Here is a 47,213-nt window from a genome sequence, read left to right on the forward strand (position 1 = left end):
TGTATAAATATCGCTAATGTATTTTCAGAGGATTTAAACCCTGTAAATCGCGAGAGTTTTGCGACGGTATGTAGCTAGAGCCAGGAAAGGGGACTTTTGATTATAGCAAGAAGCAAATATGAAAGCATATAAAGCGCATTCGAGTTTGCTGGATTTGTGTTTAATTATTTTTATGTTAGCCGGCTTCTGTGAAAAATGCAGAAACGGAATAGAGTAGTTGGAAACTTTTTTGAATTAAACCTGAATGATGCCAGAGAAACTAAAAATTTCTGTAAGATCTTGGCTCCAAGAAAAATAGGGTCTGCTAGAGTTGTTACATTTTTGAAACCTATGCCTAACTTTATTCGGATGGCGCTTGGTGCGCTTGATTGTTTTTGTCTTCGCTTGCTTATAGGAATTAGGTTCAGACGAGGTGATGGAATACATCTTGGTCGACTCTCTTTTTCTTGTGGCTCAAGTTTTTACGCATCTCATTCAACTTCTATGATATCATGAGCTTAAATCTAAAAAACCTTGAAGCTACATTCTGCCTAGCCATTGCCCTATACTCATGGAAATTTCAAGGTGGTCTGTGAGGGGGGGTGTTAAAATGGGCTCGTATTCTACAGACCTGAACCTGTTGTAGCATCTTTGATTTGAATAAGAGTCATGCTTCTAGAGAGGTTTCTTCCTGGAATAACAGAGGCGATTTTGATCTCTTTAGGAAGAAACGCATCGCCAACTTGCATAACATCTTGAACTTCCACTTTCTTGATCATTTGTCCTTTGCTATTGAAAGCAAAGACTCTTAAAACCGCAAAAAATTCTGAGCTGATCCAGTATTGTGCCTTAGCGTATTGGCTAGGGATAGAAGGGCTTGCTTCATAAGCCCAGGAGTCAAATAGATTGAGGTGCTTGGTATAACCGAGTCCTCGAGCATTCTCCCAACGTATAAAATCAATACCCAGATCTTCAAAGCTAGCATCCGTATTGAGGATTTGTTTGGTTCGTTCAGTGCCTAATAGAATCTTCCAAGGGTCTTCTTTCTTTTTACGAGTCATGACATTACTTCCAGTTGAGGTGAAATCGACTCGTATATGAAGGGGGTTTTCTTGAAATTCATAGACCATGGTGCGGTCTTTTACCCGTAGTATGACTGGATGACGAACGGATTTGGATTTTCCTACTTTGTCTTTGTTGAGAACTTTAAGGACACCTTCCATTTTAAAATCTTGGAATTGCATGACATTCCAGACCTTGGCTTGAACAATCTCGGGGCTGGGGACGGGTTTAGAGCTGTCAATGCTTGCGGCAGTCGTTTGATTGACATTCATTGCGAGATAGGGAATGAGAGTAAGGATAGAGATATTCAAGCTCACATGATACCATAAAGACTTAAAGATCTGCGAAAGATCTTGGCTCCAAGAAGCATAGAGCCTTTTAGAAATATCATCTTTGGATATATCTTGGTCGACTCTCTTTTCTTTGTGGCTCAAGCTTTTACCCATTTTGTTGAACCTCTATCACATAGTTCGGGTTTAAAAAATGACAAGAAATCTTCATAGACTTAGCTGAGGGTAATAGCTGGATCGACTCTTGTAAAATATAACCTACGGTTCAGTCTTAGCTAATAAGAGGTGACTTTCCATATGTCGTCAGAGTTTTTGTTTATTATGTCAGGATTGGATAAGATCTATGAGTGGGATTTGATATTATTAAGGCTCATCAATGTAGAATGGACGAGTGATTGGCTAAATGTGATCATGTTACTTGTGTCTGACTTTGGTCTTTTCAAGTGGCCTTTGGTAGTAGGGGGTATTGGGCTCCTGATCTGGGGCAAATTTAAGGGGCGATTGTTTGTCTTTAGTCTCCTTTGGGCCCTTCTCATAGGAGACGCTGGCATTAATTCGAATATTAAGAAGACCATCAATAGGCCTAGACCGCATGAAAGTGTAGAAAATATAAACCATGTAAGACGTGAAGGATGGCAGTTGGTTGTAGAGCCTTCTAAACCACGACGTGTTGAAAAAGGACGTTCGATGACTTCTGGACACGCTTGCAATAATGTAGCAATAGCGCTGTTAGTAACTTTAATTTATGGCGGATGGTTTAGGTTGATTTGGCTATGGGCGGCGTTGGTCAGTTATTCACGTATCTATCTTGGCAACCATTTTCCCTCAGACATAATCGTTTCTTACTTTGTTGCAGGGTTCTATACAATTGGAATTTGTTATGTTGCGCAATTTCTTTGGAATAAAATGGGTAAATGGAAGTGGCCGCAGCTATATAATAAACATCAGCAGTTATATAAGTGGAGAAATCTGCTTGTTAGAAGCTAGAACACCTGGAAAGGTAGGAGGCTTGGCTCAGAGCTGTTTGCGTTGCTTATGCGCTTTTGTAGATCACAAGGAGATGAATAGGAAAGACAGTGGATGAAGCATTTGATGAAAGAACGATGTAGTGCGCAGGTGTATCTCGCAGCAGGGCTAAGGGCGATGGCTGTTTTCGCTTCTTTCTTGGACAGATTGGCTCCTAGTATGGGCTTTCCGCAGGTTTTGGTCATTTTATCTTTAGTTCAATCAAAAATAGAAGGTAACACGGCCATTTCATAGCTTTGAAACAGCCTCTAGTATGGCAAAAGGCAAACAGTCATTTTCGTATTTCCAGTGGAGTTTGGTCATCATTGTGGCTTTGACCCTCTTTCGTTTGTGGTTTGTAAACCGCATGGAGTTGGTAGGTGATGAGGCTTATTATTGGCTGTGGTCTAAGCACTTAGACTGGAGTTATTTTAGTAAAGGGCCCGGAGTCGCTTATACCATTGCTGCGGGGACAGAATTATTTGGCGATACCGTGCTTGGGGTGCGATTTTTCGCAGTGATCTTGAGTGCCTGTACTGCCGTGTGTTTATTTTGGTTAGGCTCTCAATTGTTTTCTCCCAAAATTGGCTTTTGGTGTGTGATCACCGCAGCGGTTATTCCGCTTTTTTCGCTGGGTAGCATCCTGATGACTATTGACCCATTGAGTGTTTTTTTCTGGGTCTTGGCAGCGAATGCTTTCTGGAGAGCAAAAGAGAGGAATCATTGGAGCTGTTTCTTTTGGTGGCTTTTAACTGGCTTATCGATTGGATTAGGAATGCTCTGTAAGTATACGAATGTTGCACAGTTGGCTTGTTTTTTTCTCTTCTGTCTTTGGGATAGGAAAGGTCGCCACTGCTTTCTTACCATAGGTTTTTGGTTGATGCTTGTGGTGATTGTCGCGTGTTTATACCCAGTCTATAGATGGAATGAGGCAAATGAATGGATTACACTAGAGCATTTGATTCACAGAGGAGGGTTGGATGAATCTTTTGAATATAATGTAGGAGAGGTTCTGGCATTTTGGGTGATGCAAGCCGTGGTGATATCACCTTTTATTTGGCTGGCAATGTTGGCAGCGGTTTTTCTTACCAAAGGCAGTAATGATCATGAAAAAACCAGTATCAGGTATGCAATCACTCTATTTCTACCTCTGCTGCTCTTTTACTCAGTATTAAGTTTAAAAGAAGCGGGCGAAGCGAATTGGGCAGTTCCAAGTTACATAGGCGGTATCCTGCTCGTTGTCGTATGTGCTATGAAACTCAGTGAGAAATGGAAAGGTGTAAGGTATGTTACCGGGCTAGTATTGGGGATAGCTTTAGTAGGGTCTCTTTTACTGCATGATGTGCCAGGAGCTAGCGAGATTAAGCCGATCAGACGGTTGTTAAATCGAGCCAAAGGAAGTGAGGATTTGGCTGAGCAAGTCAATTTATTACAAAGAGAGTATGGTGCTAGTTTTCTTATTGCCAATAAATATAGCTATGCCAGCCTCCTTAGTTTTTATGCAAAGAACAATCCAAGAGTTTATCTTCCCAGTCATGAAGGTATTATGAACCAGTATTCTTTTTGGTCGGGGTACGAGGATGGCTTCTGGCGTGAAACAGCACTATTTGTATCAGATTCAGATGATATACCAGTGCAATTAACACGTGAGTTTTCCGAAGTGATGCTTGTAAAAGAAAGCTACACGTATCATGAAGCAAATGAGATACGTAAGTTTTATTTCTTTGTCTGCGAGGAGTTTGGTGGTCGCGAAGATACGGTGGAATTATTAGAGGTTGGAGAGCAAGAGGTTATACAAGGAGATACAGATTAGTGAGAGTTTCAATAGTCATCCCATTTTATAATGAAGAAGAGAGTGTTGAAGAAGTGCTTCGGGAAGTATGTGGAGTTATGCCTGATGCTGAGGTGTTAGCTGTAGATGATGGCAGTGACGATTCAACAGCAGAAAAAATTAGCAACCATGCTAAATCCTCCAATGTTAGATATCTGGGTATGGCAAAGAACTGTGGCCAAAGTGCCGCCTTGTATCTAGGGCTTCATCACGCATCGGGCGATGTTTGTGTAATGATGGATGGGGATGGCCAGAATGATCCCGCTGATATTCCTGCGCTTCTAGAAAGATCTCGTGAAATGAATATTGTCTGTGGATATCGCAAGACCCGCCAAGATAACTGGCAAAAGAAAGTAGCATCTCGTATCGCCAATAATATACGTTCTTCTTTTTTACAGGATGGCGTGAGAGACACGGGCTGCACTCTAAAAGTGATACGTAAAGAGCATGTCAAGCAGCTCGTTCCTTTCAACGCTTTGCACCGTTTTCTACCTGCGCTTTTAAAAAATGCAGGTGTAGAGGTTATAGAGGTACCAGTGAACCATCGCCCGCGCAAGCGAGGTATATCTAAATATACGGTAGCTGGACGAGCCTGGAAGGGTATCTATGATTTGATAGGGGTTTCATGGTTATTGACAAGGCAGGTGACTTGGTCCATAAATCCTTATTCAACAGAGGTTTAGGTGGGCGATTAGCAAAATTTAAAGCTCAAAAAAGGGATGAGCAGAGAGATCTGAGAGGGTTATGAACGAAGTTCTATTTGATTTTCACTTATTTAATTTTCATGTCTCAGTTACAGCATGGAAGCTCATAGGTTACACAGGGGTATTTATGTTTGGAGGTCGTTGGGTCGTTCAAGTGATTGCTTCAAAAATAGCGAAGAAACCAGTGATGCCGAGGCTTTTTTGGCTTATGAGCATTGTCGGTAGTAGTATGTTGCTGGCTTATTTCATTTTTGGTAAAAATGATTCTGTAGGTGTCATGAGCAATCTTTTTCCCATGTGTGTTGCTTTATACAACCTCTATCTTGATATCACTCACAAGAAGACGATGCAGGCTCCTGTAGCAGTTGAGGAATCTCCAGAGCTGGTCGAGAGTAAGAGCTAGAGATACTTTTCTAAGATGGGCTTGAGATCTTCGGCGGTTTCTTTAGCCCAGTATTCTTTGGGTGTGAGAATGGCTTGAGCAAGAGCATGGTGTGATGCGGTTTCACTATCAAGAGGGATTTGACTGATAGCATGTAAGATGGTCTGGCTTCCCAAGGCGGCATTCTTTTTAAGGATGGTTGCAACGGAGTCGACCGTTACGGATTCTTCTTCTGGGTGCCAGCAGTCATAGTCAGTTACCATAGCGAGCGTGGCATAACTTATTTCAGCCTCACGAGCGAGTTTTGCCTCAGCTAAGTTAGTCATACCGATGACATCAAAATCAAGTTGGCGATGAAAATTGCTTTCCGCCAAGGTTGAGAAAGCAGGTCCCTCCATATTGACATAAGTTCCCCCCCAGTGGGCTTCAGCTCCCATAGTCGTAGCTGATTGGTAGAGGATAGTAGCTAGCTTTTCGCAGATGGGTTGTCCAAAGGCTACATGAGCCACAATGCCACTTCCAAAGAAAGTATGTTCTTCTCTATTTTTAGTGCGATCAAAGAACTGTAGAGGTATGACAAAATGACTGGGTTTGAGTTTTTCTTTTAGTGACCCTACTGCGCTGGCACTGATAATCCATCTAGCACCTAATTTTTTAAGTGCATATATATTGGATCGAAAAGGAATTTCAGAAGGAAGTAGATTATGGTGGGCACCATGACGGGGAATAAAAGCGACACGTCTTTGATTGATTTCTGCAACAGTGATGGTATCGGATGGACTTCCAAAAGGAGTATCCATGGTGATTTTTTCTCCTTCAGCAAATTCAGGGATCTGGTAAAGACCAGTTCCACCAATGATTCCAATTGCGCAGGTTTGGTTTTTCTTCATGTGTAGTGAACTTATTCGACTGTGACAGACTTAGCTAAGTTTCTAGGCTTATCAACATCTCGTCCAAGAATCACAGCCGTGTGGTAGGACAGTAATTGTAGAGGGACAACATTAAGAATAGGTTGAAAAGTCTCAAGTGTTTTAGGAACATACAATACGTCATCGCATAAGTTCTCAATATCTGGGTCGCCTTCATTGGTCAAGGCAATCACGGAACCGTTTCGCGCTTTGATCTCTTCAATGCTATTTACATTTTTTTCATAGAGTGTGTCGCGTGGGGTAATGACGATGGAAGGAACATTTGGCTCAACTAGAGCAATAACACCATGCTTAAGTTCTGAAGAGGGATAACCTTCAGCATGAATGTAGGTAATCTCTTTCATTTTTAGAGCACCCTCTAATGCAATAGGGTAATTAGCTTGGCGGCCCATGAATAGCATACTCTTTGAATTGGCATATTTTTCGGCAACTTTTCGGATTTTTGCTGATTGACCAAGAATCGTTTCAATTTGGTTAGGGAGTTCTTCTAAGGCATGGATTATTTTCTGACCCGCCGACGCTGATAGGTAGCGCATGCGGCCTAGTAGAAGCCCAATGAGAGAAAATATGGTGACCTGAGAAACAAACGATTTTGTAGCCGCAACTCCAATCTCCGGGCCGGCATGCATATAAACGCCTCCATCGCTTTCTCGCGCAATGGTGCTACCAACGTTATTACAAATACCTAGGCAACGAAACCCTTTACGTTTGGCTTCACGGAGCCCACCCAGAGTATCGATGGTTTCTCCGGATTGACTGATGGCAAAGAACAAGGTGTTGCGCTCTAGTGGGCAGTTGCGGTAGCGAAATTCACTGGCATAGTCCCATTCCATAGGAATGTTGGCAAGGTTTTCAATGATATTTTCACCCACCATGGCCGCATGAAGGGCTGTACCACAGGCTACAGCAAAGATTCGATCAATCTCACGCAATTGCTCAGGCGTTAGGTTAAGGCCACCTAGTTTTGCGGAGGCTTCTTCGATGCTAATTCTTCCACGGAAAGCATTTTTTATGGCAGTGGGTTGCTCAAATATTTCCTTTAGCATGAAGTGAGGAAAATCACCGAGTTCAGCACTACCAGGTTCGTAGTCCAATTTCTGAATTTTCAGCTTCATGGTTTTATTGCTGAAGAGTGGTTTCACATGAAACTCATCTTTGGTCAGTGTAGCAATTTGGAAATCTTGGAGATAGACGACCTTTTTGGTGTAGGCTCCCAGGGCGAGTGTGTCGCTAGCCAAAAACTGTTCACCATTGCCTATGCCAAGAACCAGAGGGCTACCGCGTCTAGCTCCCAATATGAAATCTGGAATATCCTCATGAATCAGGGCAATACCGTAGGTTCCTTGGATTTCGTTGAGGGCTTGCCTCAAAGCCGACTCAAGCCGTTCCCTATAATCAGGCTCATGACCTTTCTCATAATAGTAACCAACAAGGTGAGCCAAGACTTCTGAATCTGTTTTAGTGCAAAAAGTATGTCCTTTCTCTCTCAGCAGTCGCTTAATGGTTTGGTAATTATCGATTACTCCATTGTGGACGAGTGCAATTTTGCCTGATTGATCAACATGTGGGTGTGCATTGGCATCATTGGCTTCACCATGAGTTGCCCAACGTGTATGACTGATGCCAATTGTGCCCGTAGAAGGTTTTCTTTCGACAAGTTCCAAGAGATCCTTGATCCTGCCGGATTTTTTCTTAACTTGAAGGCCTGCCCCATTAATAGTTGCAATACCTGAGGAGTCGTATCCGCGATACTCTAATCTACCTAAAGCATCAAGTAAGATGGGTTGAGCATCTCGTTCACCAATATAAGCGACAATTCCACACATAATTATTGAAAGCTCTTGTTTTAGCTATTGCCATGAGCTACCGTCAATATTAACCGTATGGATAATCATTTCCCTGATGCAAGAAGAGTTATTTCTCTCATTTTAGGAGGGGGTGCGGGGACGCGTTTATACCCTTTAACACAGGAAAGAGCGAAACCAGCAGTCCCTTTAGCAGGCAAATACCGATTAGTGGATATACCTATTAGCCTTTGTATTAATTCTGGGCTAAGAAGAATCTTCTTGTTGACTCAGTATTTGAGTTCTTCATTACATCGACACGTGACACAGAGTTATCGCTTTGATGATTATTATCCAAAGGGTTTCATTGAGATCATGGCCGCTGCGCAGTCGCGTGATGGAGATTCCTGGTACCAAGGCACTGCTGATGCAGTAAGGCAAAATTTGATGCATTTGCGCACACATGATCATGACACGGTGCTTATTTTGTCCGGGGATCAACTTTACCGTATGGATTACCGTCATATCCTCTATCAGCATTACCAAAAGGACGCAGATATTACAGTGGCGACTATTCCGGTGAGCCGTGAGCCTGCCAGAGGTTTTGGTATCATGCATGTAGACGACGAGGATCGGATTCAACATTTCGTGGAAAAGCCCAAGGAGGACTCAGTTTTAGATGGATTACAAATGCCGCGTGCTACTCGTGAACGAGTAGGTGTTCCGCAAGAGCAGGATCTCTTTTTAGCCTCCATGGGGATCTATGTCTTTAAACGTGAAGTGTTGGAGGACGCGCTTAAAGTTAAGCGTCACCAAGATTTTGGTAAACATATTATTCCATTACTCATCAGCCAAGATAAGCGTGTTTATTCATATGTTTATCAAGGTTATTGGGAGGATATTGGTACCATACGGGCCTTCTATAATGCGAATCTAGATCTCACGGAAATTATACCGCAGTTTAATTTTTTTGATGTCGTTTCTCCGATTTATTCTCGGGCCAGATATTTACCAGCTTCTAAGCTACATAACTGCAGAGTGGAAAAGGTAGTCTTAGCTGATGGATGTATTTTATCCGGTGCAGATGTGACACATTCTATTATAGGTGTACGCAGTCGTTTAGAATCAGGGGTTGTTATTAGAGATTCCATTGTGATGGGGTCCGACTATTTTGAAAGCCCTGAAGTTACCAGTAAAAATAATGAGCATGGAATTCCTCCTCTAGGAATTGGTGAAGGTACGCAGATTCAAGGGGCTATTGTAGATAAAAATGTTCGTATTGGTAAGAATGTTTCGATCACTGCAGAGGGCAAAGATATCGATATGGATCATCCTCTATACTACGTTCGTGATGGCATCGTGATTATTCCTAAGGGCTGTATTGTTCCTGATGGAACTGTCATATAAAAGCACACCCTTTCAGCTACTGGCTTGAAAGGTTAGGTCTTTTTTCTTGAGTCTTCTCAGAAGCGGCAGTCTCTTCAATCGCTTCTACCTCCACTTTTGGTGGGCTTGAGTTAGCTTTACTAGGGTTTTCAGTGTTGGCTAGGGCTCTCTCAGAAGGCTTTTCCTTTTCCTTCTGATCCTTTTCATCGATGAGAGACAGTGGTTCGGACGTAGTCTCGGTATGTTCATCTTTTGCTACCGAAGACTTCGTTTCAGGGCTACAGGTTTTACTTGATGTTGATACTTTCTCAGAACCAACGGTTACATTCTTTTTCTTATGGAGGTCTGTTTGTTGAGGTTGAGACTGCACTGGAGAGATAAAAAGTGCCCCATCTTCAAACTCAGACACGTAGCCTTCTGAAATAAGCCAGTGAAGATCTCTCAGCATAGTCGAAGTTTGCTCTTCTGCAACGGCGCTATCTGTAGTCTTTTCAAGATATTTTTCAGGCAATGCAGAACGCAGAGTACGAGGATTGTTCTCGATGAAGGCAATGAGGTTTTGCATAGACGCTGCAAAAACAGTGTCAGGTGTTCTGTGTTTGCGTTTGATGGCACAGACATAAGAAACTCCCTTGGATCCTTTTTTGTAAATGGAAAAGCGTTGGTGACGGAATCTATCTCTTAAGATATTCGCTGTGTTGAGAGGAAAGCGTTTTTGTTGTTCGAGAACTGTTACAATGGATAGAGATAGATCACCCTTGGGTAATAATGAAAACTTTTCTCCATCGAGTCGGCCTTGATTAACTTCTTTTACAGCTTTTCCTTTAGCTTCTCCGAGAAGGTATTTTATGACTTGTTCACGGCTGTCTAATATCCTGCGTTCCTCACCCTCTACAGTCGAAGTTTTCACCTTGTATTTTGTCGTTTTGGACATTTCTTTTAGCCAGCTCTGAATACTTTCCTCATCTTTGAGCGTTACTATTTTGGAGGTAAAGCGTTCGTAACTTGTTTGGTTGATACGGCGCGAAAAGTGTTCGCGAAGTGTATCTTTATAACGATGGTAGTTAGGAGGGCCAAGAAGTTCGCCTGTGATACCGCATTTGTTGACACATACGAAATTGCCCTTAGGTGGCTCAGTATCAACAGTCTCGAGATCAAAAAAACGTTCTAAGTGATTAGCTATGATATGGTCAACGACTTCAGATTCGCTTAAGAAAAGTAGTTTATCTGGAATAGATAAATAAATTTTTTGTTTGTTATTGGGTTCTTGATCATCCTTAAGCGGGCGAATGATAATTTGATAACGCTCGGCTTTTTGGAGCATGGTTCTCGCGACACTGAAGAGTTCAAAAGTGCGGCAACTATCTCGCATGATTTTGATAAGAGCTCTAAACATCTCTTCTTTAGGCTGAAATGCGACTTCAACCACAGGATCAAACGGTTTGCTGTAATTTTGCCGTTTCTGAAATCCACCTCGATGGGTTCTTTGATCATTACCGCGGCGTTCTTCTAGTCGATTCGTTGGTGGTCCGGTGCGTTTACGCGTTTCTCTAAGACCATGAGAGCGGCGATCTTTAGGTCCCAGAGTTTTAGACTGGGGTAGATCTTGCTTGGGTCGGCGTTCACTACTTTTCTCTTGCTGCGGATAATCGGGACTGTCGGTTCCGGGCTTTACTAGATTCTTGGACTCAGAACCTGAGGCCCAATCGGGACCAAAATTTGAATTGAGTAAGGAGTTGAGATCTTCAACCTTCGCACGTTGTTCACCTGTCGATGTAGGCATGGTCTTTATTTTTCCATGGGTGTCAGCTTTTTGCCAACATGGTTTATGTTCATTTTTATGATTAACAGCTAAGAATCTAGATAGCCTATGTAACCTCACTCGGCAATCATGAAATTACTCTTTTACTTTAATGTTACAACTGCGTATCAATCTAATAAAAATCAATTAAACCTGAACAATGCCTTAAAGACTTAAAGATTTGCGCAAGATTTTGGCCCATGAAGCTTAGGGTCTGCTAAAGGTATAAGCTTTGAGGCCCATGTCCCTAATCCATCCCAACTGGTGTTCCGCGCTTGATCGCTTCGTCTTCGCCTGCTGACAAGAGCTACGTTCAGACGATGTGATTGAATACATCTTTGTCGATTCTCTTTTCCTAGTTGCCTAAGTTTTTATGCATCTCGTTCCAATTCTATGACATCACCTGGGTTAAAATAACTCCTCGAGAGACTTCTCGGTGCAATAGGTATTTATTTTCAACATTTTTGATGACGGCTGGCAGAAAGTCCCATTTTTAATTATTTGCCATTTATACAGCGTAGAGAAGCATAAGTCGGGGTGACTGGCTCCGGGTTTACTTAAAAGTTCAGACCCTCTTCTTGTGTTGTCCATCATCCAAGCAGGAAGCGTAAGATGATACGGGTTTCTATTTACTTCGCCACGATGGCAACTGAGAGAATAGATGAGTTCAGCTAAATGTGCATTACTTGCTTCGATCATCAAATTGGGCTTTTCCATGGTAGACCAATACTCGGTATAAAAAAGATTCAGAGGATCGGTAAAAGAGGGGAACAATCTAATACTTTCTAGTATCAGTTGATAGACCGCTTGATGAGTAGGGTGAGCATCTTTAGGGTGAGGGCAGAAAATACCATCTGGTTTATAAATAGTGAATAGATTCTGAATGGATTGGATGGTGTCTTTCCAGGCGGAGTTGTTAGGTTGAGCAATTTTTACTATGTCCTTGAGATCTAATCGATGGCACTGGAAATTGAGATGTTGGCAAGCTATTTGAAGTTCATCCCAGCGCTCCTCACGTCGTTCTGCAAGACTTCCAAGAGTAACGGCCACATTTGTGATTCTAGCTCTTTTTTCTTGAGCTAAACGTAGAGGGAGTAAGCCTGTAATGCATTCATCATCTGGGTGTGGGGAAAAAAGCAGAATGCTAGGACCTTCATTTGCTTTGGTGACAGGATTTGGAGTGCCAGTGGCAGGTTGCTTTATTTGATGGTCTAACTGCTTGGCACGGTTGTATAGCTCTTTAATACTGTCGACATAGGAAAGGTAAGGGCTATTTGATGACTTCATGGCTCATCGTTTGTTGAATAGCTTGAATCTGGTAATGCTTTGCTAGCTTTAATTCCAAGCTGTTTAAGCTTCTCTACTTGAGTGGTTAGACTGCCGCGTCCGTCATGTAATTTTCTTGTCGCCTCAGAATAGGCTTGTTGGGTCCTGTTTATGTGTTTGCCGACATCCTGAATAGTCTCATAGAAATCAACAAATTTATCGTATAGGCGGCCTCCTCTATCAGCAATTTCTAGAGCATATCGATTTTGTCTATCTTGGTTCCATATGTTTTTGACCAGCCGCAAGGTTGCCAAAAGTGTGGATGGCGTGATCAAGATAATATTTTTATCAAAGGCAAATTCATAAAGCTTCGGGTCAGACTGAATGGCTAAAGTGAAAGCCGGTTCTATAGGGATAAACATGAGAACAAAGTCCGGGGTTTTGATATCAGCGATCTTTTGATAATTCTTATTACTAAGTTCCTTGATATGAAGCTTAATAGAATCAAGGTGCTGTTTAAGGGCTTGTTGGCGATTTTGCTCCTCTTGTTCAGAACAATAACGTTCATAGGCTGCTAAGGACATTTTGGAATCAATGATGAGGCAACCTTGATCTTCAGGGTAACGAATGACAACATCTGGCCGTAAGCGCCTTCCTGTTATGAGGTCGGTATACGAATCTTCAGTTTGGTACTCGATTCCTTTGGTGAGCCCAGATTTTGATAGGATTGAGTCTAGAATCATTTCTCCCCAAGCGCCTTGAGCTTTATTACCGCCTTTTAAAGCGGTAATGAGATTATTAGCGTCAGTGGATAATTGAGAATTAAGCTGGCGGAGGTTTTTGAGCTCATTTAGTAGTTCGCCTTTTGCTTGAGCTTGCTCGGTATGAGTGGTCTCTATACGTTTTTTAAATTCTTGTACACTTTCTTTGAGTGGACTTAGGACGGATTCGATCTGGACCTTGTTATGCTCTGTAAATTTTTTTGATGTGTGGTGAAGAATATCTCCGGCTAGGTTTTGAAATTGTTCTCGGAACTCTTTTTGGGAATGAGCTTGTGCTTCTTTGTTTGTGGCGAGTTGCTCCAGTAGGTGTTTGTTCTCTGTTTCTGTTGTGGCTAATTTTTCGGTTAAAGATAAGATCTCGTTTTGTTTTTGAGAGATTGACTCTTCTTTTTCTAAAACTTGACGGTTGAGCTCTCCCGACTTGCTTTTATAACTGTTAGAAATAGTGCGAACGATGATGAAAGCTGCCGTTCCTCCAAGCATTAAACCAATAGCCAGTGCTAGATAATCCATAAGCTATTCCGAACATAGCAAAGACGATTATGTTATTGCAACCAATGAAGTTGCTGACGACATAGGCGAGCGATTGATAAGAATGTGACCTATCGAGGATAGGAATAACTCATTCAGCATTTTTGTTTTTAGTATACGATGGTCGTTTTGATATTTTATTGCTGCAGCCTGTAATTCGCTTGTCGATTGCTTGACATGCATTTTACGATTGCTGTTTATAGAAAAGAGACCGATATCTATTTGCTTATTGGGTGCATTACGCTTTTTATCAAGCTGCGCATCTGTTTCTGTAGCGGAAGAATCTGCTAGTTCGCAAAAACAAGTTCAAGCAGACTTGGCTCAAGCTATAGAATCTAGATTAGATGACATAGTGCCGACTCAAATTGTGAATAGCAAACCTTCTTCTAGTAGTGGACTATGGATTACAGGAGAATTTATTCGCGTTAAGCCTGATGATGTTGCAGACCTGTTGATAATCGGCTTAGGAGCTGGTGGGACTAAAATAGAAACAAAAGTCCAAGTGTATGATTTAGGGTATTCAAAATCAAAGTCCCTCTATGTCTTTAAAACAACCGGGTGATCTAATCAAGCTGGCGGGATTATGGGCTCTATGCAAGATGCGGATCAAGACACAGACCGCACTGCGCGCGAAATTCGTGATTATTTGAACAAAAAAATTAGCAAATAGATAGACTCTCTAAGGTAATATTAGATTAGCTAGAAAATTTTGCCTTAGTCGAAGCAAACGCCTTGTCAGCTATTTCTATGGTTTGGTCGATATCTTTATCTGTGTGAGCAGAGCAGACAAACCAGTTGTGATGCGGATGCAAGAAAGCGCCTAGCTTCATGCATTCCGCAGAAAAGTGTTGTGATCGAAACAGATTTGTTTCATTCGTAAAAGTCATGAAAGGAATGGCGGGGGGGCCAGAGCAGTTAATTTGCAGAGCGTGTTTTTCTGCAGTTCTTTGAAGTCCATTGAAAAGGCGAACTCCCATGTCGTTCATATGGGCAATGGCATTATCACGCTCTAGTAGCTCGATGGTTTTTAAGGCTGCTGCCATGGATACAGCACCATTCCAGTAACTGCCTGTCAGGAAGACCTTAGTTGCTGAGAGTTTGATAAATTCTTTACCCACACAGGCGGAGAGTGGATAGCCATTGGCGATGGCTTTGCAGTAGCAGGATATGTCTGGAGTAAAGTCAAAGTAGCGATGGGAACCACCTAGGTGTAAACGGAAGCCTGCACGAACATCATCTAAAATCCAAAGGATGCCATGTTTATCACAGATTTGACGTATGGTATTAAGGAATTCTTGGGTAGGAAGAACTGAGTCACTGAATGTAGGATGATGGTAGGGGGTGGTGATAATACCCGCAATTTGATTGGGGTGCTTTTCAATGAGGTCTCGTACGGATTGTGGGTCATTCCATTTGAAAGTATGAATGTGAGCTCGATCTTCTTCTATGAGGCCACCATGTCCAGGAGTACACCATGGGTCTATACCGTGATAAGCGCTGGAAGCATGGAGAATTTTTTTACGGCCTGTATGTTGCCTAGCTACCTGGATGGACCAGGACGTCATATCAGAGCCATTTTTGCCAAAGACGCACCAGTCGGCAAAATCGACGATATCAACCATTTTCTCAGCGAGGTCGATCATGATTGTCGTGGGATGATTAAAGCAATCTCCTTCGGCGCGTTGCTTTTCCGCGGCTTCCTCAACTTCCGGGTTTTGATAACCTAGCAAGATGGGCCCATAGCCACACATGTAATCTATAAATTCGTTGCCATCAACATCCCAGTAACGACATCCTTTTCCCTTGGTTGCATAGTAGGGAGAACCTCCGGGAGTAACGAGAGCGGGAGTGGTATGGCCGTAGATACCACCAGGAATAACTTTTCTGGCACGGTTGAACAATTGCATGGATTGCTCAAACTGCGCGAGGGGGCGTATGGTTGTTGAAAACATATACTACTAAGGTGAGCTAATTTTAAAAAAATTCAAGCAGCCATAGCGGCCTAATAAGCATACATAGCTTAACACGGTGATTTATGGTAGTCTATTCCAATGGATATGCGCAAAGCGCAAAGGAAGGATCTCGAAGATGGCTTGGGTCAATTGAAAAGAATGGCTGAAGCCAAGAAAGCTAAATCAGACAATGAGCAGACAGAGAGTGCACAGGCTGAGAAAAAAATAAAGCAAGCTAAAGAAGCGAAAGTATCTCTTGCTGAAACTGGGACATTGCCTTTTAAAAAGCTTGGGGGACAGATTGCTAATGTGACCAAAGATACGGTGAAACTTTCGGTTGGAAAGTTTCGCCGCGGAGCCAAGGCGCTCAACAAGTGGGTCTCAATCAGTGGACCCACGCCAAATTCAATCATTCCAGACACGCTTGTCATTCTTGTGCAGGTAGTGGAGGAAGATCCACGTATGACTGCTTGGGTTCAGAGCTTGAGTCAATGCAATCTACCAACACGCATTGCTCAACTGAAGGGGCTTTCAGCTGGTATGCGAAGTGATCGATCAGGAGCGGAACTGGCAGATGCTTTTGACAAACTGCAAGATCCCAGGGTGTTTGAAGCTTTCTTAAAAATCTTGAAAGCTAATAGGTAATGTATGTTGTATGAACAGAAGCCAGTATTTCTTGTAATTTTTAAACTTAGCGGCACAGTCATCTTCCATGGTGCGAGTAGCCAGTGTTCTGTTATGCGGATATATAGGTCTAGCCTTGATCGGTTGTTCACCTCGGTTGGTGATACCTGAACCCAAGATACAACCTATCTCTGCTCCCGAATTTGAGCTAATGACTATCCGAGATTTACCTTTTTCCTCAAGGATGCTCAGAGGAAAGATGGTGGTAGTCAATTTTTGCACGACTTGGAGCCCTGCTTCTGCTAGGGAAGTTTTAGAGTTACATAAACTCCAGGCCAAATGGACAGAAAACGAAAAGCCTTTTCAAATTATTGGGATTTCTATTGATGAATTAGGCAAGAAAGATGCTTTGCCGGTTTTTGGTGATATGAATCTGAGATATCCCATCTTAGTTAGTGACTATGACTTTGCAGAGAAATTTGGAGGTATTGATGTCGTGCCCTCTACTTTTATCATTGAACCAGATTGGAAAGTTGTAAACCGTTATACAGGGCAAGTAGATATACTTGTATTAGAAGCAGAAATAGAGAAGAGATATAAGAAATTCAAGAAGCGTCAGGAAGAGATAGCCAAATTGCAGAAGAATTAGTTGAGTTTCTGAACAACGTGCCTAGGTTGAGGGTCTATGAAATCAATATTGGTTACAGGAGGTGCTGGTTTTATCGGCTCCAACCTCACTTTAGAGCTACAAAATCAATTTCCTGGAGCATGGATTACAGTCATTGACGATTTTCGAAGCGCCAGTTTCAAAAATTTAGAAGGTTTTAAGGGTGATGTTCTAGCTAAAGATATGGCAAGGCTAGATTGGGAGCAACAGTTTGATTCGACCATGTGGGATGCAGTTTTCCACTTAGCTTCCATTACAGATACCACAGAGCATGACCAACGCTTGCAAGTGGAAGATAACGTAGAAAGTTTTCGTAATCTTTTAGAGTTTGTTCGTCCGTATAAAACACCTGTTATCTATGCTAGCTCAGCCGCGACCTATGGAATCACCAGTGGCGTAAATCACGTGGATGATTCACAAAAGCCTGCTAATGTCTATGCCTTTACGAAAGTCGTTTTAGAAAATCTAGCTAGACATTACACATCTTTGGAGAGTGGTTGGAAAATTGTAGGGTTAAGATATTTCAATGTTTACGGGCCACGTGAAGAACATAAAGGAGTTCCTGCAAGTATGATTCTCCATCTAGCCAAGCAAATGATGGCTGGCAAGAGACCGCGCATTTTTGAATTTGGAGAACAGAAGAGAGATTTTGTTTACGTGAAAGATATTGTGTCCTACACCATTGGAGCTTTACAGGCTAAAGAAACAACTGTTTACAATGCTGGGAGTGGGCAACCACGCTCATTTAATGATTTAGTAGCCATTCTCAATGATGTGCTTTCAACAAATCTTGAGGCTGAATATATCAAAAACCCCTATGAACATTATCAACCTCATACGGAAGCAGATATGTCTAAAATAGAACTAGAGCTTGGATTAAAGCCCGCTTTTAGCTTAGAAGCGGGGGTTAAAGATTATTTCGAAAGTGGTTTGCTGGTATAGCCAGTGATCATAGTAAATTCATTTGATAGGAGGTAAACTAAAATGGACGCTAAGTCATTTTGGTGAAACTGTTTTTTCAATGAGCAGGTGGACCTGATTCGAGACCTCGGTAGAGATAAGGGTTACTGGGCCTCTGAATTTCTTTTAACTTATCTGCTAGAATACACACAACATCATAATCATTGTGTTTGATTATGGTTACTTTGCCCGTGGCAATCAGCCAGGTGTCATTGGTGTAACTTTGTGCCTCCGGACTTTCTACTAAAATGCCCATAGGGATAGCATCAGCGGCACAACAAGTAATGAGAAATTGGAATAGGAGGATACGATTTTCTCCTATGGCCTCTGGTTTGTTGTATACTTGCCCCCAAGTTGTGATAGCCTGCCCTATCCATTGTTTTGGATGGGTACATACCGCTCTGATATCAAGGCTTGGTCGATCACTGTTGCTAGTAATACCATGAGGTTTAGCGGGTGAAGGCGCTATGGTTACTCTCGCATTATCTAACTCGCTTATTTTAAACTGTGTCATGCGTTTTTCCAGAGCATGGCTGCCTAGCCCAAGATCGTGAGCTGAGGCAATAAAAAGCAAAGGAGAGACCAAAATAGCACATTGTAACCACGTCTCTCTGTGTTCATTGCAACAAGTATTAGATCTGGCATCAAGAGGCTTAATTGCTCGAAAGAGAGACACTACCAGGCAACCCATCAAAATAACCCATCCAGCAATAAGCAGGAAAAGTAGATCGTGGCGAAGAAAATTAATATAACTACCTGCTACTATGTGGTAACTTAATAGCCCTATCCATGCTAATAAGACAACTAATCTATATTTATACTTTTTCACTGTGGCAAATACTCAACGAGGTAAGAAAAGGTAAATACGAGTAAGCAAAGGATTAAAACAAGCCAGATGACTGCCTTCTTTCGAACAAAAGATAGATATAGGCCTATAAGTTTGATGTCTACTATGGGGCCTAAAAGCATAAATGACATTTGTGCAGAGAGAGGCAATGCGTAGCGGAAAGAGGCGGCAACAAAAGCATCTGCTTCTGAGCAAAGATTAAGTAAGACCGCCAAAAACATCATGACACCAATACCAGCTGTGGGTGTTTGACCCAGTTCTATAAAGACATACCTCGGGATAAGAGATTGAGCCATGCCGGCTAAGAATGCACCAAAGATGAGATATTGACCGATGACCATGAAGTCAGCAGTAGCATGTTCGATTGCATCAAAGAAGCGGTCTAGCCTTGAGGTGTAATGGGTATGTTTCTCATGGTGATGAACATCCTGACTATGATGAGAATTGTCAGCATGATGACAATCAGAGGCTTCGTTAACTTCTTTTGATTTTCCAGTATCTATTAAAGCTTCGTTACCCGGAAAAAGCCGGTAAATGATGAATGCACCTAGAACTGCTATGATATAGCCGAAACCTAAACGTATGAGAACAGTACTCCAAGAGTAGTTATAAGCTACAGCAGTTGAAGCTGCAACGATAGGGTTTACAATAGGTCCAGCGAGTAAATAGGCTAGGACTGTTGTAAATGGAATGCCCTTTTTCATTAAGCGGCGTGCAACTGGCACGATAGCGCATTCGCAGACGGGAAATATAATGCCACCGAAGCCGGCGGCAAAAGGTGCCCATTTTTTCTTGGGGAACAAGCCCTCTAACCATTCTGACTTAACATAAACTTCCATAAGACCTGAAATAATCGAACCCAGTGCCAGGAAGGGCAGTGTTTCCAGCAAAATGGATCCAAAGCTAATAGCAAAGCTATGCATGAGGGGGCCATCGCGGTATACCAACCAGAACAGAAGGGCACTGCTAAGAAATAGAATCTTAAACCAAGATTCAGAAAGAGTCGCCTTGAGTGTAGAAAGCCAGTTGCTCATAAGTGATTCGGAGAGATATGACCTAGAGTCTGATGCACAAGTTTGAAATTACCGCTATTTTCAATTGAATTGAAGATAGAGCTCCTAAGACCAATGGGAAGCCAATACTTTCAGTCACTCTAGCAAAGAGAAAAGCAAAAAGACTGCCGTACCTTAGGTCGAGGTGAGGCACATTTGTTTACTATGTGGTAAATGTTTCTGTAGTGCTTTTTCTCCCCATCAGCCTGTAATCAGGTGCGCAGCGCGGACTGCTTGGCCGTCTCACACTTTTTGAGAAAGCAGCAGGCACTGAAAGCTTCCATGAGAATCTTTCTTCTTCCAGAAATGGCTATATCGATTTAGGGTACTCCTGTGGAAACTTCTTTTATTTCTTTGAGCTGTATACCTTATTTGATGGCAAGTGCCTATACTTGTTATGGTTTGGGTGCTCAGAAATACCAGCCTCGAGCTTACAACATGCTTTTGATTCTTGTTGGCTTTATTTTTCAAACAGCTTTTCTTATCGTTCGAGGTAATAAAATTGGACATTGTCCATTGAGTAATTTGTTTGAGACCATGATTTTTTTGTCTTGGGCTATTGTTTTGAATTATTTGATCATTGGGCCAATATTCAGAGTATCCTTGTTGGGAACTTTTACTGCGCCGTGTGTATTGTTAATTAATCTTTCCGCCCTATTAATTCCTGGCATAGATTATCCTCGAGATATGTCACATATGAGTCCTATATTAGAATTACATGCGGGTGTGTCTTTATTGGCCTATGGCACTCTAGGTCTAGCCAGTATCGCAGCAGTGATGTTCTTAATTGAAAATAAATACTTGAAATCAAGAAGTTTTACGCGACTCGTTTTTTTAATGCCAGCTATTGGAAAACTAGACCGTGTTGCCTTTCGTGTGGGACTTCTGGGTTTGGTTTTGTTAACAGTTGGTTTAGGTGCTGGCTTTCTAGTGCCAGAAGTGCGCTTTGATACAGTCAAAGTTGGGTGGTCTATGGTGTTTTGGTTTGGGTATGTGCTAGCTATCTGCGGGCGTATGGTTTCTTATCTTAGCCCACTTAAATACGCATGGTTTGTGATCATTCTTTACGGAGCATTAATTGGAACTTTTGGATTGATCAATGAAGTTTCAAAAGAACATCAATTCGCTTTATGAAGTTGTTTTGTTACGGAACTGATCATCAGCTGGCTGCTGTTGAAAATCGTGAGTGTCTGGCGATGTCAAAAAGGCAATTGCCTGACTTTACGAATTTGTTTCGTGAACAATGCCCTAAAAGTGAGCTGGTAGTTCTTAGCACCTGCAATCGAGTGGAATTTTATGTAGCGACTCCAGATCATATGGAAAGTACCTTGAAAAGTGTTTCTTCAACTATAGAGACTATTCTTAGTCCTCCAGAGGGCTGGAAAAAGAATATGAAGTGCTTGGAAGGTATGACATCTGTAAGGCATCTTTTTGAAGTTGGTTCGGGTCTACAGTCCATGGTGATCGGTGAAACAGAAATTCTTGGTCAGACAAAGCAGGCTTATGAACAAGCCTGTCAAGTAAAGTCTACTGGCAAGTATATGAACAAGCTTTTCCAAATGGCCTTTTCTGCCTCCAAAGATGCTAGAAGTCAGTCTGATATTACGAGAGGAGCTGTTTCCGTTGGTTCAGTATCCGTAGAGCTTGCCGCAAGAATATTTGGAGATTTAAAGCAAACGCAAGTTTTAGTTCTAGGAGCGGGTGAGACAAGTGAATTGGTTTTAAGGACACTTTCTGGCAAAGGCATTCGTTCCATTGTTGTGGCAAACAGAACTTTCGAAAAAGCTTGCTTGCTAGCTGAAGAATTAGGAGGGGAAGCGGTACATTGGGATAAGTGGGAAAACTCCCTTAGGACCAGTGACATTGTCATTTCTTCAACGGCTGCTCCTCATTTCGTCATTGAAAAGGGTGATGTCAACCAGCTGATGAAAAAACGGGATTATCGGGCACTCTTTATGATCGACTTAGCAGTCCCAAGAGATATAGAGCCCTCGATTACGGATGTTGATTCAGTATATCTTTATGATATCGATGATTTGGAATCGATTTCTCGTATGCATATCAATGAAAGGAAGCTAGAGGTTGAAAAATGCCTAGCTCTACTCAAAAAACATGAAGATCGATTTGCGGAGTGGTGGATGAATGACGAGGAGAGGCAGCGACAAATAGTAGCAAGTAAAAAAACACGATTTACTCAAGAGCCTTTAAGCACAGAAACTTCAATGATTAGAGCAAAGTCTTCTGGCGAAACTTCCTAGGCCCTATAGTTTTATAGAAATTAGTATTGATCAAAGTGTCAACTCAAAAAATTATAATCGCCACGCGCGGAAGCGGCCTTGCTTTGGCACAAAGTGAATGGACAAAAACGCAGTTATCCAAAGCATGGCCGGATTATGAAATTGAATTACTAAAGATCAAAACGACAGGGGATCGCTTACAAACACGTTTTGACCCTTCTGAGAAACTGGATAAGGGCCTTTTTACTAAGGAAATAGAGGAAGCACTTTTAGAAGGTCGAGCAGATATAGCGGTTCATAGCCTCAAAGATTTGCCTACAGAACTTCCCGATAGCCTAGACTTAGGTGCCGTTCCTCCAAGAGAGTCTGCAAAAGATATTCTCATCATGAAGCAAGGTTTCAGTTTAGAGGGTTTTGTGAATGGAGGACTTGTTTTAACAGGTAGTAAGAGAAGGGCAATGCAGTGGAAGGAGGCTTACCCCAAATCTGAAATCCTACCTATCCGTGGTAACGTTGATACAAGGATCCGAAAACTTAGAGAGCATGAAGAGGCGAAAGCAATTATTCTAGCAGAAGCAGGCATCAATAGACTAAAGCCCAATATAAACCAAGTAGGCGTGCTTCCACTTGATTATTCCATGATGCTACCGGCACCAGGCCAGGGTGCCTTAGGCTTAGAGGTTCGTGCGAATGATGTGCTGATCAAGAAATTGCTAAAGCCTTTACATTGCGCAGAGACTTTTGCTTGCGTGCAAAGCGAGCGAAGCTTTCTAAATGCGATGGGTGGTGGTTGCAATGCGCCCCTAGGATCATATGCTTCGACGGATGGGAAGCATTTGCATCTAAGAGGTGTTTATTACCAAGATGATACCGCCAAGGCGATTCATGCAGAAGTTAAAGGCCTTGCAAAAAATGCCCTGGCTATTGGCATCCAATTAGCGGATAGGGTAAAAGAGCAAAGATGAGGAGTGATCAGACTAAAGGGACTTGTTATCTGGTTGGAGCTGGGCCTGGGGATCTAGGGCTATTCACTTTGAAAGCGAAAGAGCTGATCCAAAAAGCTGATGTCATTATATATGACTACCTGGCAAATCCTAAAGCACTTACTTGGGCAGGTCGCCATGCTGAACTCATCTATGTTGGTAAAAAGGCTAAAGAGCACACTTTAAAACAAGATGAGATCAATCATTTGGTTGTTGAGAAGACTAGGTTGGGGAAGTGTGTCGTGCGGCTAAAAGGAGGGGATCCCTATATCTTTGGTCGTGGTGGTGAAGAAGCTGAGGCTCTAAAAGCAGCCAACCTATCATTTGAAGTAGTCCCTGGAATCACCGCAGCAGCAGCGGCAACTGCTTATTCCGGGATACCATTGAGTCATCGAGAGCATACGACATGTATCACTTTTATAACTGGACATGAGGATCCTACAAAAGATAGGTCTATGGTTAATTGGAGAGCGCTAGTGGAAACCGGTGCGACATTAGCAATCTACATGGGAATGGGGCGTCTTTCAATTATCGTGGAGCAACTTGTGCAAAGTGGTATGAGTCCGGAGATGTCTGTCGGTGTGATCCAATGGGGTTCTACTCCTAAGCAACGTAGCGCAGTCGGAACGTTGTCTACAATTGTGGATGTTGTTAGGCAATCAGGTCTCGGGGCTCCTTCCATTATCATAGTAGGTACTGTCGTGGAGATGCAGCAACAACTTCGCTGGTTTGAGGACAAGTCTTTATTGGGTCAGCGTATGGTGGTTACACGAACGAGAAAGCAATCGAGTCGTATGGCTGCCTTGTTAGCAGAACGCGGTGCAGATGTCATGGAGTTACCAACCATTCGTGTAGAACCAATCATTCAAGAAAGAAACTGGTTATCAAAAGTCAATGAAATAGACTGGTTGGTGTTTACTAGTCCGAATGCGGTCGATTTCTTCTTTGAATTTTTTGTCAAAGAACATGATATACGTAAGTTAGTGTCTGTGAAGATAGCTACCGTCGGTCCAGCAACTGCTGAGCGAGTGCGAGCTCACCATTTGAAAATAGATTTGCAGCCCAAAGTTTATACCGCCCAAGGTTTAGTTAATGAGTGGAAGGATCAGGGAGCAAAGATCTTATTCCCATGCAGCAACTTAGCAAAGCGAGATCTAGAAGAAGGCTTAAAGGCAAAAGGCTCAGAGGTTAAGAGAGTTGAAATTTATCAAACAGTGCCTGAAACACAGGATCTAGGAGGAACTAGAGAACGGCTTTGTCGTGAAGGTGCTGATTGGGTTATTTTTAGCAGCTCCTCTGCGGTTGAGAATTTCCATAAGCTTGATCTGAGCTATCCTAACGAATCTTGTCGATATGCTAGTTTGGGGCCTGTAACTTCTCAATCTATGAAAAAACTTGGCTATTCCGTAGACTTGGAGGCCAGTGAAAGTACCATAGACAGGCTCGTCGCTGAAATAGAAGAGGCAAACTTAAGAAAATAGTCTACAATTACTTTATTTTATGGCATCTGTTGAAGAATTATTTGACGAGGGTAATACCGAGCTCGCGATGGGTGAGCTAGAGAAAGCTGCGGAGTATTATCGCCAGTGTGTGAAGATAGATGCTCAGTTTTTTGATGGTTGGCATGCCTTGGGCATGGTTCTCATGAAATCAAAGCAGTATGAGGAAGCCATTGAGGCAGGTAAAAAGGCTATTGAAATCAGACCCAATGATCAAATGGCTTACACAAGTTTGTCTCTCGCATATGTTAGAAATGGTCAAATTAAAGAGGCTGAAGATATGGGGGCTAAGGCAAGAATTCTTTCCTGGGGGGGTAAGGTTGTTAAGGACAACTCAAAAGATGAGACACAGTAAAAAGGAGGTGCTTGCGTGGCTCCTATCTAGAATAAAATTCAACACTCAGTTGAGAAACTTCCACTGGATCATCTCGCAATGATTTTTGTAAAGTGAATCCATACTCAGTGATTAGTGATCTGCAACGTCCTACATCGCATTGCGAGTGGTGAATTTCAATAATAAGGTGCTTAGCTTGTGATAGGAGCTCGGGGTAGTTTTCAAGAAAATCTTGTTCGGCTCCCTCTATATCGCATTTTATTAAGTCTATAGTGGAGCCTTGGGTTACATGATTGAGGTTGAGGTAGGGGACCTTAATGAGTTTTCGTTGCTGGCTAAATAATCCGCCGGAGAGTGGCGTAAGTGAGTTATAGCAGGATACTTGGTAATCGGTGATTTCAGCTTTTCCTTCTATATTACCCACTAGGCCGCAATGGACTTTAACACATTGTTCAATGGCTTCTTTATTCTCTTTGATTCTTCTGATGAGGTCTTTGTATGTTTTTGGGTTCCCTTCGATAGAGTGAATTTTGATTTTTTCTGGTTCTAATTTATTTTGAAGATATAAATCCAGGGTGCGCAAGGTAAAGAGCCCTGAATTCGCACCTAAATCTAGTACACGAAAGATTTCATGAGACCCGGGCTTAATGTTTTTTATGATGCTTAGGATGGCTTCATCATATTCTCCCTGAATAAATATTTCATTGAAGACAACCCAATCATTGATTCCATAAAAGTTATTCTGTAGACCTGATTTAAGTTGAAACCCTAAACAGAGTGTCTTGAAGATTTTCTCAAATTCAATGCTGGTGGCGATATCTTTTTCATTCCAATTAAAGGGGTTCATAGGAGATGCCTAAGAGTAGTAACGCCAATTAATATTTGGGAAAATATTATTTCTCCATTCGCAGTTACCTAAGAAATCTTGGTCGATTTGGTTTGTTTTAATTTGGTCATAGAGGCGATTAAAGCGATTGAGATGGTCTTTCGTTCGCTTAACAGCATAAGGAACCATGGTCCCTGTCTTCATGATAAATGCCCAGTCGGAGGATTGTGCTAGGAGTAATTCACGAGCGGCCTGCTTCATGGCACGCTCAGTAAGTCCATAACAGTCCCTAAATTGTCTAGCTAATTCGGTCATGCGTTCTGCAGCAATGTGTAGGTGAGGGTAAATCCATGAGTTAGATCCTTCTAACCAAACATCCCAATAGCCTTTATTTCCCCACGATGATGCCGAAGGTGTGGCAATTTGGTGGGTAGAAAACTTTGTCAAATATTCACTAGGAGTGATGGTTTTAAGAGTATCCTGATCACACGCTATTTTGCGTAAGAGGTAATCGAGGAACATAGGTCCTTCGAACCACCAGTGTCCGAAGAGCTCAGCATCGTATGGAGATATAATGATGGGCTCTATGCCCATAGCCCCATGTAAGTGCTCCACCTGTTTTTCACGGTTGAACATAAAATTTCCAGCATGTGAAGCTGCTTTTTCTCTAGCCCACTCCGGGCGATAAACTTCTTTGTATTCGGTTTTCCCAGTAATGCGATGGTATTTTAAACCCGTAAATTTACGCATTCCATTTGGCTGGATATAATTCTTAATGTATTCGAAGTCCAGGTCATACCCTATATCACGGTAGAAGTCGCGATAATCAGAGTCTCCTGGATATCCTTCCTCTGCACTCCATACTTGTTTACTTGACTCTACATCTCGCCCAAAAGCTGCAGGACCACATCGAGTGAAAACTGGGGAAAATATACTGTGCTGCGGACGTGGTTCAGCATGGATAAGTCCATGAGTGTCCACAATGAACCAGCGTATCTCTGCCTCTTGGAGAAACTTTTCAATCCCTGGGGTGTAGGCACATTCAGGGAGCCAGATGCCTCTAGGAGGGCATCCAAAACACTCTTGGTAATGATCGCGAGCGACCATAATTTGAGCACGAACTGCCTCGGGGTAATCTGTCATCAATGGGAGGAAACCATGTGTCGCGCCACAGGTGATGATTTCCAATTTACCCATCTCTTGAAACTTACGAAATGCACCCACGAGATTCCGACCATACTTGTCATTGAAAACATGCAGGCAATTCTTAACAAGGTTATGATAGAACCAAGCAACTTCGTGGTAGTGATGGTCATGATGACGAGTTCGGTCAATTTCTTTTTCCGTGAGCTCTAAAAGTTTAACGAGGTTGCGGTTGTAGCGCTCCTGCAAAAGAGGGTCTAGCAGCATGGAACATAACGGGGGTGTCATGGACATGGTCAAGTGGAAGTCAATACCGTCATGAACCAGTCCATCCATCATATTGATCAGTGGGATATAGGTTTCCGTAATGGCTTCATATAGCCAATCTTCTTCTAGAAACTCATCGTATTCAGGGTGGCGCACATAGGGCAAATGAGCATGTAAAATAAGGGATAAGTAACCTTTAGGCATAATTTAATTTAACTATACCACACTTCAGATCGTATTAGTCAATGGGAATACCTCGATTCAATGAAAATGCCACAGCATGCTTCATAAGTTAGATGACAATATACTTTCTTTGCCGGGTTTGTTAGCCTATCCAACATCGAGGCTTGTGGCTCTTGCGGTTTGCGTGTAAAAACTTTACAAGAATGGCATGAATGAAAGGAAGAGTCGTGAAAAAGATAGTATTGGCTTTAGGGTATTTAGGTGCGGGATTGGTTCCTTTTAGTTATGGCGATTCCGCATCAAGGCCCAGTTTTTATGTCAGTTATTATGGTGGAGCAAACGTGTATCATGAGTGGTACGATGAAGAAAGCGGTGCTTCTCTAGACTCGGATGTAGGTATTGTAACGGGCGGGGAGATCGGCTACGAATGGCAGGGCTTTTCTATTTTACACGGGGTTAGTCTGATTCCTGCTGCCGAAGTAGAGCTTTTCTATAACGAGCTTAATAGTGATATCTCTGCCTCTGGGCTGACTGCTGAATCAAATGCAGAAGGTATTGTCGTTACGGCTAATCTTTTATTCAAGTTCGACTTTAATCAACCTATTAGACCCTATTTGGGTGGAGGGGTTGGCTTCACCTATACCGAATTTGAAGCTGAATTAGGTGGGGTCACGATTGCTAATGGAGATGATGAAGGTTTTGCAGGTCAAGGCATAGCAGGTGTGGAATATGTCTTTGATCAGAGCTGGCTTCTTTATACAGAATATAAGTATCTCCAATTTGAAACCGGTGATTCTATAGGCCAGCATCTTATCGTGGGTGGATTGGGGTTTAGGTTCTGATGGTTATTTAGCACTTAATTTAATCTAAATAACGCTTCAGGAACCTAAAGATCTGAGCAGGATTTTGGCTAAGGAAGAGTTTTTAGATATGCTTGGAGTCTGCTTCATCCTTTTTCTCATAACCGGACTCCTGGCGCTGGTGGTTCACTTCATTCTTCTTGAGGTAAGCTTCGAAGACATCGTCGGCAGTCATGCCTAGCGCTTGTGCTAAAGATACGAGAAAATGAAAAAGGTCAATGACTTCGACCCGAGCATTCTGTTGATCAAATTTCTGATATTTTGCCCACCATTTCCAAGGAACGCTGTCTATGAGTTCTGCCATTTCTTGGCTCATGGCTCTGGTGTAATTTAATACCCATTTGGTCTTTTCTTGTTCAGAAAGATTATTTAAATCAACGCCAATACGCTTGTTTAGTACACCTTGGAGGCGGAAAATTTCCTCTAACTTATCTGGACTACTCATCTAGAGTTGATAGCGATTTCATTCTCTCAGTGCAAGGGTGTAAAGCAATTGGTAGAAAGTAGGCTAATAATATTTAGGGTGAGAGCATTTCAAAAGCATTTGATTGCTCTTGCCGAGAGGTTGAGAAAGCAAAAATAACCATCTGTTGAGCCGTAGCCGTGTATGGCTCGGAATGAGCTTAGTATGAGGAATTTGATACATCTTTTGTTTTACTTAAAAAAGATGCCTGGATTCGCGAGCTTGGGCAAAAAGAGGTGCGCTTTAACATAATAATTTTTTTGAGATAGGATTTGCGACTCAATAGAGTCAGGGTATTGTTTTCGCAAAGTTAAGAAATAAATATGGAAAACGTAGTTATCATTGGTTCAGGATGTGCAGGTTGGACTGCCGCGGTATACACAGCTAGGGCTAACCTCAAGCCTATCTTGATCACGGGCCAGCAACCCGGCGGCTTGCTCACAACTACAACAATCGTTGAAAATTACCCAGGTTTTACTGATGGGGTGGACGGCAATGAGCTTATGTTCAGCATGCAAGAGCAAGCAAAGCGTTTTGGGGCAGATGTCAAGTTTATGAGTCTGGTCGAGAAGGTGGAGCAAATAGAAGACTATTTTAAGGTGACTGTCGATGGATCGGAAATGGAAACCAAGTCAATCATTGTAGCTGTTGGAGCTGGGCATCGTCATCTAGGCATACCTGGCGAAGCAGAGTTAGATACGAAGGGTGTCACCTATTGTGCCACTTGCGATGGAGCTCTACCCGTTTTTCGAGATAAGCCACTGGTGGTGGTCGGCGGTGGAGACTCTGCTTGTGAGGAGGCTATGTATCTGACGCGATTTGGTTCTATTGTTTATCTGGTGCATCGCAGAGGTGAGTTACGAGCATCCAAGATCATGGCGGAACGTACCCTGGCCAACGAAAAAATCAAGCCAATTTGGGATACGGTAGTAGAAGAAATTACTGATGTGAGTAGTGATGAGGTCACTGGAGTTAAGTTGAAAAATCTTAAAACGGAAGACGTCAGCACGCTAGACTGCGCTGGTGTGTTTGTTGCTATTGGACATGTGCCAAACACACAAATTTTCAAAGGCCTTTTAGATATGGATGGTGCAGGCTACCTCCAATTGCAGGAGGGTAGCAAAACGAATATTAAGGGTATCTTCGGTGCTGGAGATTGTGCGGATTCGGTTTATCGCCAGGCAGTTACGGCGGCAGGAATGGGATGTATGGCAGCTATTGATTGTGAGCGCTATTTAGCCAGCCTTAATTAGGCTATTGTGAGTTTAACAATCATCAGTTGTCGCCTTTTTCACGCATAAGGCGCTAAGATCTATAGTGAATGATAGACCCGTTGTTTTACTGACTAACTTCTTTGGTTCGCAATAGATAGTTTTTATGACATCATCAACGCTAAGACTTGAAATACCAACACTGCTGTCTTGAAAAAGTATTTAGAATTATTGTGAAGCAATATGCGTTCTTTCATCCCTTTTGGATGTCCTTTTACTCTGGAGATTTATACCGTGATGTTGCATACAACTGGCGGGGTTTAGCTCTAGGCACCCTGATTTTAGTAACAGCATTTTCTTCTGTCTTGTTGACGATAGTATTTTACCAGGCACAGGTTTTGCCCTATCTTGAAGAAATTGCTCCCAAGATGATTAGACAACTGCCTTTGATTTATCTTAGAGATGGCATAGCAGAGACTCCCCAAGCGAAACGTTATGAAATTTTTGACGAAGATTTAGATAAAATGATAGCGGTCATTGATACATCTGTAGATGACATACCAAGTGATTTAGGCGGTGCAGCTAACCTATTTATAGGTAGGCAAAGCTATGGTGTTAAGTTATTGGAAGAACAGGAAATGAGGGAAATTAAATTTGTTCAAGGTAAGTCTTTTGATATTGACCAAGAACTTTGTTTTAAAATGTTAGATGCATTTAGCTTTTGGGTTCGCCCCTTCTCCTTCGTTCTTATTATGAGCCTCCTTTTGTTTTATCGAATGATTCAGCTTTTGTTCATGTCCCTCGGTGGATATATCGTTGCTAAAATCCACCAAATGAATTTGGGTTATTTTGCGGTCCTGCGAATTACGCTTGTTGCTTGCATACCAGCATTCTTAGTTGATTCAATTGTGGGCTTTTACGAAATCACCCATCTCTTGACTCAGCTCTTTATTTTCTCGCTCTTTGGATTTTATATTGTTTATGGATTTGCCCAAGTTAGGAAGCCAATATCCTCTGGCGATAGGTATGAATAGCCTAAAATGATGATATATTTGAGATTAAAGAGTTTAACAGAATATGGTTCTCTAGAAATTTAAAGCCACCTCGAACTCACACTCCTTGAGAGCCATGCCTCGTACCATCCGCATGGACGCCCTATATTCTGAGTAGGATTGCTATGAGGTCAATGGCTGGAAATTGAGCAGGTTCGAAGCGTTAATTAGATCTGATTGAGCTCTCTTATCTCCACACCAGCTGCAGAGGTTGAGATAATAGTACTAAGCGATTTTTGCTTTCTAGTTAAACCACTGGTTACACGAATTTACAATCATTTGGATGCATATGATTAACTACCTTAGCCACTGAGAAGAGGCTATTGAGAGGGTAAACAACCTTGGCATTTACTCATCTATTAAAAGAGAGTTTGCTAGTAATACCATTTAAGACTGAGATATATTATCCTCTCATTGAACAACTAATCCGTGTAAATTATACGCATGAATAAGAGAGATGTTGATAATTTTTATAGTGAAGTTGATTGGAAAAGCGTCGTCAGGTCCCTGAGTAGTTTACTGACGGAAGATGCTTTTTTCATGAAGGATCTCGAGGGCCGTTTTGTGATGAATAATCGACGAGCAATTGAATTTTGCAATGTAGCTACTGAGGAAGAGACTCTAGGGAAAAAAGATGAAGATTTTTGGTCTATGGATAGGGCAAGAATTTATGTAGAAGGAGATCGTATGGTGATGGAGTCAGGTCTCCCCATAATCAACCAATTGGCTCCTGCACCAGAGGAAATAGGATCTGGAAATATGGTTATCTACAGCAAGTTTCCTGTAAAGAACAAAAAAGGGGAGATTATTGGTATTGCTGGAATCCATCGCTTAATAGGTGAAGAAGGCTTTCAATCTACTCAACTCAAACGGCTATATAAAGCTGTGCAGATGATACATAGGGATTTTGCTAGTGATCTATTAACTAGCGATCTTGCAAAATTGTCGGGATTGTCAATCAGTCAATTCAATAGACGTTTTAAACAAATTCTTTCGTTGAGTCCAAGGGAGTACTTGTTACGAGTTCGTGTAAGAAATGCGTGCCGGTTACTTGAAACGACGAGAGAGACAGTATCGAGTATAGCTATGTTTTGTGGATTTTATGATCACAGCCATTTCTCTCATGCTTTTCGAAAACATACGGGATTAAGCCCAACGCGATACCGCAGAGAACATGGACAAGAGATTTAGTATGATCTTTTTTGAATCTTAAAGAATTATCAATTATACGCTATTTATACACAGAAAAAATTTGTTTTTACAAGCTAAGAAAAAGGAATCTGATAAGTTAGTATTTCGAAATAAGGGTAATTCATACTAGAGTTATATAGTTTTTTTTCTTAGCTAATAAATCATGAGACACCTTCTGCTGACTTTATTGATAGTTTCGACATTGCAACTGCAACTGCATGCTACGCCCGGTTTTTATGCCTTGGACAATGCTTTTGCGAAAAAACATCTTAACACGTCAGAGCAAGTGTCACTGCTAAAGAGACTAGGTTACGCTGGCGTGTGTACGGAATTAAAAACTTTTTCTCAAGAATTTGAGAAGGATTTGAAAAAGGCAGGCCTTGGCATACATGCGACCTACATCATCCTAAAGCCAAAAAAAAATTTATTACCTGTAGACCAAGAGGCATTGGATCATATTGCCTATTTTAAAGGTTCGCAAACACTCATATGGTTGACCATAATGAATGGTCCGAATATGGACGATGCTCAGGCTGTGGAGGCGATTAATAAAATCGCAGATACTGCCAAAACGAGTAATCTAAAAGTTGCACTGTATCCACACTATAAATATTACACGGACGTTATGGACACTTGTCTTCGTCTGGCGGAAAAGGTGAATCGGCCGGAGGTGGGAGTTGTATTCACGCTTTGTCATTTTCTCAAACAGAATGATCATAGCGATTTGGAAAAGACCATTGAGATCGCTGCTCCTTATTTGATGTCCGTCCAAGTCAATGGTGCCTACAAAAATGGGAAGAAAAAAAAAGGCTGGTCGCAACTAATCTTACCCCTCGGGGAGGGAGATTTTGATGTGAGTCGTGTTCTGAATAAGTTGGTCAAAATAGGTTACCAAGGTGAATTTTCTTTGCAGTGCTTCAATATAAAAAAAACACCACAAGATCATTTATCCGCGTCTATGAAGGCGTGGCATAAAATTAATGAAAACAAGCCCAAATGAATTAACTTCATTTTAACATTGATTATGAATCGTAGAACTTTTTTAAAAACTTCGTGCCTGGCAATGGCGCCCCTAGTCCTTCCCTCGGGTCTTTTGAGAGGGCAGTCGCCATCAAATAAGATCACCCTTGGCTTTATTGGCATGGGCAGTCAGGGGATACGTCGAAACCTAAACAGCTTCCTGCGTTTAAAAAACACAAAAGTCTTAGCTGTCAGTGATTGTCACATAAAACGTGCTAATTCCGCCAAAAAAGTCGTTGATAAAGCTTATGAGAATAAGGACTGTGTGGTATATCAGGATTTCCGCGAAGTCATCAATCGTAACGATATTGATGCAGTTGTAATTTCTACTCCTGATCACTGGCATGTTCCTATGTGTAACATGGCTATTGAGGCAGATAAGGATGTTTTTTGCGAAAAACCAACGCTGACCATCAAAGAAGGTGACGAACTGGTTGAGAAAGCTTCAAAGAAGCAAACGGTATTTCAGTGGGGCATCGAAGATCGATATCTGCAAAAATATTATTATTTGGCGGGTTGGGCGAGAAGCGGGCTCATTGGAGAGATAAGTAAAGTAACCTGCAAACTCCCCTCGGTATCACCTTTTAAAAGAGAAGAGCCGGCTCCAGTCCCTAAGGGCCTGGATTGGAATCTATGGCTTGGTCCTGCTCCTTACACAGATTACACTCCAAGTGCCTTGGATATTATGCATTGGCGTTTAAATAGTGATTACAGCGGTGGCATGCTTACGGACTGGGGGACGCACTTGTGTGACACTGCACAGATAGGCATAGGGATGGAGGAGAGTGGGCCTATAGAAGTATTCGGGGAAAGCCGTACCCTTGATCCTAAAGAATTTCATAGTGACGCCCCTGTTGACTTCAAGGTCACCTATCGCTATGCAAATGGATGCGAGATGTTTGTTTCAGATTCTGCAGAAAAGATAAGACAGGTTCTCATAGAGTTCGAGGGGACAAAAGGTTGGGTTCGCTGTCTAGGCTGGGATGGTAAACTGGAAGCTAGCGATCCGAATATCATGAAAGTTAGGAGTTTTGGGCCAGAGGCAAATTATTGGCAACGCCCGCCAATGGAGCAGGAGGATTTTATTAATGCTGTCATTTCCAGAGAGAAACCGATATACCACGCCGAAGCGGGAAATAGTCTTTGCACGATGTTGCACATTGGCCACATTGCGCTAAGAGAAGGACGTAAGGTAGGTTGGGATCCAAAATCCAAAAGCTTTACAACAGACAAGCAAGCGAACGAATCATCTATCATCTACCAAAGGAAGTCTCGCACTTGGGATTAGAGATCAGCTGGGTCTTTGCGAGATCCCAGAACAGTCGATTTTCTGGAAGAGTCTATGTTTTTGAGCTTTAAGGCCTTACTTCACAATCCGGCTTTAATGAATACTGAATAAGGAGTGTTCTAGAGCCGTGAATAAAGATGACAGAAAGCGAGTGAATTACCCTCCCAGTAAGTCTATCAACTACTTTGTTCACGAATTATACCTGTTTCGTTAGCTCGCGGGAAGTTTATGGAGTTTTAAAAATGAAAACCACTTGCAAAAGATTTTTGTTTGTATAGGCACTATAGGTTTAATAGATTTGGATTAATCTAGTTGCTAGTTAACTTTAAAGTGCTAAGATTATACTTGTTGTATTACAAAAACGTTGGTGTGTATGAACAAATGGCTGCCAAAAATTATTGAGCTTTTTCGCGAGGAGAAAGATATAAATCTGAGTATGACTATTCAAGCCAAGGGGTACTTGGTAGACTTATGGGTAGAGCATGGAAATGTTAAGAGAGTCGCGGGATGTGCCCCTCAAGAATTATCTCATTTAATACTTGATCCAGATGCATGTATTACAATGCGTCGGTCAGTGAAAGATGATGCCATAGAGGAAGTAAATCTTCCGATTTCAACATTAATCAGCCAATCCGATGAAATGGCTTTTGAGAGTGATAAAAGACGAACAGTGCAAGTGCCTGCTGAAATTATCGAGCGTATTCGAAACAATTACGGGGGCCCCAATTCTAACGATGGTCTCCAGTCGTCTCCATCCCAGTCAATTCCTGACCTAAGTATAGCTCAGGGTAATGGCAAGACTGGGGTTAACGACGTCGTAAGTAGCACTCAAGATATCAATTCGGAGCCGGTTAAGAAAGTTGCTAGAGCCGCACTGAGAAAAATGACCTTAGAGCTCAAAGGTGAAATGTCTGATTTCTGGCTAGGTAGGGGTTTGGACTGTAACATACCGGTAGATGACGAAAAGGCTTCTCGCAGACATTGTAAAGTTTTCTCAATGGGGCATATTTATTTTTTAGAAGATAATCATTCGACAAATGGAACCTATGTGAATGGTTCTAAGGTTCAAAATGTAGGTCTACAAAAGGCAGACTTGATACAGATCGGAGAAACTATCTTAGAAGTAGTTATTCCCGATTCTAAAGAACAGGGTGTTGCGCAGCCTCAAAATGTACAGAGAGGTACTGTGCCTGCAGGGATAGCTAAGCCTCCCATGAAAGTGCCGGCAGCACCAGGGATTCCAGCACCTGCAAAAAGGTCTACCAACAATATTAGTCTGCCTAAATTGCAAGCACCTATACCTGCTATTAAGCAAGTCACAATGCCAGCAAAACCGATAACGCCGGCACAAATTAAAATTCGCTAATCTTTCCTACCTACGTTCGCACTAGCTCTCACTGTGGTAAGGGCTAAAGCAATAAATCTTGATCCAAGCATTTTCACCCGGATGATGCAGTAGAGACTCAAAGATCCACGCAGGATCTTGGGCCCAAGAAACACGGAGTCTCCTAGAGTCAACGGCTAGATATCATCTTTTTGAGACTCATATCCCTACTCTATTAGGATGGGTGGTCCGCGCACTTGATAGCCTCAGCTTCGCTTGGGTACAAAAGAAACGCTCAGATGGTCTCATTGATACATCATGCCCATGCCCGGCATTTCTTTGCTTGTAGCTCTAGCTTTTAGAAATCTCGCTTATTTATTGATGTATAATCGGGATTGAATTATCAGCCTGAATACTGGATAAATGTATGAGGATGAAAATTAATCCTACTAAAGAACCAATATCTATGTCGCAGTATAGTTTAACTGTGGTATCAGTAAATAGATAACGGATACTGGATCCCGCGACCGAGTCGTGGGATGGGGATGACAGGCTTAGTTTTACTGCATTCCAAAATAGGTAATCAGAACATGAGATTTAATAAGGAATGCCGCTACATAGGGATTTTTGCCCCTGTTTTTGCCCTGCGAACGGACCAAGATCTTGGAGTTGGAGACGTTTCGGGGCTTATTGAAATGATAGAATGGTGTGGGGCTCAGAGACTCAATATTCTGCAGATACTGCCAATTAACGAAACAAGCGGGGACAATAGTCCTTACAATGTCATAAGTTCTCAGGCATTAGATATTACTACTCTTTCTTTTCGTTTAGGTAATATACCAGGTCATAGGCCCTCTGATATTAAAGCTCTCATTAGTGCAGAAGCTTTAGATGATTTAAATACAGGAGTGGTCAAATATAGCGATGTGAAAAAGCTTAAATGGCAACTGTGTCGCAAAGCTTATAAGCGGTGGAAGAAGACAAGGGAAGAGGTTGAGGTATTCGATAGATTTTGCGAGGAGCAGCATTGGTTGCAAAACTACGCTTGTTTCAGGAGTTTGATGAAAATTTATAATAGTTCTCCAGCCTGGATGGAGTGGGATAGTACGCATCAAACACCGCAGGATCTGGGTGAATGGCTAAATCGTCTTAATATTAAAAATAGAGAATTATTTGCTACGGACTGTGAATTTTATGCATTTGTTCAATGGTGTCTCTACAGACAATGGGATATGGTGCGCGCTGCTGCTGAAAAGCATGAGGTAGGCTTAATGGGGGATATTCCTTTTGGAGTTAGCAGAAGCAGTGTCGATGTGTGGGCCCAACCTGATTTGTTTAGCTCCAAGTGGAGTGGAGGTGCCCCGCCTGAACCATTATTCGCAACAGATGAATTCACAATCAAATGGGGTCAGAACTGGGGAGTGCCTGTCTATCAATGGGATAAGCATAGGGAAGAGGATTTCGCTTGGTGGAAGGCGAGAATTAAGGGTGTGACGCGATTTTTTGACTTATTTCGATTGGATCATGTTTTAGGTTTTTACCGCATCTATGCTTTCCCCTGGCCTCCAGAGGAAAATAGTAATTTTACAAATCAAACTCGAGAAGAAGTGGAAGTGTCTTTGGGTGCTTTGCCTCAATTTCTTCCTAGTTCGGATGAAACAGAAGAGGGACGGAGAATAAATCAAGCGCAAGGAGAAGAACTTCTCAGCGTAGTATTAAAAGCTGCTGGGGATGCAGTAGTTGTAGCCGAGGATTTAGGAATGGTTCCAGAGTATGTTAGGCCATCCTTAGAAAAATTAGGCATAAGTGGGTTTAGAATTCCTGTCTTTACCCGCCAAGAATGGGATCAAGAATATGTAGCGCCTGAGTCATACCCTTCTCTGACATTTACAACGTTATCTACTCACGATCACCATACGATGGCACAAATGTGGGAGAATTGGTGGAGCGTATTTGAGCAAGCTGATCAATTTGAAGAAGGTGAGGAAAAACAAAAATGCATTCAAGCAAGCTGGGAGCTTTACCGCACTTTACGTTTTGCGAAAATGAATGATGGGGAGCTAGTGAGAAAATATTCTCCTAATGTGCATCATAATATGATAGCACGACTAATGGGTTCTAACTCGTGGCTGGTTGTATTGATGGTCACCGACTTATTCGACTGGGACATTCGTTTTAATGTGCCTGGTCCTGCTGCAGATAGTAATTGGTCTGTAAGGGTACCCCTTTCAGTCAAAGAATTGCAAATCGAAGCAGGTGTCATCGATTGCATGAAGTTATTAAAAAAAGAGATGATCTACTCAAATCGCCTACACGAGAAAAGCGCATAATCTAGAGCAGTCTGTTTCGCTTATTACCGCTGGCTACCCGGAACAGGTATAGAGCTTCTGAGCGTTGAAGCATCTGGCCTTAATTCAGCAGCTTTCTTGTCACGAATTTCCATGACTTTCACACGATGCTCCTCCTGCTTGCGCAACAGCTCAATCGCATCGTTTTGTGCAGGAGCTGTGGAAAGGGGGGTATAAGCCTTGGAAGTGTGATTGTAACTGTTGCGAGGACCATATTTGTAAGGATTAGTTTGATAAGAAAAGTTTGGCTGATTGTTGGTGGCAAGTGGCGAGCCAGGTATATTGTCATAGGGATTATAGACGTCCAGTGCTTTGCCAGCTTCAAAAATATTTTCCTTCAAGGCGTTAGTCTCATCAGGTTGAGTTAAGAGAGGCGGTAAATTTCTAGATTCTTGGTTAAAAACCCCGTTTCCAAGAACCGAGTTACTGTGCTGATGCATGCTCAAGTAGCTTTGATAAAGTTGAGTTCTATCTCTCGAGTTAGTTACAAGATTTGCATCATTGAGATTAAGAGGGTTTTGAGACTTATTGCCTAAGTTTTGATCTTGGGAATCTTGTATATCTCTTCTATTTAATAAAAGCTGACGTTGATCGTTATTCGCTTGGGAATCTTCAAGGGCTTGTTTGGCTTCAAGATCTTGTAGTTCTTTACGCTCTTTTAAACCTTCTAAAAGCCAATTTTCTCGCTTTTCTATGGTGTCTTTTTCTTCTTCTGAGAGCCTTGGTATTTTAGGGCGGTAGTTTGGTTTTACAGGTGCAACAGATTTTCTCTTGTAAGCAGGCTCTTCTATTTCTATCGATGAGTTGAGAAGCGGCCGCAGAGATATTTTGTTAAGATCCGTTTTGCCAGATGGACTTTCTGTGACTTTGGTTTCTTGAGTATCTGAGCCATGAACAAGGATGCCAGAATTTAAAGTAATGATTAAGGCAAAGGTAAACGCCACGAACTTCATACCTTTATAAACTAGCATTAACAAGCTGTTCGGTCAACCTGCCTATTCTTTTGGCAAGCAATGCGGAAATGTAAATTCTCTAACCTGCAACAATTTATCTTTAATTTTTTAAAGTAGAGCTCTACGTTCTGAACACTATGGAGGACTCGGATGAGCTCACATCCGAAAATCAGCTCGTTTCTGACCAACACTTGGTAGCTCAGGTATTGGAGGGAGACGTGAGTTGCTTTGATGAGTTGATTCTACGTTATCAAGAGCGCCTCTACGCAGTCATATATAACATGACCTCGAATCATGAGGATACAAATGACTTGCTTATGGAGACCTTTGATAAGGCGTTTAGAAGTTTGAGCTCCTACAGGCGTAATGCTTCATTTTACACTTGGATTTATAGAATAGCGGTTAATCGAACCCTTAATCACATACGTAAAAATAAGAAACTTAAAAAAAACATGAGCCTTAATGATGTGGATTTAGATATAGCTAACCAGTTGGAAATGATGGACTTAGCTAAAGGATCTAACCCTGAATCAGTTGCAGTTCTGACAGACTTACAAAAAAAATTGAACGAATCCATGCAGAAGCTGTCTGAAGAACATAGAGCGGTAGTGGTTTTGCACGATATCGAAGGCTTAAGTCATAGAGATATTGCTGAAATTATGGATTGCACTGAAGGAACGGTGCGTTCTAGACTCCATTACGCTCACAAAAACTTACAGAAATATTTATCGAAGATTTGGAATGAAAAAAGATAAGGACTTAAAGATAACAGAATTACTAGCCATCAAAAAAGCGGAAACTCCTGGCAGAGAATACTTTACGCATTTTGTTAAAGAGTTTCATTCCTATCAAAGATCATCTATGTTTCAAGAGGAGCAGTCACCTATCTGGAAAAGATGGATCAAAGATCTTCAAGAGGTCATTACATTTCAGCCTCGGCAGGCCTTGTCTTACGGCTTGGCTTGTGCAGTTCTGATGCTTCTTGGTGTTTTTGCGGTTCAAGAGACAAGTCCAGTGCAGCAGACCAAATCAGATAATATGGCTCAAAAGCTTGGGGCGCAGTCTGAGAACTACCAAGTGGGAGCCCGTCTCTATAAAGATAGCTTCCTCCAGCAGGGAGATCTGATTCCTGTAGCCTCGAAGTCGTTTGAGCAGGACTTCCAAGATTCGCAGTACGTGACTGGAAAGACAGTAGCCCTTTCTTATGACACCTCTTTGGCTTTCTAGTATATCCCGATGCTGTAGTCGTTCTCTTGTGTCGTGGCTTATTCTGGCCGTGGTATTGTCTACAGTGCATCTCTCGGCTGGGGTTATAGATGAAATAGGACAAGAAGTTCAGAAGGTTTTTGATAAAGCTTCTCCCTCCGTAGTTCGAGTTCGAGGACTTGGAGCTGCCAAACCATTAGCAGGGACAGGATTCTTTATAGACGGTCATGGAACAGTTGTTACTTCATATAATGTGGTTCACGAAGCACGTAAAGCTTGGATAGAGTATCAGGACAAAAAAATAGAGGCCCAGATCTACGGAAGAGATATTCGAAGTGGAATTGCGGTTCTCAAAACGGATCTTAGTAATACTCCGCACCTTAAATTTGGTGATTCGACTAAACTAGCAGTTGCCAAAGCTGTTATTGCTGTTGCGTATCCTTTCGATCTTCCTGCGGCACCATCTTTTGGGATTGTTACCGGGTTCGATGCTCGATATCTGAATTACTTTTTTGCAACAACTTATGTCCGCACTTCCTTAAAAGTTAAACCTGGGCAAATCGGAGGCCCCCTCTTGAACAGTAAGGGTGAGATTGTAGGGATGTTAGCTCTCGCTATTCAGAATGGAACAGAGTGTTACTCTATACCCATTAAGTCGGCTCAAAAAGTGATTGATGACCTCCTAGAAACTGGTGAGGCTGAGTATGGTTGGGTTGGTGTTGGAGTCGTAGAGGGTAAACCAAGAGAAAATGGAGATAGGCCTGTAAGAGTTTCCCAGCTATATGATGGAGCTCCTGCTGCTAAAAGTGGCTTGGCTCCAGGGGATGTTATTCTAAAAATTGGCGACCAAGCAATTAAGCATCCCAGTGACGTATTAGACGTGGCTTTTTTCTCAAGCGTTGGAGACAAATTAGATGTTCTAGTTGAACGAGATGGGAAAGAGGAAGTATTTAGTTTTCCTGTGGTTGCTAGGCCTAATACCAGCCCACTTGTTCGCCCAGTTCCCGCACATCGTTTACCAGATGGTTACCAAGTACCCAGAGAAACCGTTGAGAAAGAGGATTCAGTTCTCATTCCGGTGAAGAGTACCAACCAGGGCTCATAAAAGCACTGCCATTTCTTTCCAAAAAATTTTGCATTATGTCTTTTTCTCCTTTTCAGTCTGGGTAATTCGTATAGATTTCGCACATCTATGCCAGTCGCAACACCCAAGCAATATGAAGCCATGTTGGATGCTGCCCAAGAGGGTGGCTATGCCTATCCAGCTATTAATGTTACCTCTATCATCACAATCAATGGAGCCTTGAAAGCCTTTGCAGATAAAAAATCAGATGGGATTATCCAAGTATCTACTGGGGGAGGGGCTTTTGCTTCTGGCTCTGAAGTAAAGGACATGGCCTTAGGTGCAATTGTATTAGCAGAAGCAGTCCACCGCCTGGCCGATAGATATGATATTTTGGTTGCATTACATACCGATCATTGTCAGCCGGCCAAAGTAGATACATTCTTAAAGCCTCTTATTGCAGCAACTGCTGAGCGTCGAAAAAAAGGCTTAGGAAACTTATTCAATTCCCATATGCTGGATGCTTCGGAGCTGCCTCTCAATGAGAATTTGGCTTTATCTGGAGAGTTACTTAAGACATGCGCAGAGCAGGAAATGATACTAGAAATTGAAGCCGGAGTTGTAGGAGGGGAAGAAGACGGTATGGATCATTCTGACCAACCTGCGGAGAAACTATACACTACGCCTGAAGATATGATGGAAGTTTATGAAAGTTTAAAGGGCAAGGGACGTTATCTATTTGCTGCTACTTTTGGTAACGTTCACGGTAGCTATAAGCCAGGGGCTGTGCAGTTGCGTCCGGAAATTTTAAAACAAGGCCAAGATGCCGTCATGGGTAAATATGGTAAGGAAGCGGAATTTGACCTCGTTTTCCACGGAGGTTCAGGTTCAGATCTTTCAGATATTCGAGAAACTCTCGATTATGGTGTTGTGAAGATGAACATTGATACCGATACGCAATACGCTTTTACTCGTCCAATTGTAGATCATTTGATGACGAACTATGATAGTGTCTTAAAAATAGACGGTGAAGTTGGGGATAAGAAAAAATATGACCCGCGCACTTATCTTAAGAAAGCAGAGCTATCATTAGCAGAGCGTTTAGCTGAGGCTTGTGATGATCTTCTCTCTACGGGCAAGACCATTGCTTAAGCCTCGATGATGCATAACAGCTTGGGCCAGAAGGAAAAGAGAGTCAAAGAAGCTGTATGCAGTAGTGATACCTCAATAAGACTCTTTGTTTGTTGGGGCGAAGATTTTACACAGATTCTTAAATCTTTTTTTGCATGATTGGAATGAAAACTCTCCGAGTATTTTCTAAAGATTAAGGCATTGCCTAATCTTCACTATGCCTAGTGCTATCATGAAAAGAATGCCCGCAGTGGTAGCAATCATTCCTGAAGTGCTGGCACTCGAGAACTCAATACTTGAGATTAACTGATTGAAGAACTGCGGTAGCCCCCAGATAGCTAGGACATGTCCCAAAATTCCCGATAGCGCCGCAAATAGAAGAGTCAGTAAGAGGGCCCAGTGGAGTTTATGTGTCAGGAGCAATGCTGTTGCTCCTGGCACAATAAGCATGGCGATTACTAAAATACTACCTACCGCTTCAAAGGCCATTACGGCAGTGATGGAAGTGAGGGTGGTTAGGCAGTAGCGCATGAGTTCGGGGTGGAAGCCAAGTGTTGCTGCCAAAGAGGGATCAAATGCACTTATTCTAAGTTCTTTATAGAACAAAAGAGTAAGGGCAAGGTTTACAAGCAGCATAATGGCAGATTGAGTTGTGACTAATGGGACTTTTCGAAAATCCACGACCGCTGTTTCAATCGAACCATGTAAAACACAATCAGGGTTTAAATCAACGTGATCTGAGGCAACTCGAATCAAAATAAGACCCAAAGCAAATAAAGAACAAAAAACTACTCCTAAAGCTGCACCGCTTTCAACTTGCCCGAAATTTTGAATCAGTCTTGTTAAAGCAATAGTGATGATTCCTGCAGTAGCTGCTCCTAAGAGAATGACAAACCAATCTCGAGAACCAGTTAAAAGAAAAGCTAGGGCTATACCAGGTAAGATTGCATGACTGATCCCGTCACCTATCATGCTATTACGGTTTAGAATGAGGAAAATCCCCGGCAAGGCACAAGCCATAGCAATTAAAGCCCCAGTGAGAACAATCCACGAATCAAGGGAAGTCCAGTTTATTTGATCTAGAAAAAACATCAGGTAGCAGCTTTCTGCTCAAGCTTATGAGGGCTCGTAGGGACGCGTAAGCCGTATCTACCCGCATGCAATAGATCTTCAAGTTGGCTCATGAGCTGAGGTTCCAAGATATGCTCAATAGCATCGGCATCTCTATCAACCTGGCCAGGCGCAACATCGGCATATTCGATGAGATACATTTCCCATAGTCGATGATTGCGAACAACCCGTTGAGCTTGCCCCCAGCCACTATCAGTTAGTCGATAGAAATTTTCTCCTCTTTGCTCATCTCTTTTACCTTCAACTTGCTCAAGTAATTGGTCGTTTTGTGCTTGTCTTAATAGCCTCTTGAGCTCAGCTTGGTTCCAAGAGCGCCTGCTTAAAATAGCCTCGTAGCTTAGGCTTGTATCTGATTTGTTTTGTATGGCTCCAGAAGTTTCAAGGCATTCGTAACATGCTCTTAGCAAGTGTTGGCTATTAATTCTGCGAGTGATTTGGCAATGGGCCAGGTAACGCACCAAAAGGCCACGCGAAGTTCCCAAAAACATACTCAAGCTAAAGATCGTTGTTGCGGTTAGAACAATGACAGCTCCAGCAGGAAATTTAGGGAAAAGAGCACTCAAGAATACCCCAATGAAAGCACTTGCTGCACCTAATATTGCTGAAAGAATCAGATTGGTCATGAGTTTCTCACTCCAAAATCGAGCGGAAGCAGATGGAATGATGAGCATCGCGACAACAAGCAATAGGCCGACTGCTTGTAATCCTATCACCGTTACCACAACAACAAGTGCCATTAATATTAGATCCAATCGGCTTGCTGATATGCCTTGGCTCTCCGCAAAGGCTGTGTCAAAGCATAGAACCGTGAATTCCTTAAAAAATAGAAAGGTAATTAAGCCTACAACCAAAGTAATGGCTAAAATAATATGGGTATCCATGGCGGTCATAGATGCAGCTTTCCCATATATGTAATGCTCAAGCCCTGCTGAATTACCTGTTGGCATTTGCTGTATGAGCGTGACGAGTGAAATACCTAAGCCGAATAGAACTGAGAGTACAATAGCTAAAGCCGCATCATCCTTGAGGCGGGTCCATTTTGGGATGAGAACCACTAACCCCATTCCTATTAACCCTGTCAGTGTGGCACCTAGCAGTAATAAGGGAAGGGACTTGCCATTCCCAAAAAGAGTTTCAAAAATTAGGTAGCTTAAAGCAATTCCCGGTAATGTTGCATGGCTTACTGTATCACTTAATAGCGAGCGTTTACGCAATAGAAGGAATGTTCCGATTACACCGGAAACTACTCCTAAAGCTGAAGTTCCAAGAAATACAATTCGTGTATTGTAATCTTGCATAAATGCTACTCTCTTTATCTCAGTCCACATAGGAAGTTCAAAAGAATGAGTCTGGCCTATAGCGTGACTACTGGACTGTAATATGCCTAAAAATAGAATTAGAGAGAAAACAAATCGAGGAGACATGAAAGAATGTCTTTACCGTTTCAATTCCTCAGAAGCCACGGTCCCGGCTGCTTGTTCTAGTAATGGATGGTGACCACCGTATGTTTTACGTAGATTTTCGGGGGTAAAAACTTTAGAAATAGGACCGTGTGCTACAACTCGCATGTTTAGTAAAAAGACATAATCAAAATATTCTTGGACTGTTTGCAAGTCATGGTGAATACAAACAACAGTCTTACCCTCATCACGGAGTTCTTGCATGATTTTTACGATAGCTCGCTCTGTAGATGCATCAATACTAGCAAACGGTTCATCCATTAGGTAGAGGTCAGCATTTTGCACAAGGGCACGCGCCAAGAAAATACGTTGTTGTTGGCCCCCAGATAATTGGCTGATTTGGCGGTCAGCATAGTCAGCAAGTCCTACCTTTTCTAGAGATTCTAGAGCTAACTTTTTATGCTTGTTCATAACAGGTAGGCACCAACCAATTTTTTTGTAGAGTCCCATAGCAACAACATCTCTTGCACTAACAGGAAAGTCCCAATCAACGCTCTCGCGCTGTGGAACGTAGGCAACTCGATGTTGGGATTTTTTATAGTTTTCACCAAAGTATTTGATGTGGCCGGAGATTTTAGGAATGAGATCTAGGCTTGCTTTGAGGAGTGTGCTTTTGCCTGCTCCATTAGGGCCTACAATTGCAGTCAGTTTACCGGCAGGCACTTTCATATCAAGGTCCCATAAGACGACCTTGCGGCGGTAAGAGACATTGAGATCAGTTATAGCGAGTGGCTCCTCTCGGTGAGTAGTACTATGAGTACTTACCGTTGAGCTGGGCGACAGGCTTTCTGTTGTTTTCATAGTCATAGTGCTGTTAGGATTCTTGGTTAGAAGGGTTTTGTTTAGGTTTGGATAATTGACCTAATAAGCCTTTGGCAGGTGCATTTCCACCTAGAGCTCTAGCAATTGTTGTCGCATTGGAGTCAAGCATCCCAATGTAAGTTCCTTCGTAGGTGCCTGGTTCCCCCATAGCATCAGAAAAGAGGGCTCCTCCGATAGTCACCTCATGTCCTTTCGATTTAGCTCCCTCAATAATCGCTTGAATATTTTTGTCGGCGACACTTGTCTCGACAAAGATTGCTTTAATCTTCTGCTCCACAATAAAGTCAACAAGTCCATTAATATCCGCTACGCCGGCTTCGGACTCTGTGCTCAAACCTTGCGCAGCTTTGACTTCTATACCATAGCTTCGAGCAAAATAGCCAAAAGCATCATGAGCAGTAATCAAATAACGTTGTTTTTGCGGAATACTTGCAATGACATCCTTGATATAGGCATCAAGTTTTTCTAGCTCGGCTTGATAAAGTATGAGGTTTTTCTGGTAATAAGGGGCATTCTCAGGATCGAATTGGGAGAGTGCTTGAGCGACAGCAGCAGTGGCTTGTGACCAGGCCTGGACATCCATCCATACGTGAGGGTCTGGATGCCCTTCCATATCTTCAGGTGTGAGTAAATAGCTTTCAGAAATTTCCTCTGTAACAGCATGAACAGGTGTGCCTTTGCGTGCGATCTTTACAAAAGTATCTGTCATACGTCCCTCTAACATCAGTCCTGAGTAAAAGACAATATCAGCTTCCAGAAGCTTGGCTACATCATCACGGGTGGGTTTATATAAGTGTGGATCAACACCTTCGCCCATAAGGCCTATGACTTGGGCTTTTCCTCCGGCTACTTCGCTGACGATGTTAGTAACCATCCCACAGGTAGTTACGATAGTGTAAGGATAACCTCTTTTAGCATTATTCTTCTGGGACATTTCATCTTTACTCGCTGAGCAAGAGATAAATAGAGCTACTAGAGGCAAGACGAAGAGAATCATCAGAAAACGTATAGGATTGTTCATAACACAGGACTCATATTTGATGTGATAAGGATATTGCACATACTATTTATATTAAGCGACTTAATAATAGTTAACTTTTATAATAATTAATATGTAGCACAATATTTGTTAGCGTCAACTAACAAATATCTTGGCAAAGTGTGACTCTCAAAACGCTCAGCTTTAGGTAGTTCAATTATGTAGATCCAGTCACAAGCGATTGGCTGCGCCTTGTCCTCGTGCTTAATTAGTTGTCACTGAAAAAGTGATTTGGCTTAGTATGGGAAAGGGGTGAGTGTATAAAAGGACTGTGAGAAAAGACTGGTAATAGGTACAATAGACGCAAAAGCTGGTCAAAAATGAGAAGTAGTAGTCCTGAAAACA

43 protein-coding genes are annotated in these 47,213 nt (G+C 42.2%); 26 read left to right on the forward strand and 17 right to left on the reverse strand.

What is annotated here, in order from left to right; translation table 11 throughout:
- Positions 1-602: 602 nt before the first annotated feature.
- Positions 603-1,487, reverse strand: a complete 885-nt coding sequence (locus AAGA18_11705) for an outer membrane lipoprotein-sorting protein (protein ID MEM9446001.1) — start codon at positions 1,485-1,487, stop codon at positions 603-605.
- A gap of 141 nt (positions 1,488-1,628) precedes the next feature.
- Between AAGA18_11705 and AAGA18_11710 the strand changes: the two genes are divergently transcribed.
- The 4 genes from AAGA18_11710 (at position 1,629) to AAGA18_11725 (ending at position 5,274) form a co-directional block, all read left to right on the forward strand.
- A complete protein-coding gene (locus AAGA18_11710; protein ID MEM9446002.1) occupies positions 1,629-2,318 on the forward strand; it encodes a phosphatase PAP2 family protein in 690 nt (229 codons plus the stop codon).
- Positions 2,319-2,610: 292 nt separating this feature from the next.
- Positions 2,611-4,149, forward strand: a complete 1,539-nt coding sequence (locus AAGA18_11715; GenBank protein ID MEM9446003.1) for a glycosyltransferase family 39 protein — start codon at positions 2,611-2,613, stop codon at positions 4,147-4,149.
- Entirely contained in the window at positions 4,149-4,850 is a 702-nt protein-coding gene (locus AAGA18_11720) for a glycosyltransferase family 2 protein (GenBank protein ID MEM9446004.1), read from the forward strand. Before AAGA18_11715 ends, AAGA18_11720 begins: the two co-directional genes overlap by 1 nt.
- A 61-nt stretch (positions 4,851-4,911) precedes the next feature.
- Positions 4,912-5,274 carry a lipid-A-disaccharide synthase N-terminal domain-containing protein gene (locus AAGA18_11725; protein MEM9446005.1) on the forward strand — a complete coding sequence of 121 codons (363 nt, stop codon included), beginning with the start codon at positions 4,912-4,914 and terminating at the stop codon, positions 5,272-5,274.
- Here AAGA18_11725 and mtnP read toward each other — a convergent pair.
- Positions 5,271-6,143, reverse strand: a complete 873-nt coding sequence (gene mtnP, locus AAGA18_11730; protein ID MEM9446006.1) for an S-methyl-5'-thioadenosine phosphorylase — start codon at positions 6,141-6,143, stop codon at positions 5,271-5,273. The two genes, AAGA18_11725 and mtnP, sit on opposite strands and share 4 nt — an antisense overlap.
- Before the next feature lie 11 nt (positions 6,144-6,154).
- Complete coding sequence (glmS, locus tag AAGA18_11735; protein ID MEM9446007.1) at positions 6,155-8,008, reverse strand: glutamine--fructose-6-phosphate transaminase (isomerizing); 1,854 nt, start codon at positions 8,006-8,008, stop codon at positions 6,155-6,157.
- A 57-nt stretch (positions 8,009-8,065) separates the two neighbouring features.
- Here glmS and AAGA18_11740 point away from each other — a divergent pair, with 57 nt between their 5' ends.
- Positions 8,066-9,373, forward strand: a complete 1,308-nt coding sequence (locus tag AAGA18_11740) for a glucose-1-phosphate adenylyltransferase (GenBank protein ID MEM9446008.1) — start codon at positions 8,066-8,068, stop codon at positions 9,371-9,373.
- Between the two features lie 16 nt (positions 9,374-9,389).
- Here AAGA18_11740 and AAGA18_11745 read toward each other — a convergent pair whose 3' ends face one another.
- The 3 genes from AAGA18_11745 to rmuC form a co-directional block, all read right to left on the reverse strand.
- Complete coding sequence (locus AAGA18_11745) at positions 9,390-11,135, reverse strand: hypothetical protein (protein ID MEM9446009.1); 1,746 nt, start codon at positions 11,133-11,135, stop codon at positions 9,390-9,392.
- A gap of 426 nt (positions 11,136-11,561) precedes the next feature.
- Complete coding sequence (locus AAGA18_11750) at positions 11,562-12,440, reverse strand: PIG-L family deacetylase (GenBank protein ID MEM9446010.1); 879 nt, start codon at positions 12,438-12,440, stop codon at positions 11,562-11,564.
- Entirely contained in the window at positions 12,437-13,714 is a 1,278-nt protein-coding gene (rmuC, locus tag AAGA18_11755) for a DNA recombination protein RmuC (protein ID MEM9446011.1), read from the reverse strand. Before rmuC ends, AAGA18_11750 begins: the two co-directional genes overlap by 4 nt.
- A 247-nt stretch (positions 13,715-13,961) precedes the next feature.
- Here rmuC and AAGA18_11760 point away from each other — a divergent pair, with 247 nt between their 5' ends.
- The gene (locus AAGA18_11760; GenBank protein ID MEM9446012.1) at positions 13,962-14,294 is read left to right on the forward strand and encodes a DUF4410 domain-containing protein; all 333 of its coding nucleotides are present in this window, start codon (positions 13,962-13,964) and stop codon (positions 14,292-14,294) included.
- 133 nt (positions 14,295-14,427) lie between these two features.
- Here AAGA18_11760 and AAGA18_11765 read toward each other — a convergent pair whose 3' ends face one another.
- The gene (locus AAGA18_11765) at positions 14,428-15,684 is read right to left on the reverse strand and encodes an aminotransferase class III-fold pyridoxal phosphate-dependent enzyme (protein ID MEM9446013.1); all 1,257 of its coding nucleotides are present in this window, start codon (positions 15,682-15,684) and stop codon (positions 14,428-14,430) included.
- Positions 15,685-15,789: 105 nt separating this feature from the next.
- Between AAGA18_11765 and AAGA18_11770 the strand changes: the two genes are divergently transcribed.
- The 3 genes from AAGA18_11770 to rfaD all read left to right on the forward strand — a co-directional run bounded on the left by AAGA18_11770 (position 15,790) and on the right by rfaD (position 17,917).
- Complete coding sequence (locus AAGA18_11770) at positions 15,790-16,329, forward strand: hypothetical protein (protein MEM9446014.1); 540 nt, start codon at positions 15,790-15,792, stop codon at positions 16,327-16,329.
- Positions 16,330-16,396: 67 nt separating this feature from the next.
- Positions 16,397-16,957, forward strand: coding sequence for a TlpA disulfide reductase family protein (locus AAGA18_11775; protein MEM9446015.1), 561 nt, complete (start codon positions 16,397-16,399; stop codon positions 16,955-16,957).
- Between the two features lie 36 nt (positions 16,958-16,993).
- Positions 16,994-17,917 (forward strand): ADP-glyceromanno-heptose 6-epimerase, encoded by a 924-nt coding sequence (gene rfaD / locus AAGA18_11780; GenBank protein MEM9446016.1) that lies wholly within the window; start codon positions 16,994-16,996, stop codon positions 17,915-17,917.
- 76 nt (positions 17,918-17,993) lie between these two features.
- On the opposite strand, the gene AAGA18_11785 is transcribed toward rfaD, so the two are convergent.
- Entirely contained in the window at positions 17,994-18,764 is a 771-nt protein-coding gene (locus AAGA18_11785) for a TIGR03943 family protein (protein ID MEM9446017.1), read from the reverse strand.
- Complete coding sequence (locus AAGA18_11790; protein MEM9446018.1) at positions 18,761-19,816, reverse strand: permease; 1,056 nt, start codon at positions 19,814-19,816, stop codon at positions 18,761-18,763. Before AAGA18_11790 ends, AAGA18_11785 begins: the two co-directional genes overlap by 4 nt.
- A gap of 351 nt (positions 19,817-20,167) precedes the next feature.
- Here AAGA18_11790 and ccsA point away from each other — a divergent pair, with 351 nt between their 5' ends.
- The 5 genes from ccsA to AAGA18_11815 are packed head-to-tail and all read left to right on the forward strand — an operon-like array spanning position 20,168 to position 24,908.
- Positions 20,168-20,968, forward strand: a complete 801-nt coding sequence (ccsA, locus tag AAGA18_11795) for a cytochrome c biogenesis protein CcsA (protein MEM9446019.1) — start codon at positions 20,168-20,170, stop codon at positions 20,966-20,968.
- Positions 20,965-22,092 carry a glutamyl-tRNA reductase gene (gene hemA / locus AAGA18_11800; GenBank protein ID MEM9446020.1) on the forward strand — a complete coding sequence of 376 codons (1,128 nt, stop codon included), beginning with the start codon at positions 20,965-20,967 and terminating at the stop codon, positions 22,090-22,092. Before ccsA ends, hemA begins: the two co-directional genes overlap by 4 nt.
- Before the next feature lie 35 nt (positions 22,093-22,127).
- Positions 22,128-23,036: a hydroxymethylbilane synthase gene (gene hemC / locus AAGA18_11805; protein MEM9446021.1), complete on the forward strand. Its 909-nt coding sequence runs from the start codon at positions 22,128-22,130 to the stop codon at positions 23,034-23,036.
- Positions 23,033-24,535, forward strand: coding sequence for a uroporphyrinogen-III C-methyltransferase (gene cobA, locus AAGA18_11810; GenBank protein ID MEM9446022.1), 1,503 nt, complete (start codon positions 23,033-23,035; stop codon positions 24,533-24,535). Before hemC ends, cobA begins: the two co-directional genes overlap by 4 nt.
- Positions 24,536-24,554: 19 nt before the next feature.
- Positions 24,555-24,908, forward strand: coding sequence for a tetratricopeptide repeat protein (locus AAGA18_11815; protein MEM9446023.1), 354 nt, complete (start codon positions 24,555-24,557; stop codon positions 24,906-24,908).
- Positions 24,909-24,930: 22 nt separating this feature from the next.
- On the opposite strand, the gene AAGA18_11820 is transcribed toward AAGA18_11815, so the two are convergent.
- Both AAGA18_11820 and AAGA18_11825 read right to left on the reverse strand, forming a co-directional pair.
- Positions 24,931-25,734: an FkbM family methyltransferase gene (locus AAGA18_11820; protein MEM9446024.1), complete on the reverse strand. Its 804-nt coding sequence runs from the start codon at positions 25,732-25,734 to the stop codon at positions 24,931-24,933.
- Positions 25,735-25,743: 9 nt separating this feature from the next.
- Positions 25,744-27,327, reverse strand: coding sequence for a 1,4-alpha-glucan branching protein domain-containing protein (locus AAGA18_11825; GenBank protein MEM9446025.1), 1,584 nt, complete (start codon positions 27,325-27,327; stop codon positions 25,744-25,746).
- 206 nt (positions 27,328-27,533) lie between these two features.
- Between AAGA18_11825 and AAGA18_11830 the strand changes: the two genes are divergently transcribed.
- On the forward strand, positions 27,534-28,148 hold the full coding sequence (locus tag AAGA18_11830; GenBank protein MEM9446026.1) for an OmpW family outer membrane protein: 615 nt from the start codon (positions 27,534-27,536) through the stop codon (positions 28,146-28,148).
- An 82-nt stretch (positions 28,149-28,230) separates the two neighbouring features.
- On the opposite strand, the gene AAGA18_11835 is transcribed toward AAGA18_11830, so the two are convergent.
- Positions 28,231-28,611, reverse strand: coding sequence for a dUTPase (locus tag AAGA18_11835; GenBank protein ID MEM9446027.1), 381 nt, complete (start codon positions 28,609-28,611; stop codon positions 28,231-28,233).
- A 341-nt stretch (positions 28,612-28,952) separates the two neighbouring features.
- Between AAGA18_11835 and trxB the strand changes: the two genes are divergently transcribed.
- From trxB to AAGA18_11870, 7 genes are all read left to right on the forward strand, one after another.
- Positions 28,953-29,882 carry a thioredoxin-disulfide reductase gene (trxB, locus tag AAGA18_11840; GenBank protein MEM9446028.1) on the forward strand — a complete coding sequence of 310 codons (930 nt, stop codon included), beginning with the start codon at positions 28,953-28,955 and terminating at the stop codon, positions 29,880-29,882.
- Between the two features lie 191 nt (positions 29,883-30,073).
- The gene (locus AAGA18_11845; GenBank protein ID MEM9446029.1) at positions 30,074-30,874 is read left to right on the forward strand and encodes a DUF1189 family protein; all 801 of its coding nucleotides are present in this window, start codon (positions 30,074-30,076) and stop codon (positions 30,872-30,874) included.
- A gap of 462 nt (positions 30,875-31,336) precedes the next feature.
- Entirely contained in the window at positions 31,337-32,083 is a 747-nt protein-coding gene (locus tag AAGA18_11850; protein MEM9446030.1) for a helix-turn-helix domain-containing protein, read from the forward strand.
- 163 nt (positions 32,084-32,246) lie between these two features.
- Positions 32,247-33,083, forward strand: a complete 837-nt coding sequence (locus AAGA18_11855; GenBank protein MEM9446031.1) for a sugar phosphate isomerase/epimerase family protein — start codon at positions 32,247-32,249, stop codon at positions 33,081-33,083.
- 24 nt (positions 33,084-33,107) lie between these two features.
- Positions 33,108-34,391 (forward strand): Gfo/Idh/MocA family oxidoreductase, encoded by a 1,284-nt coding sequence (locus tag AAGA18_11860; GenBank protein ID MEM9446032.1) that lies wholly within the window; start codon positions 33,108-33,110, stop codon positions 34,389-34,391.
- A gap of 373 nt (positions 34,392-34,764) precedes the next feature.
- Positions 34,765-35,757, forward strand: coding sequence for an FHA domain-containing protein (locus AAGA18_11865; protein MEM9446033.1), 993 nt, complete (start codon positions 34,765-34,767; stop codon positions 35,755-35,757).
- Between the two features lie 548 nt (positions 35,758-36,305).
- A complete protein-coding gene (locus AAGA18_11870; GenBank protein MEM9446034.1) occupies positions 36,306-38,045 on the forward strand; it encodes a 4-alpha-glucanotransferase in 1,740 nt (579 codons plus the stop codon).
- A gap of 23 nt (positions 38,046-38,068) precedes the next feature.
- Here the strand turns inward: AAGA18_11870 and AAGA18_11875 are convergent, their stop codons facing one another.
- Positions 38,069-39,016: a hypothetical protein gene (locus AAGA18_11875; GenBank protein ID MEM9446035.1), complete on the reverse strand. Its 948-nt coding sequence runs from the start codon at positions 39,014-39,016 to the stop codon at positions 38,069-38,071.
- A gap of 137 nt (positions 39,017-39,153) precedes the next feature.
- Here AAGA18_11875 and AAGA18_11880 point away from each other — a divergent pair, with 137 nt between their 5' ends.
- The 4 genes from AAGA18_11880 to fbaA all read left to right on the forward strand — a co-directional run bounded on the left by AAGA18_11880 (position 39,154) and on the right by fbaA (position 42,437).
- Positions 39,154-39,771: a sigma-70 family RNA polymerase sigma factor gene (locus AAGA18_11880; protein MEM9446036.1), complete on the forward strand. Its 618-nt coding sequence runs from the start codon at positions 39,154-39,156 to the stop codon at positions 39,769-39,771.
- Positions 39,758-40,243, forward strand: coding sequence for a hypothetical protein (locus AAGA18_11885; protein ID MEM9446037.1), 486 nt, complete (start codon positions 39,758-39,760; stop codon positions 40,241-40,243). The genes AAGA18_11880 and AAGA18_11885 overlap by 14 nt, the downstream gene beginning before the upstream one ends.
- Positions 40,244-40,271: 28 nt before the next feature.
- Entirely contained in the window at positions 40,272-41,327 is a 1,056-nt protein-coding gene (locus AAGA18_11890) for a S1C family serine protease (GenBank protein MEM9446038.1), read from the forward strand.
- Positions 41,328-41,414: 87 nt separating this feature from the next.
- Positions 41,415-42,437, forward strand: coding sequence for a class II fructose-bisphosphate aldolase (fbaA, locus tag AAGA18_11895; protein ID MEM9446039.1), 1,023 nt, complete (start codon positions 41,415-41,417; stop codon positions 42,435-42,437).
- Positions 42,438-42,602: 165 nt separating this feature from the next.
- Here fbaA and AAGA18_11900 read toward each other — a convergent pair whose 3' ends face one another.
- The 4 genes from AAGA18_11900 to AAGA18_11915 all read right to left on the reverse strand — a co-directional run bounded on the left by AAGA18_11900 (position 42,603) and on the right by AAGA18_11915 (position 46,763).
- Positions 42,603-43,508 (reverse strand): metal ABC transporter permease, encoded by a 906-nt coding sequence (locus AAGA18_11900; protein MEM9446040.1) that lies wholly within the window; start codon positions 43,506-43,508, stop codon positions 42,603-42,605.
- Positions 43,508-44,845: an iron chelate uptake ABC transporter family permease subunit gene (locus tag AAGA18_11905; protein ID MEM9446041.1), complete on the reverse strand. Its 1,338-nt coding sequence runs from the start codon at positions 44,843-44,845 to the stop codon at positions 43,508-43,510. Before AAGA18_11905 ends, AAGA18_11900 begins: the two co-directional genes overlap by 1 nt.
- Before the next feature lie 138 nt (positions 44,846-44,983).
- Complete coding sequence (locus tag AAGA18_11910; GenBank protein ID MEM9446042.1) at positions 44,984-45,808, reverse strand: ABC transporter ATP-binding protein; 825 nt, start codon at positions 45,806-45,808, stop codon at positions 44,984-44,986.
- A gap of 13 nt (positions 45,809-45,821) precedes the next feature.
- The gene (locus AAGA18_11915) at positions 45,822-46,763 is read right to left on the reverse strand and encodes a zinc ABC transporter substrate-binding protein (GenBank protein MEM9446043.1); all 942 of its coding nucleotides are present in this window, start codon (positions 46,761-46,763) and stop codon (positions 45,822-45,824) included.
- Positions 46,764-47,213: the final 450 nt, after the last annotated feature.

Source organism: Verrucomicrobiota bacterium (genome assembly GCA_039192515.1).
In the GTDB taxonomy this organism is placed as follows: domain Bacteria; phylum Verrucomicrobiota; class Verrucomicrobiia; order Methylacidiphilales; family JBCCWR01; genus JBCCWR01.

Excerpts from the sequence above, each read along its gene's own strand:
- AAGA18_11705 (MEM9446001.1), bottom strand. The coding sequence starts at position 1,487 with ATGGGTAAAAGCTTGAGCCACAAAGAAAAGAGAGTCGACCAAGATATA.
- AAGA18_11710 (MEM9446002.1), top strand. The coding sequence starts at position 1,629 with ATGTCGTCAGAGTTTTTGTTTATTATGTCAGGATTGGATAAGATCTAT.
- AAGA18_11715 (MEM9446003.1), top strand. The coding sequence starts at position 2,611 with ATGGCAAAAGGCAAACAGTCATTTTCGTATTTCCAGTGGAGTTTGGTC.
- AAGA18_11725 (MEM9446005.1), top strand. The coding sequence starts at position 4,912 with ATGAACGAAGTTCTATTTGATTTTCACTTATTTAATTTTCATGTCTCA.
- mtnP (MEM9446006.1), bottom strand. The coding sequence starts at position 6,143 with ATGAAGAAAAACCAAACCTGCGCAATTGGAATCATTGGTGGAACTGGT.
- glmS (MEM9446007.1), bottom strand. The coding sequence starts at position 8,008 with ATGTGTGGAATTGTCGCTTATATTGGTGAACGAGATGCTCAACCCATC.
- AAGA18_11740 (MEM9446008.1), top strand. The coding sequence starts at position 8,066 with ATGGATAATCATTTCCCTGATGCAAGAAGAGTTATTTCTCTCATTTTA.
- AAGA18_11745 (MEM9446009.1), bottom strand. The coding sequence starts at position 11,135 with ATGCCTACATCGACAGGTGAACAACGTGCGAAGGTTGAAGATCTCAAC.
- AAGA18_11750 (MEM9446010.1), bottom strand. The coding sequence starts at position 12,440 with ATGAAGTCATCAAATAGCCCTTACCTTTCCTATGTCGACAGTATTAAA.
- rmuC (MEM9446011.1), bottom strand. The coding sequence starts at position 13,714 with ATGGATTATCTAGCACTGGCTATTGGTTTAATGCTTGGAGGAACGGCA.
- AAGA18_11765 (MEM9446013.1), bottom strand. The coding sequence starts at position 15,684 with ATGTTTTCAACAACCATACGCCCCCTCGCGCAGTTTGAGCAATCCATG.
- AAGA18_11770 (MEM9446014.1), top strand. The coding sequence starts at position 15,790 with ATGCGCAAAGCGCAAAGGAAGGATCTCGAAGATGGCTTGGGTCAATTG.
- AAGA18_11775 (MEM9446015.1), top strand. The coding sequence starts at position 16,397 with ATGGTGCGAGTAGCCAGTGTTCTGTTATGCGGATATATAGGTCTAGCC.
- rfaD (MEM9446016.1), top strand. The coding sequence starts at position 16,994 with ATGAAATCAATATTGGTTACAGGAGGTGCTGGTTTTATCGGCTCCAAC.
- AAGA18_11790 (MEM9446018.1), bottom strand. The coding sequence starts at position 19,816 with ATGAGCAACTGGCTTTCTACACTCAAGGCGACTCTTTCTGAATCTTGG.
- hemA (MEM9446020.1), top strand. The coding sequence starts at position 20,965 with ATGAAGTTGTTTTGTTACGGAACTGATCATCAGCTGGCTGCTGTTGAA.
- cobA (MEM9446022.1), top strand. The coding sequence starts at position 23,033 with ATGAGGAGTGATCAGACTAAAGGGACTTGTTATCTGGTTGGAGCTGGG.
- AAGA18_11815 (MEM9446023.1), top strand. The coding sequence starts at position 24,555 with ATGGCATCTGTTGAAGAATTATTTGACGAGGGTAATACCGAGCTCGCG.
- AAGA18_11820 (MEM9446024.1), bottom strand. The coding sequence starts at position 25,734 with ATGAACCCCTTTAATTGGAATGAAAAAGATATCGCCACCAGCATTGAA.
- AAGA18_11825 (MEM9446025.1), bottom strand. The coding sequence starts at position 27,327 with ATGCCTAAAGGTTACTTATCCCTTATTTTACATGCTCATTTGCCCTAT.
- AAGA18_11835 (MEM9446027.1), bottom strand. The coding sequence starts at position 28,611 with ATGAGTAGTCCAGATAAGTTAGAGGAAATTTTCCGCCTCCAAGGTGTA.
- trxB (MEM9446028.1), top strand. The coding sequence starts at position 28,953 with ATGGAAAACGTAGTTATCATTGGTTCAGGATGTGCAGGTTGGACTGCC.
- AAGA18_11850 (MEM9446030.1), top strand. The coding sequence starts at position 31,337 with ATGAATAAGAGAGATGTTGATAATTTTTATAGTGAAGTTGATTGGAAA.
- AAGA18_11855 (MEM9446031.1), top strand. The coding sequence starts at position 32,247 with ATGAGACACCTTCTGCTGACTTTATTGATAGTTTCGACATTGCAACTG.
- AAGA18_11860 (MEM9446032.1), top strand. The coding sequence starts at position 33,108 with ATGAATCGTAGAACTTTTTTAAAAACTTCGTGCCTGGCAATGGCGCCC.
- AAGA18_11865 (MEM9446033.1), top strand. The coding sequence starts at position 34,765 with ATGAACAAATGGCTGCCAAAAATTATTGAGCTTTTTCGCGAGGAGAAA.
- AAGA18_11870 (MEM9446034.1), top strand. The coding sequence starts at position 36,306 with ATGAGATTTAATAAGGAATGCCGCTACATAGGGATTTTTGCCCCTGTT.
- AAGA18_11875 (MEM9446035.1), bottom strand. The coding sequence starts at position 39,016 with ATGAAGTTCGTGGCGTTTACCTTTGCCTTAATCATTACTTTAAATTCT.
- AAGA18_11880 (MEM9446036.1), top strand. The coding sequence starts at position 39,154 with ATGGAGGACTCGGATGAGCTCACATCCGAAAATCAGCTCGTTTCTGAC.
- AAGA18_11885 (MEM9446037.1), top strand. The coding sequence starts at position 39,758 with ATGAAAAAAGATAAGGACTTAAAGATAACAGAATTACTAGCCATCAAA.
- fbaA (MEM9446039.1), top strand. The coding sequence starts at position 41,415 with ATGCCAGTCGCAACACCCAAGCAATATGAAGCCATGTTGGATGCTGCC.
- AAGA18_11900 (MEM9446040.1), bottom strand. The coding sequence starts at position 43,508 with ATGTTTTTTCTAGATCAAATAAACTGGACTTCCCTTGATTCGTGGATT.
- AAGA18_11905 (MEM9446041.1), bottom strand. The coding sequence starts at position 44,845 with ATGCAAGATTACAATACACGAATTGTATTTCTTGGAACTTCAGCTTTA.
- AAGA18_11910 (MEM9446042.1), bottom strand. The coding sequence starts at position 45,808 with ATGAAAACAACAGAAAGCCTGTCGCCCAGCTCAACGGTAAGTACTCAT.
- AAGA18_11915 (MEM9446043.1), bottom strand. The coding sequence starts at position 46,763 with ATGTCCCAGAAGAATAATGCTAAAAGAGGTTATCCTTACACTATCGTA.